The organism is Pseudomonas abietaniphila (genome assembly GCF_900100795.1).
GTDB classification, from domain to species: domain Bacteria; phylum Pseudomonadota; class Gammaproteobacteria; order Pseudomonadales; family Pseudomonadaceae; genus Aquipseudomonas; species Aquipseudomonas abietaniphila.
Window position 1 is genome coordinate 564,531 of record NZ_FNCO01000002.1, and the last position, 57,671, is coordinate 622,201.

Below are 57,671 nucleotides of genomic sequence, written 5' to 3' on the forward strand. Positions count from 1 at the left end.
GGCCAAGGCAACGCGGGCGCGCTCCATATCCCGGGCCGGCACAATCACCTGCGCGCCTGCGTCGGCCAGACATTTTGACGTGACCAGGCCCAGACCGGAGTAACCGCCTGTGACAACGGCGAACTGTCCTGACAGGTCCACGCCCGCCATCACCTCGGCGGCGGTGCTGGCCGCATCGAACGGTGAAGAAATCGGCTGCTGAAGCGTTGTCATGAAAAGGTCCTCGCTGAGTAGTAGAGCGGATGATTCTTCGCTAAGGTGTCCGGACGAACCAGCTCAAATAATCCGGATTTTTGTCGTGATCATCCAGAACCCCTCCTCTGATCCTCTTTCTGACGTACTGGCCCTGGCTGGACTCAAGGCCGCTTGCTCGGTGCGTCTTCGAGCCGGGGGCCAGTGGGCTTTGCGCTTCCAGCCCATCGAATTGAAATTCAACGTGGTACTACGGGGGGAATGTTGGCTGTGCATGGACGGTCTGCCGCCGCGTCATCTCTGCGCAGGCGACTGTTTCGTGGTTTCGCGCACCCCGTTCGTTCTCGCCAGCGCACCGCAAATACCTGCGGTAAACGCATCGGAAGTCTTTGCGCTGTCAGGCTCATCGGCTGCGTACGGAGTGGGTGATGACGTGGAACTGCTCGGCGGCAGCGTCTCGCTGATCAGCCCGGGGGCAGCGGACCTGCTTGACCTGTTACCACCCGCCATCGTGATTCACGCCGGGTCAGGCGGCGCGTCATCATTTGCCTGGCTGCTGGATGAACTGGACCGGGAATGGCAATCGACGCAGGCAGGCGCATACGCGATGTGCAATGACTTGCTTCGGCTGATCTTCGTTCACGCGCTGCGCCACCACATCACCACTGCCGACATCGCCGATCTGGCCTGGCTGGGAGGGTTGCGAGACCCAGACATCGCCAGTGTCATGCGTGCCGTTCACGGCGCGCCGGAAAAACCCTGGAGACTGGCAGACATGGCCGAGATCGCCAGCATGTCGCGATCAAGCTTTGCGGCGCTGTTCAAAGCTCGCGTGGGACAGTCGCCGGTCGAATACGCCACGTGCTGGCGAATGAAGGTGGCTGCGTCCCGGTTATCGCGCGGCGACACCAGCGTTGCGGCCGTTGCAGCGTCGTTGGGCTATCTGTCCGATGCCGCCTTTGGGGTCGCCTTTCGAAGGGTTCACGGGGTGTCCCCAGGGCAATATCGCCGTGCGTTTCAGCCATGACCTGTGGCGTCTTTCACTTGCTGTGAGCGAGCGTGGTGAAGCGCCGAACATACACGGCTGGCAGGCTCACGGGCTGTCTGAAAACCGGAACTGACCTTTTCCACGCCGTTTGGCGTCGTACATGGCCGTGTCGGCAGCACGCATCAAGTCTTCGACGGTGCTCCCGCGGTCAGGCAGGCACGCAATGCCGATACTCGCGCCCAGCCGAAAGCGAGATTGATCGGCGGACACTCGCCCGATCAGTTTTTCAGCGACGGCGGCGGCGTCCCCCGGACCGTTAACGCCTTCGATGATGACCGTGAATTCGTCACCACCGATCCTGGCCAGCCGGTCATAAGGCCTCAAACAGGCCTGTAACTGACCACTGACCCAGCGCAAGGCGTCGTCTCCTCGATCATGACCAAACTGATCATTGATCTGCTTGAAGCCATCGAGGTCCAGAAACAGCAGCGCGCTCATCCGCCCGGTCCGTTGATTCCGCGAAATCGCTGCCTGCAGGGCCTGGATGAAACCACGGCGGTTCAGCAAACCGGTCAGCGGATCAGTGATGGTCATCACCTCCAGTTGGTGGTGGAGCTCGCGCACCGCCGACATGTCCAGCGCCAGGATCGTCATGGCTTGCTGTCCTTGCGTCAGTGGTGAGCAGGACAAGGCAACAGGGATGCATCTGCCGTCCCGGCTGCGCAGATTGGCGTCGTGCAATCGAAAGCTCTCACCGCGTTGCAGGTGATCCCGCCACACCGACGCAGCCCAATCGTCCTCGTGGGGCGTTTCGATCCAGTTCAGCAGCGCAGTGCCTTGCAGTTCGTCGCCGGAACAGCCGAGCATGCCGCGGATGGCCGGGTTGGCGAAACAGATCAGGCCTTGGCTGTCGACCACCAGAATGCCTTCAGCGGTGTTGTCCAGAATCGATGCGTTAAACGCCCGCGCCCGCTCCAGTTGCTGGCTCGCCTGCAACAAGCTGCGCCGATACTGTTCATGCTCCAGCAACACCCGTGCCTTGTGCAGGAGCATGGCGGGATGCACGGGTTTGGTCATGAAATCCACGGCGCCTGCGGTGTATCCCTGAGCCAGCACCGCGTCGGTCTGCCGCATCCCGGAAATAAAGATGATGGGCGTGAATCGGGTGTCGGGATCAGCCCGCATCCGACGTGCCACTTCAAAACCGTCCATGCCAGGCATCTGGACATCCATCAACACCAGCCCTATCGACCCGGATGTCATGCAGGCCAGCGCCTTGGCGCCGGAGTCGACGCAGCGAACGGTCCGGTCGAGCTCTTCGAGCAACTCCTGCATGCCCTCCAGATTGTCCGCTTCGTCATCGACGACGAGGATTTCCAACGCCTGCTCGTGCACGTGCAATGCACACCTCCCTGTCTATGAACACTGCGGCCCTCGCGCCCACGGCGAGATGATCGTGCCGACGAAAGCTAAAGCATAGCGGTGCTAATCCATTCGACCTGCTTCTTTTCCCCGTCCGTTCTGACGGTGGCGAGTCTTCAGCGTCATCACTGGATGACGCCCGTACAGACGTTTCTCGTCTCTTCAAGTGGACACCTGCCGAGGGTCGTCCACACTGTATGCATCAAACCGGTGCACATTTGTAACGCGTCGCGGTCCATTGCGTATGGGATGTACACGTGAGGATATGAGATGTCAGCTGATTCCCGTCCGGCCGTACTTGAACTGATCGGCAACACCCCACTGGTGCGCGTCAGTCGCATCGACACGGGGCTCTGTACCTTGTTTCTCAAGCTGGAATCCCAGAACCCCGGTGGCTCCATCAAGGACCGCATCGGTCTGGCGATGATCGATGCCGCCGAGCGCGATGGCTCGCTGCGCCCCGGAGGCACCATCGTCGAGGCAACAGCGGGGAACACGGGGCTGGGTCTGGCGTTGGTCGGCCGGGCCAAGGGCTATCGGGTCGTGCTGGTGGTGCCCGACAAAATGTCCACGGAAAAGGTCCTGCACCTCAAAGCCATGGGCGCCGAAGTGCACATCACCCGCTCCGATGTCGGAAAAGGCCACCCCGATTACTATCAGGACGTGGCCGCGAGGTTGGCCAAGGACATACCGGATGCCTTCTTTGCCGATCAATTCAACAACCCCGCCAATCCATTGGCCCATGAATGCAGCACCGCCCCGGAGATCTGGGCCCAGACGCAGCATGATCTGGACGCGATCGTGGTCGGCGTAGGCTCGGCAGGCACGCTCACCGGCCTGACCCGGTTCTTCAAACGGGTGCAGCCGGATCTTGAAATGGTCCTGGCCGACCCCGTCGGCTCGGTGGTCGCAGAATACAGCCGCACACGCACGCTGCCGGAGCCCGGTTCCTGGGCGGTCGAGGGCATCGGCGAAGACTTCATTCCCTCGTTCGCCGACCTCTCCAGCGTCCGCCATGCCTATTCCATCAGCGATGAAGACAGCTTCGAACATGCCCGGCATTTGTTGCGCGCCGAGGGCATTCTGGGCGGCTCATCGACCGGCACGCTATTGGCGGCTGCGTTGCGTTTCTGCCGCGAGCAGAAGGAGCCCAAGCGCGTGGTCAGTTTCGTTTGCGACACCGGAACCCGGTATTTATCCAAGGTCTACAATGATCAGTGGATGACCGATCAGGGCCTGATGCAGCGCACCCGATACGGCGACCTGCGAGACCTGATCGCCCGGCGTTTCGAGGACGGTCGTGTCATCAGCGTCGGCCCGGATGACACCCTGCTCACCGCTTTCCAGCGCATGCGTCTGGCCGATGTCTCGCAATTGCCTGTGCTGATTGACGGCAAACAACTGGTCGGGGTCATCGATGAATCGGACATTCTCCTGGACGTTCACAATGACGCGTCGCATTTTCGCACCACGGTCGCCAGCGCCATGACCGGCAAACTGGAAACCCTGCCGCCCGATGCGGGCCTTGCCAGACTTCAGGCAGAACTGGATCGCGGCCTGGTCGCCATCATCGCCGATGCCTCAGGCTTCCACGGCCTCATCACTCGCGTCGACCTGCTCAATCACTTGCGGAGATCCCTTGCATGAGTCAGCACGACGAGCACTCTCCATCCCACGCTTTCGCCACACGCGTGATCCACGCCGGGCAGTCTCCGGACCCTTCGACCGGCGCCCTGATGCCGCCGATCTACGCCAACTCCACCTACCTGCAAGAAAGCCCCGGCGTACACAAAGGGCTGGACTATGGCCGCTCACACAACCCGACGCGCTTTGCACTGGAACGTTGTGTGGCGGACCTCGAGGGCGGCACTCAGGCCTTTGCATTTGCGTCAGGGCTGGCGGCGATTTCTTCGGTGCTGGAATTGCTCGATGCCGGCTCACACATTGTGTCGGGCGATGACCTGTACGGCGGGACCTTCCGCCTCTTCGACAAAGTCCGTCAGCGCAGTGCAGGCCATCGTTTCAGCTTCGTCGACATGACTGATCTCTCCGCCGTCGAGGCGGCCATTCAGGACGACACCCGGATGCTCTGGGTCGAGACTCCCAGCAATCCGCTGTTGCGCCTGTCCGACCTGGCCGCCATCGCGCGCCTCTGCCGTGACCGGGACATCATCTGTGTCGCCGACAACACCTTCGCCAGCCCCTGGATTCAGCACCCGCTGGCACTGGGTTTCGACATCGTCGTGCACTCCACCACCAAATACCTCAACGGCCACTCGGACGTCATCGGCGGCATCGCTGTGGTGGGGCAGAACCCGGAACTGGCAGAACGTCTTGGCTTTCTGCAAAATTCGGTCGGTGCCATCGCCGGACCGTTCGACGCCTTTCTGACCCTGCGCGGCGTGAAAACCCTTGCGCTGCGCATGGAGCGGCACTGCAGCAACGCGCTCGAACTGGCGCAATGGCTGGAGCGGCAGCCCCAGGTGGCCGCCGTTTACTACCCGGGACTGCCCACGCACCCCCAACACGCCCTCGCCTGTCGGCAAATGCGCGGGTTTGGCGGGATGATTTCGCTGGACCTGAAGACCGATCTGGCCGGCACGCGACGCTTCCTCGAACAGGTGCAGATATTCGCTTTGGCAGAAAGCCTGGGGGGCGTCGAAAGCCTTATCGAACATCCGGCCATCATGACCCATGCCAGCATCCCGGCAGACAACCGCGCGAAGCTGGGCATCGGGGATTCGCTGGTCAGGCTGTCCGTGGGGATCGAAGAGGTCGAGGATCTGCGCGCAGACCTGGCGCAGGCGTTAAGCAGTATTTGATCGCTGCTCGCTCCAGCCCCTGCCGACAGACAGGGACCGGAGCGGGCCCTTCAGATGGACCGGGTCGACCCCGCACCCCGACGCTTACGCTTAACCCGGCCGCGCTATCCCATGATGGCGCAGCTTGCGATAGAGCGTATTGCGGCTGATACCCAAGCGCTCCGCCACGCGGGCGATGTGCCAATGCTCTGCTTCGATCAGGCTGAGCAATGTCTGACGCTCGGAGATATTCAGCGGGTTCTCGACACAGGCAGCGGGCGCTGTCGGCAGCAACTCTTCAACGTCCTCCAGGGTAATGCGCCCTTCCCACGCCAACGCAACCAGGGTGCGCAAGCAGGTGCGCAGTTGCCGGACGTTGCCCGGCCAAGGGTGCGACAACAGCCGATCCTTCACACCGGGTTCGAACCGGATCGTTATGCCCTTTGCTTCTTCGCGCAGCAGCCATTCGAGCAGGCTGCTTTTGTCGGAACGCTCACGCAGGGGCGGCAACTGAACGGCAAATCCGCCCACTCGGTAGAACAGATCTTCCCGGAAGCGACCGTCAGCCACATACGCGTTGAGGTCCTGATGAGTGGCACTGACGAGCCGGATGTCCAGCGGTCGCGGGGATGCGCCACCCAAAGGCATCACTTGGCGCTCCTCCAGGCCCCGCAACAGACGCGTCTGCAGGGCCAACGGCATGTCAGCGATCTCGTCGAGAAACAAAATGCCCCCGTGCGCCTGCTCCAGCTTGCCGACCATGCCGTCTTTGCGTGCGCCGGTGAAGCTGCCGCCGCGATAGCCGAACAGTTCGCTTTCGATCAGTGATTCGGGAATGGCCGCGCAGTTGATCGCAATAAAGGGTTGACTGGATCGCGAGCTCGCCCTGTGCAAGGCCGCTGCGAAGGCTTCTTTGCCGGTCCCCGTTTCGCCCTGCAAAAGCACGGGGACATCGCGTTCCAGTACGCGCAGTGCGCGGCCAAAGCCGCGTTGCAGGCGTGGGTCTTCCAGGCACACGCGTACGTCATTGATTTTCGGCATCGCCGGGACGACCAAGGGGGCCGAGCGCAGTGGCGCTCGCAATTGGCCGTAGAACAGGCGTCCGTCCAGCCATCGCAGCGGCCAGCAGACACTGGGTTGAGCGCTGGCCTGACTCAGTAGGCGTTCAAGTGGCGTGTCCAGCAGCGTCGTCAGCGACTGCCCGACCACAGACCCACGGCTCAGGCCCAGCAGGTCCAGCGCGGCCTGATTGACGGAACAGACGCGCGCCTGGTCATCGAAACCGAGCAGGCCTTCACCCAACAGGCCGACGAACCCGGCTTGCGGGTGAAAGCGCAACAAGTACCGATCCGGCGCGTCGCCCAGAAAGAAGCAGCTTTCGATTAATCGGGCAGACAGGTTGGTCAGCGCCATCGCCTGAAAGTGCTGCTGAAGGCTCTGTTCCTCCCGAACGGAAGACAGGTTGAGGACGGCAAGCAAGTCCCCCTTGGCGTCGAATATGGGGCTGGCCGAGCACGTCAGGCCGACATGCTTGCCACGAAAGTGCTCGTCTCGGCGTATGGTCACGTGACGGCGCTCCACCAGGCAGGTCCCGACGCCGTTGGTGCCTTCGCTTTCTTCACGCCAGACCGACCCCAGCCACAGGCCGGAGCGCTGAAACTCGGCGCGTTCGGCGTCGTTGAACACGCTGTCGATCGCCACGCCGCGCGCATCGGTGAGCAGCACGACGTGACCGTCACGGCCGACCTGCTGGTGAAGGCTGTTCATCTGCCAACGGGCGACACCGATGATGTGTTCCAGCGGTGCACGGTGATCCTGCAATCGCGGCTGTTCGACGACGTCGGGCGCTCGGCGACTGGCGGGGTCGAGCCCGTGCTGGTCCAGGCAACGGCGCCAGGAACGGGCGATGGCAACGTCTGCCACCGGGCCGGGACAGGCCTGAATTCCCTGCACGGCTTGCAAGACTTGTTGCGCGTGCGCGCTGATCAGGGTGGGCGTCATTGTTCTTATTCTCCGCGACGATCAAGAAACGGTTCCGTTCGCAGCTTAGACCAAGGCATCAGGCAGCAAGCGACAACGGGACGGAAGCCTCCTGGCCGCGCGTGACACTGTGTCACCCTTGAATATCGCTGGCGTGACACTCACGCCGCACCGCCAGAGGGTTAAAACCTCCAGCCGACCGCTCTGGAACAAGGGTCTTTGGGTCATGGCCCGGGCTTTGCTCTGACCAACGCGGTACAAAAACAACAAGATCGGGAGAAGCCCCCATGAACGTCGCAATCGAAAAACCCCTGCAAACGCCCACTGCTCAACTGTCGTCGTGGATCGAACAGTTGGGCGACCGTCTCGCCCAGCGTGACATCGACGGCACCCTCGACCTGTTCGCCGACACGTGTTACTGGCGTGACTTGCTGCTGTTCAGCTGGAACTTGGTCACGCTGGAAGGCAAACCGGCCATCCGCGATATGCTGGAATCGCGACTCGATACGACACGCCCTGAACATTGGCAGCTGGAAGGCGACGCGACGCTGACGGATGGCGTGCTTGAAGGCTGGATCAGCCTGGAGACCGACGTCGCGCGTGGCAAAGGCTATGTGCGCTTGAAAGACGGGCTCTGCTGGACACTGCTGACCACCATGCGCGAACTCAAAGGCCACGAAGAACCCACCGGGCGACGCCGTCCCATGGGCGCCAACCACGGTCACGGCCACGCCGACAAACGCAACTGGCTGGAACGTCGCCGCGATGAAGAGGCGTCGCTGGGCATCACCACCCAACCCTACTGCCTGATCGTGGGTGGTGGCCAGGGTGGACTGGGGCTTGCAGCGCGACTCAAACGCCTGGGCGTTCCCACGCTGGTGATCGACAAGGCCGAGCGTCCGGGCGACCAATGGCGGGGGCGCTACAAATCACTGTGTCTGCACGACCCGGTCTGGTACGACCACATGCCGTACCTGCCCTTCCCCGATCACTGGCCGGTGTTCACGCCCAAAGATCAGATTGGCGACTGGCTGGAAATGTACACAAAGGTGATGGAGCTCAATTACTGGGCGCGCACCGAGTGCGTCAACGCCCGATTTGATGAACAGGCAGGCACCTGGACGGTTGAGGTGCTGCGTGATGGCGAACGCCTGACGTTGCAGCCGACCCAGTTGATTCTCGCCACCGGCATGTCCGGCGTGGCGAATGTGCCGGCCTATTCGGGCGCCGAGGTGTTCAAAGGCCAGCAACATCACTCCAGCCGCCATCCCGGCGGCGACGCATGGCGCGGCAAACGTGCGGTGGTCATCGGTGCCAACAACTCGGCCCACGATATTTGCGCCGACCTGGTGGAAAACGGCGCCGAGGTGACCATGGTGCAACGCTCCAGCACGCATATCGTGCGCTCCGACAGCCTGATGGACCTGGTGTTCGGCGGGCTGTATTCGGAAGATGCGCTGGACAGCGGGCTGACCACGGACAAGGCCGACATGCTGTTTGCGTCCATTCCCTACAAGGTCATGCCCAGTTTCCATCAACCGGTCTTTGAGGCGATCAAGGTCCGTGACAAAGCGTTCTATGAGCGACTCGAAAGCGCCGGTTTCATGCTCGACTTTGGCGACGATGAATCCGGGCTGTTCATGAAGTACGTCCGTCGCGGGTCCGGTTATTACATCGACGTCGGTGCTTCGGAGCTGATCGCCAACGGCACGATCAAGCTCAAGAGTGCGCCCGGGCTTGGCGTTGAGCGCATCGAAGCAGACGCCGTGGTGCTCACCGATGGCAGCCGGTTGCCGGCTGATTTGATCGTTTATGCCACCGGCTATGGATCAATGAATGGCTGGGCGGCAAAACTGATTTCCCAGGACGTCGCGGACAAGGTCGGCCGTTGCTGGGGGTTGGGTTCCGGCACCACCAAGGATCCAGGCCCTTACGAAGGCGAATTGCGCAACATGTGGAAGCCGACGCAGCAGGAGAACCTGTGGTTTCACGGCGGTAATCTGCACCAGTCACGGCACTATTCGTTGTACCTTGCGCTGCAATTGAAGGCGCGTTTTGAAGGTCTCGAGCCCTCGGTCTATGCCCTCGCGCCCAGCCACCACGCAGGCTGATAAAAAAGTCGCCCGTCTTCGGTTGGGCGACGCTCTTCTGTTTAAAAAAACGCCTACACTTTCGCTCGATCAGTACCGCCTCAATCGCGAGCGTTCGGTGAAGCCGTGAACGCCGTTCGCTCTCTACGCCCCCTCTATCGCCGCAGGAGATGACTGTATGCCAAAGAGTCGTTCCCCTTTCACCATGGACTGCTGGAACAAGGCGTGGATCATTCACGGGCATAAACTGGCTTGCCGGCATTGCGGCGCAAAGCAGTGCCCGACGACCGACGAGCACCCGTTCAGGCACACCGATACCTGTGAAATGAGCGCAACGGGGCCTCGTTATCCCTGGAAGGAACTCAATGATCTGCTGAAAGCGGATCTCGCAGAAACCCGAAGGATGCTCCACTGAATACCCAAATACCGGATACCGACGCCCAGAACCGGGCGGCGCAGGCCTCGTCGTCCGGTGGCAACGTGGGGTGCCCGGCAAATCACAGGCAATAAAAAACCCGCCTGAGCGGGTTCTTTTCTATCAACACCATTCCAACGTCCTGTCGGCAGCCTTCCGGGCAAATGGCAGATCATCCTTGACCTCTGAAGCCCTTCCTGTGCTTCAGTCGATGGATCCAATGTATGACGTCGGCACCGGTGTGTATACGGCGGGTTTGCGCAAACGCGTGTAAGCCTTTCGCTATAGGCCACATCGCGTGCTGCCAGTGCGCTGCCGTTACGTGCGAAGATGCTGCCACCGAGCCCTCGGCTATTCAGGATTGAGCAATGCCACAAGAGCGAATCGAAGCACTCCGCCTCCACAAGTCCATACAAGGGCCGGTCAATGATCTGGTGCGGGCACTGAACGCCGCCACCACCCGGGAAGACATCGAAAGAGAAGGTGCCATGGAGATAGCCTTCATTCTGGGCCTTGAGACAGCACGACGCCTGCGCGCCGCCGACATCGAAGCGCTTTACATCATTTTTGACGACGCTGTGCAGCAACGGCTCAAGCAATTGTCGAATTGATCCAGGGTTGAACGCTGCGCGGTGCGTAACGACTGCCCGGCACTTTCGTGCCCCCCACCGTACACGCCATTCGCGGGCAGTCAGGCTTGCGCCAGAATACTGTTCAGTAACCCCGGAAAACGCAGTTCAAGCGCGTCGGCTCGCAAGGTATTCATGTGCGTGGTCCCCACATTGCGGGTCTGGACCAGCCCGGCATCGCGCAAGACACGGAAATGATGGGACATGCTCGACTTGGGTCGCCCCCCGTCCAGTTCACCGCACGTCGCTTCGGCGACACTGGCCAGCCGGCGCACGATGTCCAGGCGGACAGGGTCGCTCAGCGCATAAAGCAGACGCTCAAGGGACAGTTCGGACGGCAGAGGATGTTTGAAGGCGCGCATGTTCGCATCATAGCGAGGGGTTTCGCGTAACGCCATATTTCGAATACTATCGAACAAGCGAATCAACCCTACGAGGAATCTGTCCATGTCTGCACTGTTCGAGCCGTTCTCCCTGAAGGACGTCACCCTGCGCAACCGCATCGCCATTCCCCCGATGTGTCAGTACATGGCCGACAACGGCGTCATCAATGACTGGCATCACGTCCACCTTGCCAGCATGGCGCGCGGTGGTGCCGGCCTTGTGGTGGTGGAAGCCACTGCCGTATCGCCTGAGGGACGCATCACCCCCGGCTGTGCCGGTATCTGGAGTGACGAACATGCCCAGGCCTTTATTCCAGCCGTCAAAGCGATCAAGGCCGCGGGTTCAGTGCCGGGCATTCAGATCGCCCATGCAGGCCGCAAAGCGAGCGCCAATCGCCCGTGGGAAGGCGACGATCACATTGCAGCAACGGACCCGGCCGGCTGGCAGACCATCGGCCCCTCCCCGATCGCGTTCGGAGCCCACCTGCCCAAGGTGCCGCAGGAAATGACGCTGGACGATATCGCCCGCGTTCGTCAGGACTTCGTCGACGCCGCCCGCCGCGCTCGCGAAGTCGGGTTTGAATGGATCGAGCTGCACTTCGCTCACGGTTATCTGGGGCAGAGCTTCTTTTCCGAGCACTCCAACCAGCGCACTGACGCCTACGGTGGCAGCTTTGACAACCGCAGTCGCTTCCTGCTGGAAACCCTGGCGGCAGTGCGCGAAGTCTGGCCTGAAAACCTGCCGCTGACCGCGCGCTTCGGCGTGATTGAATACGACGGCCGCGACGAGCAGACGCTCAGTGAATCGATCGAACTGGCGCGCCGCTTCAAAGACGGCGGTCTGGACCTGCTCAGCGTCAGCGTCGGCTTCACCATCCCGGACACCAATATCCCGTGGGGCCCGGCCTTCATGGGCCCGATTGCCGAGCGCGTGCGTCGCGAGGCGGGAATACCGGTGACCTCCGCTTGGGGTTTCGGCACGCCGCAACTGGCGAACGACGCCATCAAGGCCGGGCATCTGGACCTGGTGTCGGTTGGCCGTGCTCACCTGGCGGATCCACACTGGGCGTACTTCGCCGCCAAAGAACTGGGCGTGGACAACGCGTCCTGGACGCTGCCTGCGCCTTACGCGCATTGGCTGGAACGCTATCGCTGAGGCGACGCTGAACCGGGGACGTCGCTCAGGCGGCGTCTCTTTTGGTACAGATCACACAAAAAAATGCTCACCAGTGGTCTTTTTTGGTGCGTTATGTGTGCGGCGCATACCCCATGCCGAACCGTCATAATCCTGATTTTATTGGCCGTGATACTCTCGCCGCACTTTTAAACAGGCGTAGATCGTATCTTCGACGAAGGCCCAGACTCAGGAACCGTCATGTCCAGAATTTCCCACTCCGCTCTGCGCCGTAATTTTCGCCAACTCCTGGCCTCTCAGGCCTGCTTTGAAACCGCTTCCGTGTTTGATCCGATGTCTGCCCGCATTGCTGCCGATCTGGGCTTTGAAGTCGGCATTCTCGGCGGATCGGTCGCTTCGCTGCAGGTTTTGGCCGCACCGGACTTTGCACTCATTACCTTGAGCGAGTTCGTGGAACAAGCCACCCGCATTGGCCGCGTGGCACAACTTCCTTTTATTGCCGACGCTGATCATGGCTACGGGAACGCGCTGAATGTCATGCGCACGGTCGAAGAGCTGGAGCGCGCAGGTGTTGCCGCGCTGACGATCGAAGACACCCTCTTGCCTGCACAGTTTGGCCGTAAATCCACCGATCTCATTTCTGTAGAAGAAGGCATCGGCAAGGTCAAAGCGGCGCTTGAAGCACGTGTCGACCCGGAGTTGGCGATCATTGCGCGCACCAACGCGGGCGTGCTGTCGGTCGAAGACTGCATCGAACGTACACTGGCCTACGAACAAGCCGGCGCTGACGGCATCTGCATCGTCGGGATCAAGGACTTCGAACACCTCGAACGTATTTCGGAAAAGCTGACAGTGCCGCTGATGCTGGTGACCTACGGCAATCCGAAGCTCAACGACAACGCGCGGCTGGCGAAGCTGGGTGTGCGGATTATCGTGGCCGGTCACGCCGCCTACTTCGCCTCGATCAAGGCCACCTACGACAGCCTGCGCGCGCAGCGTCAGGTCACGCACAGCACCGAAAACCTCAGCGCGACCGAACTCACCCACACCTACACCCTGCCGGAAAGCTATGTGGCCTGGGCAGAAGAGTTCATGGACGTCAAAGAGTAACCCTGTTGCCCGGCGAATCAGCGCCCGCCACAGCACACGGGTGGGCCTGCCGGGCCGCGCGGGTCAGGTCTGCAACAAACCACTGACCTTCTCCAGATACGGGATCTGCGTTTCGCTGCGGTGACTCACCAGCCACGCCCGTGCCTTCCCCACATCGAAGATCTGTCCCTGGTCCATGAGCGCGAGCACCAGCGCGTGGGACATCCGGTAGTGGCCGCACGCTGCGCACTTCCTTTCCTCCCAGGGCTCAGGGCACGCGAGCTCTTCGGCCGGGCCTGCGCAAATCAAGCAAGTCATGGGTCTTCCCCCCGTTTTTATTATTCGTCATGTCGACCGGTTTATCGGCGACGAATTCCCGAAAAGCACCCCGTACACGCCTATAACCGACCGAGGCCAGATGCCTCGACCAAAAATGCCGAACTCGCCCGCTCCCGAGCCCTCACATAAGAACGTTTCGGGCGCAATCGAGGGAACGCGCGATGCAAAACCTTAAGATCGCCACCTACAACGTCAATGGCATCGGCACGCGACTGCCCAATGTCTTGCAGTGGCTGGACCGGGAACAGCCCGACATCGTTTGCCTTCAGGAACTCAAGGCCCCGGACAAATCGTTTCCGGCAGGAGCGCTTGAGGCAGCCGGTTACGGTTCGCTGCACCTGGGCCAGCCGTCCTGGAACGGGGTGGCCATTCTGGCCCGCGACGCGGAGCCGTTGCTTATCCGCAAAGGCCTTCCCGGCATGGAAGACGACACCCACGCCCGGTACCTGGAAGCGGCAGTCCATGGGCTCGTCGTGGGTTGTCTGTACCTGCCCAATGGCAACCCTCAGCCGGGGCCGAAGTTCGACTACAAGCTCAAATGGTTCGAGTGCCTGATTGACCATGCGAAAACATTACAGTCCAGTGAGCATCCGGTCGTGCTCGCGGGCGACTACAACGTCGTTCCCACCGACGAGGACATTTACAACACCCGTTCGTGGCTCAAGGACGCGCTGCTTCAGCCAGAAAGCCGCGAATGCTATCAGCGGCTGCTCGCCCAGGGCTGGCTTGACGCCCTGCGGCACATCTACCCGGACGAGCGCATTTACACCTACTGGGACTATTTTCGGAAGCACTGGCAGACGAATTCCGGGCTGCGCATTGATCACCTGCTGCTGAACCCTGTGCTTGCGCCTCATCTGCAGGACGCCGGTGTCGATGCATGGGTGCGCGGGGAAGAACATGCCAGCGATCACGCACCCACCTGGATTCGCCTCGGCGCGGCTCGAAGGAAGGCCCGAAAGCCCGCAAGCGACACGTCCAGATCCGCCCACTCTGCACCCGCGCCGAGCACGCAGCGTGAGGCGTCCAAGCGCAAACCGGACTCCGACCCCACGCCAGAACCACCCGGCACGTCGAAACCCAAGCGCTCTGCAACGGCTGCCGCTGAAACGTCGGCCCTCCCAGACAGCATCAAACCGGAACTCGCGACACTGGTGGAATCGGCGCCCGAGGGTGACTGGCGCTACGAAATCAAGTTCGACGGGTACCGGGTCATGGCCCGCGTCGACCACGGCAGCGTGCAGCTGTTTACCCGTAACGGTCACGACTGGACGCACAAACTGCCACGCCAGGCTGAAGCCATTGCCAGCCTCGGGCTTGAATCCGCCTGGCTGGACGGTGAGATGGTGGTAACCAACGAGCAAGGCGTGCCTGATTTTCAGGCCCTGCAAAACGCCTTCGACGTGGGCCGTAGCGAAAGCATCGTCTACTACCTGTTCGACCTGCCGTTTCTCAACGGCATGGACCTGCGCGAAGTGGCGCTGGAACAACGACGCGAGGCGCTGTCCGCGGTGCTGAAACACAGCGACGACGACGTGCTGAGGTTTTCCGACGACTTTGGCGAGACCCCTGAGGACCTGCTCAACAGCGCCTGTCAGATGCAAATGGAAGGGCTGATCGGCAAGCGCGTCGGCAGCGCGTACGTGTCCCGGCGCAGCACAGACTGGATCAAGCTCAAGTGCAAACGGCGGCAAGAGTTTGTCGTCGTCGGCTATACCGAGCCAAAAGGTGCGCGCAGCAAGTTCGGCGCGCTTCTGCTGGGTCTGCACGACGCGGACAATGGTGAGCTGCGCTATTGCGGCAAAGTAGGCACCGGCTTCAATGAAGCGACGTTAACGACGATTTACGATCAATTGCTGCCGCTTGAAATCAAAAAAGCCGCCGTGGTGAATCCGCCCACCGGTTTTGAGGCCAAGGGCGTTCACTGGCTTGACCCGAAGCTGCTGGCTGAAGTCGCGTTCGCCGAGATCACTCAGGACGGCTCCGTAAGGCACGCAGTGTTTCAGGGCTTGCGCAACGATAAGCCCGCGCAGGCGATCACAGAGGAGCGCCCTGCCCCTGCCAAGGCCGCAAACGCCGATAAAGCCCCAAAAGCCAAGAAGCAAGCGCCCGCGAAGCCCGCCCATGCCCGGTCTGAAGACGAGAAAACAGCGCCCCCCGCCACGTCCGGGAAAATCAGGCTCACGCACCCCGAACGGGTCATCGATCCTGTCAGCGGCGCGACCAAGCGTGATCTGGCTGACTACTGCATCCGTGTCTCGGAGTGGCTCTTGCCACAGCTGGCACAACGTCCCGTGGCACTGGTCCGGGCGCCGGAAGGGGTAACGGGGGAGCTGTTTTTTCAGAAAAACGCCGAGCATCTGGCGATTCCGGGCATCGAGACAATGGGCAAGGCCTACACCGGCCATCCGGTCATGCTGATCAACAACCTCGAAGCCTTGGTCGGGGCGGTGCAGATGAGCGCGATGGAGCTGCATGTCTGGAACACCGTGGCGAAGGATCTTGAGCGTCCTGACCGATTCATTCTTGACCTTGATCCGGACCCTGCCCTCCCCTGGAAAAGCATGGTGGAAGCGACCCAGATGACCCAGGCCGTGCTCGACGAGCTGGGCCTGAAATCGTTCTTGAAAACCAGCGGCGGCAAAGGGATTCATGTGGTCGTGCCACTCACGCCGAAGGCCGACTGGGACACCGTCAAAGCCTTCAGTCACGCCATCGTCAAACACATGGCCAAACTTGTCCCTGACCGATTCTCCGCAGTCTCCGGCCCGAAGAACCGCGTTGGGCGGATATTCATCGACTACCTGCGCAACGGGCTTGGCGCAACAACCGTCAGCGCCTATTCGGTGCGCACCCGCGAGGGGCTGCCGGTGTCGGTGCCGATTTTCCCGGAGGAAATTCACGACATTAAAGGCGCAGACGTCTGGACGCTGCGCAACCTTCATGAACGGCTGGACCACTTGGACACGGACCCGTGGGCCGAATTAGCCAGCACCCGGCAGACCATCACCGCTGACATGCGTGCGCGGGTCGGCATGAAGAAATAGCCGGCGGCTAACAGCGGTAATACAGCCCGTCGAGATGCCGTCGGCCAGCAGGCTTCAGATCAGATGATCGCTTGCGCGCAACGCACGATCCTTTGCGCGCGCATCGGGCAGCGCGGCCTGCACCGTCACCGGGACGGATTTCGCCGCGGGGACTTTGCTGCGTTCGGCGTGATGCCACAACGGAACAAGCGGGTTGCATTCGGGGTAATAAGCGGCCGCGCAGCCTTCGGGAATGTCGTAGGCGATGATCTGCAACGGCCCGACTTCACGCAGGACTTCGGGCTCGACGGCTGTGCGCAGCGTCACCCAGTCGCCCGGGGCATGGCCGAGGCGCACCACATCGTTACGGTTCATGAAGACCACGCGGCGCGTGCCATGCACACCCCGAAATCGATCGTCATACCCATACACCGTCGTGTTGAACTGGTCGTTGCTGCGCAACGTCATCAGCTGAATCACCGCGCGGGCATCAAGACCGGGCGACACATCGTCATCCTCATCAAGGCCCTGCGGCACCTTGAAACGGGCCTTGCCGGTGTCGGTCTTCCATTCACGCCGGGCTGCGGGCAGTGGACGGTGGAAACCGCCCGGTTCCCACATGCGGGTTTCCATGTCATGGAACATCTCGGGATAGACGCTGGCGATCGCTGCACGGATCAACGCAGCGTCACCGCGCCATGCATCCCACGGAACGCGCTCGCTGCCATCGAGCGTCGCTTGAGCAATGCCGGCGATGATCGCGGTTTCAGACCGCAGCTGATCGCTGGCCGGCGCCGCCCTTCCTTGCCAGACATGCACACAGCCGGTGCTGTCCTCGGTGGTGTAGACCTGCTCGACGCCGTCCTGCACATCCTGCTCGATACGGCCCAGACACGGCAGTAACCAGGCGCTTGCCCCGGGCAACAGGTGGCTGCGATTAAGCTTGGTTGCGATCTGTACATTCAACGCCAGGCCTGCCCACGCCGGCTCCATCCGGTCGGTATCCGGCACCGCGCGGATAAAGTTGCCACCGAGCGAAATAAAGCCTTTTACGCTGCCGTCCAGCATTCCCTCGCAGGTGTCGACCGTCGCTCTGCCCTTGCGCTCTGGCACTTTGAATCCAAACAGTGACTCGATTTTTTCTTTGGGCACCTTGGCCGGATCTTCAGTGATGCCCACCGTGCGCTGGCCCTGGACGTTGGAGTGCCCGCGAACGGGGCAAATACCTGCGCCAGGCTTGCCAATATTGCCGCGCAAGAGCAGCAGGTTCACGAGCATCTGCACGTTCTCCACGCCGTGGCGGTGCTGGGTCATGCCCATGCCGTAGATCACCATGACCCGCTCGCTGCGCGCATAAACCACCGCCGCCGCTTCCAGGGCGCTGCGACTGAGCCCGGAACGACGCTCAAGTTCGACCCAGGGATGGCGCTCGACGTCCGCCAGAAAGGCGTCGACACCGTCGGTGTGTTCGGCGATGAAGTCGTGATCGAGCACCGGCTTTTCGCCACGCTGTACCGCCAGGCGATCCATCTCCAGCAATGCCTTGGCGATGCCCATGACGGCAGCCGTGTCACCTCCAATCGACACTTGGTGGTATTGGGTACTGATGACGGTGGAGTCGGGGCCGATCATCTGGCGAGGCGACTGCGGATTGACGAACCGTTCCAGCCCGCGCTCCCGGAGGGGGTTGAAGGTGATGATCGGCACATGACGCTTACGTGCGTCCTGCAACGGATGCAGCATCCGAGGGCTATTGCTGCCCACGTTCTGCCCGAAGAAGAAGATGCAGTCGGTATGCTCGAAGTCGGCCAGCGTCACCGTGCCGACGGGCACCCCGATACTCTCCTGGAGCCCGACCGACGTGCTTTCGTGGCACATGTTGGAACTGTCGGGCAGGTTATTGGTGCCGTAGGCCCGGGCGAATAACTGGTACATGAACGAGGTTTCCAGCGAGGCCCTGCCCGAGGCATAGAACACGACTTCGTCAGGCTTGAGGGTTTTCAGGCCGGCGCCAATGGCGGCAAACGCGTCCTCCCACGTGGTCGAGCGATAACGGTCCGTTTCGGGGTCGTAGCGTAACGGCGCCGTGAGACGCCCATGCTGCTCCAGTTCATAGTCGTCCCAATCCCTCAGTTCACTGACCGTATGCTGGTCGAAGAAGCCGGGGCCGGTCTTCAGCGAAGTCAGCTCCCAGGCCGTAGCCTTGGCGCCGTTTTCACAGAACTCTAGGGCATGGGGGTCGCCCGGCTTGGCCCATGCACAACTGACGCAGGCAAAGCCTTTGGGTTTGTTCTGTTGAAACAGCGCGGCAGGGGTTTTGAACAATGACTGCTCGCGCCAGAGCATTCTCATCACCGAATGAGCCGAGCCCCAGCCTCCAGCGGCTGACGTATAGGGCCGGTAAAACGCAACAGGGTGGATGAGCTGCATGAGACCTCACATTGGCGACGATTGGGAGCGAGCGTCTGAGGTTGTTAGCGCGAAAGTCGAAACACATGAGTGCGTCTGAGCAGCGCAGCGGTGAATCTGCCAACAACCTGAGCAAGCTCTGTTCACATCGATTGAGGTCGTGGCGGTGCCCGCGTTCAAGGTGTCGTGCCGGTATGACGACAAGCGGTCACGATCAGTTGAAAGTGTCGGAATTCAAAAAAGACGAAAAAGAATCGGAATGAGACAGGTGCTGCCGCGTCAGGACTCAGCACCACGGTCGTGCGACGCGGGCGCCGAACGCTCGGCGATGTGGTCCGTCACGCGACGCCCCAGGTTTCCGGTCTTGGTCAAGCGCTCGACATGACGACGCAGGAGCTCTTCCTTTTCCTGCAGCGCCAGGACCATTCTGGCGGTGGACTCAGCGGCCCGAGGGAGGTCCTTTTGAGACAGGTCCACCGAAAGCTCCATGATCCGATTGCCCAATGACCGCAGCTCCTCGGCGGTATCGGACAGGTCCTGCACAAGAGAATCGCGCCGCTTTCGCATCCACATACCAGATATCTCGCCGTTAGCATCGTTGTTGACTCTCGCCTCGCACGCCCGAATATATACGGTCAATCACGCAAAACGGATGCACATTTGCGGACAAAACGCAGCCTTTCGCGACATTCAAGACAGGCGGTTAAAACAAAGGAATAACTCAACTCGCCAGCATCAAGCGGTCACGGCCCTCCTGTTTTCCCTGATACAGCATCTGATCCGCACGATTGAGCGTGTCTCGAAAGGTTTCGCCAGAATGCATGGTGGCCACCGCCAGCGTTGCTGTGACATTGACCGTCGTCGCCTCATCCAGCGCCGTTTGGGCACGAATGTGCAGCATCAAGCGCTCGGCAACCTGTTTGGCTTCTTCAAACGTCGTATCGGGCATGAGCACCAAGAACTCTTCGCCGCCCCAGCGAGCGGCGATGTCGGTCACGCGCACACAGTCCGAAATGACTTCCGCCACCCGTTGCAACATCACGTCGCCCAGATCATGGCCGTGTTGATCGTTGATCCGCTTGAAATGATCGATGTCGATCAGCACGATCGAGGTCGAATCGTCGCCCCGACCGCCGCCCAGATGACGCAATTTCTGCAGCACGCGACGGCGGGTGTACAGGTTGGTCAGGCTGTCCCGGTGAGCGGAATGAAACAGGTTCATCTGCATGGTCATGTTGAACCGCACCGTCAGGGCGGTGGCGTGCAGTAACAGGGCCGTCGCGGTGAATGCGTTGACAATGCCAAAAATCTCTTGCGCCTTGACGCCAATCATCGCCCCCGGCACATGGTGCCGGAAGGCAAAGCCGAGGACCGCTACGGCCAGAATCGCGACGCTCAGGCAGGTGCGTCGGACGGGAGACGACTGAAAACTGAAGGCGATGATCGGAACGATGCAGAACATGTAGAAGTGAAAGTTGCTGTCCCAGCCCAGCACCCAGGTGGCAACGGCGGCATGCACGATGATTTCGGCACTGATGAGAAAGCCCGCCCATTGATACCGTCGACGCCGTATGGCAAACAGGCAGCCGATGTAGATCGCGATGCTCAACGCATTCAGGATCCACATCACGGGGATAGCCACGATCAGAAAGAGCCCCAGCAGCAACACGTGAATGGCAAAGGCGATTTGCACGATCGGGATGATGTGCTTCCAGTACTCGGCGGTGGCGTCCCTAACGACCTGAAGGCGGTCATCGGCGGAAAGGGTGTTCATCGAGGCGACTCGCAGGAAAGGCTTGGGAGTGTACTGACCGACATTCTTCAATAAAGTGTCGGCCAGCCAATCAAGCAGTTTATGCAGTCTTTCAGATCGCGAGCGCCATTTTCAGTCGAAACGCCCGACCCCGTGCCGAAGGCACCCAACAACCGCGGCGCCCGCGATTGCCCATCGGCGAAAGACGGCCGCTGAAGGCCGTTTTCCGGGGGTAGAAGGCGTCTACCGCCTGTCGCCCCTCAGTCGATACTCGGCATCCTCTGCAACCTGCTCGCGTCGCCCTGTCTGCGAAGACACTAAGGCCGCATCGAGCAGCTTGTGCATGCGGACAGCGTCGTCGAACGTGGCGGCGGCCTGTGTGCCGTGCGCCACGTCCTGCGCGTGCACGTAATACAACTCGGCGAGCTCCAGCACGGCCGACGGCAGATCAGACGGTGGCAAGCGGAAATAACGGTCCGGAATCGGCAAAACCTGCAGCGGCAGGTTATCGCCGTGAGCGCCTTCGATCACATAATCATCGCCGACTGCGCCAAAGGCCGAGGTGTTGGTGATCCGCAGGTCGCCTTCATGGCCGGTGATCTCCATCTGCACACCCGAACCATTGCGCTTGCCGCCTTCGATGTGAACCGAGACCAGGGCACCGTCCTCCAGTTGGCCCGCCAGCACCATCTGGTCCGGCGCCGAGGTCTGGAACACCTCGTGGGTTTCCTTGATGGTCACCTTGTCGAACTGATTGACCACAAGACCCGTGACGTTCACCGGCCAACCGGTGGCGGTGAACAGCATGTCGAGAAAATGCCCCGCGTAGATCGCAATCACGCTGGAGAAGTTCTCCACGGGCACCGTCCAGCGCAGCGCATTGGGACGCAGTGCCTGGAAATAATTCATGCTGACGTGAATCCGCACCGAGCGCACCCTGCCGACATAACCCTGTTGCAACAGGTCCTGCAAATAGCGGTTGTGCGGCGCGTGGCGGCGCTGCAAGCCAACGATATGGCGAACACCGGCCTGTTTGGCGAGGCGCGTCAGTTCTTGCGAAATGGCGGTGCTGGTGGTCAGCGGCCACTCGCAATAGACATCTTTCCTGGCGGCGATCGCGGCGCGCACGGCTTCTTCATGCTGAGGCGCCGTGGTTAGCACGATCACCAGGTCCACCTCCGGGTGGTTGACCAGCTCATCGAGTGATCCCACCGCATGACGGATGCCGAATTGCTCCGCCACTGCATGGGCGCTTTCCTGTCGTTGGCTGTAAACGGCGCTGATTTCATACTGGGGCAGCAGAGAAAGCACCCGCACGTGACCGTGCAGGGCCCAATTGCCGATGCCGACCAGGCCGACGCGAATGGGGGTGGAAACGGTGCTCATGACAGGCTCCCTACAGCAAGAAGAATAGAGCCTGGAGTCTATGGAGCGGTTCGTGGCAGAAAAACAGGTCGGGTATCCGAACATTGCGGACAAAATAGCTTAAATTGGCGCACGCTCTGATCCCTTCCCCGCCTTTGGGAGTCAACACGATGCTGGACAGCCTCAGCGGTATCACCGCCTTTGTGCAGGTCGCCGAAACCCGCAGCTTCACCGAAGCCGGGCGGCTGCTGGAAATCTCCTCGTCTGCCGTCGGCAAAAGTGTTGCGCGCATGGAAGAACGCCTGGGGGTGCGCCTGTTCCATCGCAGCACCCGTAGCGTCACCTTGACGGCTGAAGGCGAGATGTTTCTGGAGCGCTGCCGGCGGATCATTCAGGAGGCCGAGCAGGCGGAAATCGAACTGTCGCAACTGGCCGAGTCGCCTCGCGGCAAGCTGCGCATCAGCGTTCCGCTGCAGAACACCCTGATTTTTCCGCTGCTCTCGGGCTTCATGCAGGCCTACCCGCAGATCGAGCTGGACGTCGACCTGTCCGATCGAATGGTCGATGTGATCGAAGAAGGGTTCGATGCCGTGATCCGCACCGGGCAGCCTTCGGACTCCAGGCTGATGGCGCGCAAGCTGGGCGAGTACAAGCTCGAACTGGTCGCCTCTCCGGGCTATCTGGCACGTCACGGACGGCCCACGCACCCCGATCAACTGCGCGACCACGCCTGCCTGCTGCACAAGTTTCCCGCCAGCGGCGCGCTGGAACGCTGGCCGGTGCGCGCAGAGGACGCTGACAGCGATCCGGAACTGGGAAAGGTCATCACCTGCACCACCACGGACGCCCTTACCCACTTGGCCCTCGAAGGACTGGGGATTGCGTGCCTGGCGGACTTCTCCACCCAGCAGGCCCTGCGCGACGGCACGCTTGAAAAAGTCCTGCCGGCGTTCACCGACCATCGAGGTTCGTTGTGGATGCTCTGGCCCTCCAGCCGCAATGCCACACCAAAACTGCGCGCCTTGATCGATTACTTCAAAGAGCACATCGCGGCGGTGCCGCAGCCCACCGTCCGATCCTGACGACGGACGACGGACGCGGCGATCCGAAACTCACACGCCCGCGTTCTCCTTTATGATGGCCGTCTTTGGTCCAGCGGCTGATACGCGGCCTGCTGTCTTCCTCCACAAGCAAGAGATGATTCATGGCGACTCAAGACCTCACGTTTCTTCCCGACCCCGATGCAGACTCCATTTCCTCCGACGTCGCCACGTTCGGCGGTGTCATGGTTTCCACCCAGGTTCCGACCCGTGCCGATGGCAGCCTGGAACTCGGTGACATCACGGCGCAAAGCGAATGCACGCTGCAAGCGTTGAAAGTGGCGCTGGAGCGCGCGGGCAGCTCGATGGATCGCGTCATGCACCTCACCATCTACCTCACCGACATGGCGGACCGCGCCGCCTTCAACGACGTGTACAAGCGCTTCTTCGCCAAACCCTGGCCTGTTCGCGCCGCTGTTGGCGTTGCCGCGCTGGCGGTCGAAGGCATGCGCGTTGAAGTGACAGCGATGGCGGCCAAGGGCTGAGTCGGTTCGCTGAATCGGCGGCTTCGTTCACAGCGAGGCCGCCATCGGGCAGTAGAAGGATGCCGGTCAGGCGTTTCGCCGCTACAATGCGCGACTTGCCCGTGACGATCCGACTAAAAAAACATGTCCTTACCCAAGCACCACCTCGAATTGCTCAGCCCTGCCCGCGACACCGCGATCGCGCGCGAGGCCATCCTGCACGGCGCTGACGCCATTTATATCGGCGGCCCCAGCTTCGGCGCCCGTCACAATGCCTGCAACGACGTGAGCGATATCGCCGAACTGGTTGAATTCGCCCATCGTTACCACGCGCGGGTGTTCACCACGATCAACACCATCCTGCACGACAACGAGCTGGAGCCGGCGCGCAAGCTGATTCACGAACTGTACGACGCCGGTGTCGACGCCCTGATCGTTCAGGACCTGGGTGTAATGGAACTGGACATTCCCCCCATTGAACTGCACGCGAGCACCCAGACCGATATCCGCACCCTGGCGCGAGCGAAATTCCTCGATCAGGCCGGCTTTTCCCAACTGGTGCTGGCCCGCGAGCTGAACCTTCAGGAAATCCGCGAGATCGCCGATGAAACCGATGCCGCCATCGAGTTTTTCATCCATGGCGCGTTGTGCGTCGCCTTCTCCGGGCAGTGCAACATCTCCCACGCCCAGAATGGCCGCAGCGCCAACCGTGGCGACTGCTCTCAGGCATGCCGTTTGCCGTATACGTTGAAAGACGATCAGGGCCGCGTCGTGGCCTTCGAAAAACATTTGTTGTCGATGAAGGACAACAACCAGAGCGCCAACATCCGCGCACTGGTCGAAGCCGGCGTTCGCTCGTTCAAGATCGAGGGTCGCTACAAGGACATGGGCTATGTGAAGAACATCACCGCCTATTACCGTCAGCGGCTGGACGATGTGCTTGAAGACCGCCCGGACCTGGCACGCGCCTCCAGCGGCCGTACCGCGCACTTCTTCCTGCCCGACCCGGAAAAGACCTTCCACCGTGGCAGCACCGACTACTTCGTCACCGATCGCAAGATCGACATCGGTGCGTTCGACACCCCGACGTTCACCGGCCTGCCGGTAGGCATCGTGGAAAAAGTCGGCAAACGCGACTTGCAGGTCGTCACGCATGACCCATTGACCAACGGCGACGGCCTGAACGTGCTGATCAAGCGCGAAGTGGTGGGCTTCCGTGCCAACATCGCCGAACCTAAAGGCGAGTTCGAGGAGGACGGCGAGAAGCGCTATCGCTATCGCGTCGAACCCAACGAAATGCCGGCCGACCTGTACAAAGTCCGCCCCCATCATCCGCTGAACCGCAACCTGGACCACAACTGGCAACAGGCTTTGCAGAAAACCTCCGCCGAACGTCGCATTGGCCTTTCGTGGCTGGCGCGCCTGCGTGAAGAGCGCCTGGAAGTGACGGCCACCAGTGAGGAAGGCATCAGCGCGAGCGTCGTGCTGGAAGGCCCGTTTGGCGCCGCGAACAAGCCAGAACAGGCACTGGATCAGTTGCGTGATTTGTTGGGCCAGTTGGGCACCACCCAATACCACGCCACGGACGTCAAACTGGACGCCCCCCAGGCGTATTTCGTCCCGAACTCCCAACTCAAGGCCTTGCGCCGTGAGGTCATTGACGCGCTGACCGCCGCCCGTGTGGCCGCCCATCCTCGTGGTGGTCGTAAAGCCGAAACCAGCCCGCCGCCGGTGTACCCGGAATCGCACCTGTCGTTCCTGGCCAACGTCTACAACCAGAAAGCCCGTGATTTCTACCACCGTCATGGCGTTCAGTTGATCGACGCGGCGTTCGAGGCGCACGAAGAAACCGGCGAAGTCCCGGTGATGATCACCAAGCATTGCCTGCGCTTCTCCTTCAACCTGTGCCCGAAACAGGCCAAGGGCGTGACCGGCGTGCGCACCAAGGTTGCGCCGATGCAATTGGTCCATGGCGACGAAGTGCTGACGTTGAAGTTCGACTGCAAGCCGTGCGAAATGCATGTGATCGGCAAGATCAAGGGCAATATTCTCGGCCTGCCGCAGCCTGGCAGCGTGCCCGTCGTGGGGCACATCAGCCCTGCCGATTTGCTCAAAACCATTCCCCGCGCACCGCACTGAGTGATGGCCGGGCGCGCCGCAATGTCGCGCCCGGCTGTGAAAACGACGGCCATCGGCGTGATCGCGACGTGGCTGTCCAGCGCCCTGCCTCTGCTTCACATTCCACGTTATAAAAGGCGCCCAATGCCTTGTGGAGCCTTGTGAATGACTGTCGAGTTTCGTCCGGCGCGACGTTCGGATGCGCGTGAAATCGCCCGCCTGTTTCAAATCACCTCGGAAGGTGCATCAGATTACATCTGGAGTCAGCTGGCTGAGCCGGGCCAACACCTGCTCGACGTCGGGGAGGCGCGCTATGCCCGCGAGGGCGTGGATTTTTCCTACGAAAACTGCTTGATCGCCGAGGCACATGGCGAAGTGGTCGGCATGATGCACAGCTACGTCATGCGTGAGGATCCCGATGCCCAGCCGCCGACCGACCCTGTGCTTGCGCCCTACGCCGATATGGAGGTGCCCGACACGCTGTACATCTCGAGCCTGGCGCTGCATGAAGGTTGGCGCAACAAGGGGCTGGGGCTTCAATTCCTGCACCGTGCTCAGTCAAGAGCCCAAGCTTTGAGCCTCAAGGGCTTGAGCCTGATCGATTACGCCGCGAACACGGGCGCCCGACGCTTTTACGAACGCCACGGGTTTTCGGTCATAAAGACCTGCCAGATCACGCCGCACCCGATGATCGCGTGACTGGCGAGGCGTACCTAATGCAACGGTTTTCCTGAGGGAGGACTGCTGCAGCCCCGGCCGGCGTCAGCGGCGCGCCAGTTCGTGCCGCGTGCAGCCTTCGTAATAGACCTGCTTTACGCCCTCAGGACGCATCCGCGAGGCGCTGTCGTAGGTCTGTTCGGTGATGCCCAGGGCACTCATGCGCATCCACTGCTGGGGAAAATGCCGGGCCTGCATCTTGTTCCGCGCCCCGTACAGGGTCAGTCCGGCCAGTTTGTATTGCTGCGCGGTGGCGGCAACCCCTGCACCCCAGGTGCACAAATCCCGCTCGTTCTTGCTTAGATCCCGCGCAAACAGGGCCGATGAGGCGCCTGCCGCGACACAAAACACCAAAGCAATCCTGAGAGTTTGCATGCAAATCCTTGCCTAACTGACTGATAGGACGTGGATTTTGCCGAGCTTTATGGATAATAGGGGCCAGCAGTTTGCCTCCTTTGGTGGTGAGGCGACCAATGACACGGCTTGCGCTTAAATCGTTGCTGGCGTTTTGACAATTCAGTAACGAAAGCCTGCGCCGCCTGCTACCGTGTAGGAGTTGAGGATGAACCTTATCGACCGATGACCGGTCGATAGTTGCACCTCTGGCCAGGTTGATCGGTAGCAGCACCGGCGCGTTGATCTGGCTGGCTTTATTTCAAGAAGGACCGTCCATGATCCCTATTCAACGCATCGCCTGGCTCAAAGCATGGGGCGCCCATGGTTTTACAGCCACTGGCGTCGTCCTTGCCTTCCTCGCGACCATCGCGCTGTTCGACAACCAGCCCAAAGCCTGTCTGTTGTGGCTGGGCATCGCCCTGATCGTTGACGGTGTGGACGGCTCGCTCGCGCGCAAGGTCAACGTGCAGTCGGTATTGCCGCATTTCGACGGGTCGGTGCTGGACCTGGTGATCGACTACCTGACATATGTGTTCATTCCGGCGCTGTTCATCTACCGCTATATTCCGCTGCCGGATTACACGCTTCTGCTGACCACTTCGATCATTCTGGTGTCGTCACTGTTCTGCTTCTGCAACACCGAGATGAAAAGCAAGGACAACTACTTCCAGGGCTTCCCTGCGGCCTGGAACGTGGTGGCGCTGTGCGTGTACATCCTTTCGCCCGCGCCGTGGCTCACGTTCATTACCGTGATCTGCCTGGCGCTGCTGACCGTGACCCGGATGAAGTTTCTGCACCCGTTCCGCGTGCGTCGCTTCATGCCGATCAACATCGCCGTGACCAGCGTCTGGTTTCTGTGCAGCTTTCTGCTGGTCATCAATCACCCGTACAACGGTACGGTCGTACTGAGCGTCTGGCTCGCCATGTCGGCTTATTTCCTCGGCATCTGCATCTGGCGCACCTCGCTTGAGTGGATCGACAAGGCGCGCGTCTGACGCCGTTCAAACGCCCGACAGCAAAAAGCAGCCCTCAGCGGCTGCTTTTTGGTTTTAAAGGCCAAACTTCAGGCCTTAACGTTGCAGGAGCCGCCGGCTTGCTGCGGGCCGCGGTCGGACCAATGGGGTGGGTCAATCGGCATCACCGGTAGCTGACCCACCGCGTTCGCTGCCCTCGTAACCTCGGACGTCTCCTACAGGTTTTGCGGTGTTCCAGTCACTTGCGCCGGGCATCGGCATCACCGGCGGCTGACCCACCGCGTTCGCTGCCCTCGTAACCTCGGACGTCTCCTACAGATTTTGCGGTGTTCCAGTCATCTGCGCCGGGCATCGGCATCACCGGTGGCTGACCCACCGCGTTCGCTGCCCTCGTAACCTCGGACGTCTCCTACAGGTTTTGCGGTGTTCCAGTCATCTGCGCCGGGCATCGGCATCATCAGCGGCTGACCCACCGCGTTCGCTGCCCTCGTAACCTCGGACGTCTCCCACAGGTTTTGCGGTGTTCCAGTCATCTGCGCCGGGCATCGGCATCACCGGTGGCTGACCCACCGCGTTCGCTGCCCTCGTAACCTCGGACGTCTCCTACAGATTTTGCGGTGTTCCAGTCATCTGCGCCGGGCATCGGCATCACCGGTGGCTGACCCACCGCGTTCGCTGCCCTCGTAACCTCGGACGTCTCCTACAGGTATTGCGGTGTTCCAGTCATCTGCGCCGGGCATCGGCATCATCAGCGGCTGACCCACCGCGTTCGCTGCCCTCGTAACCTCGGACGTCTCCTACAGGTTTTGCGGTGTTCCAGTCATCTGCGCCGGGCATCGGCATCACCGGTGGCTGACCCACCGCGTTCGCTGCCCTCGTAACCTCGGACGTCTCCTACAGGTATTGCGGTGTTCCAGTCATCTGCGCCGTGCATCGGCATCACCGGCGGCTGACCCACCGCGTTCGCTGGCCTCGTAACCTCGGACGTCTGCTACAGGTTTTGCGGTGTTCCTGCGGGGGTTCAGGACCGCGTATAGCTCAGGGGCAACTGCGTCGTCGATTTGATCTGTTCCATCGCAAAGCTGGAGCTGATGTCGGTGATGCCCGACAACTGAATCAGCTTCTTGTAGACGGCGTCGTAGCCTGCAATGTCGGGTACGACGATGCGCAGCATGTAATCCGTGTCGCCTGCCATTCGATAGCACTCGACGACTTCAGGAAGGGTCGCGATCAAATCGTGGAAGCCGCCAAGCCACTCGGCGTTGTGTTGATTGGTGCGCATAGCCGCGAACACCGTCACCGCAACATTGAGCTGTGCCGGGTCTAGCAGCGCCACCCGGCCACGAATCATGCCCTGCTCTTCCAGTTTCTGGACGCGCCGCCAGCAGGCCGTGCTGCCCAAACCGATGCTCTCGGCCATGTCGGCGATCGGTCGGGTGCAGTCGCTTTGCAGGATGCTCAAGATTGCTTGATCAAACTTGTCCATGGTGTGCGTTTGCCGTTTCAGAGGGTTTTTAGGGCTTCGAGCGATAAGGATAGACCCGAACTCTCCCTAGAACGAAATCATATTCGCTGCTTGACGGTTTAAAGAGGAAAATAATCTAACCCATCGCTGAAACAGCGTTCAGTAATCAATTTTTTTTCAGTTCGACGCTAGTAGTATTTTCAGCATTACGGACAGCGCGGATTTCTCCCCATGAGCACACTTCCTTGTTACTTCGATTACGCAGCCACTACTCCTGTCGATGACCGCGTCATCCAGGCAATGGTGGCGTGTCTGGGCCGTGAGGGCACTTTTGGCAATCCGGCTTCCAACTCCCATGCCTACGGCAATCAGGCCCGCCAGGCGGTAGAACTTGCGCGGCGTCAGGTCGGCGAACTGGTCGGCACTGATGCCGATTCGCTGATCTGGACCTCAGGCGCAACCGAGTCCAACAACCTGGCCATCAAAGGCATCGCCTTCGGTGCCAAGGGTCCACGTCGGCATCTGATCACCAGCCGCATCGAACACAAGGCCGTGGTCGACACCGTGCGCCAACTCGAACAGGCCGGTTACCCCGTGACCTGGCTTGAACCCGACAGTCAAGGCTTGATCCAGCCGGAGGCTGTGCGCCAGGCGCTGCGCGAAGACACACTGCTGGTCTCCCTGATGCTGGTCAATAACGAGTTGGGCACTGTCACGGACATCGCGACCATCGGCCAGCTTGTCCGCGATCAAGGTGCCCTCTTCCATGTCGATGCTGCGCAAGGCGCTGGCAAACTCGCCATTGTTCTGAATGCTTTGCCTGTCGACCTGATGTCATTTTCCGCGCATAAGACGTATGGCCCCAAAGGCATCGGTGCGCTGTATGTCGGTGAGCGAGCGCGTCCGTTGCTGGAAGCGCAAATGCACGGGGGTGGTCATGAGCAAGGCTTCCGCTCGGGCACCCTGGCAACTCACCAGATCGTCGGCATGGGCGCTGCCTTTGCCCTCGCCAGCGCCGAGATGGCCGAAGAACTGCAACGGATCAGCACACTGTCGGCCCAGTTACGCGATGGATTGCTGGCCCTGCCGGGCGTCAGCCTCAATGGCGATCCGCAACAGCGCGTCCCACACACTTTGAATATCTGCGTCGACAGCCCGGGCTTTACCGCCATGAGCCTGTCCAGCGAGTTAGCGGTGTCATCGACATCGGCCTGCAACTCGGCCAGCAGCGGCGCTTCCCACGTGTTGCTCGCCATGGGGCTGAGCCAAGCCCGGGCCGGCAGCAGCTTGCGCTTGAGCCTGGGACGCTACACCCAGGCAGCGGACGTAGAGAAAGCCATTGCGGTCATTGCCGGCCGGTTGAGCGCTCCGTCAGCAACATTCTGGTAGCCATCACGTCAGTAACCTCTGAAGGTTACATTGAGGAAAGTAACCTTCAGAGGTTACTTTCCTGACAGTTTCAGCACGGCCAGCCCAATCGCGATGCTGACGGTGAAGCTCACCAATGTCCCGAGCAAGACGTATTCGCTGAGTGAGCGCTGCTCGGCGCTTTTGATGTCGTTGAAGCGCAGTATGCTTTTGGCGGTCAGCAGAAAGCCGATGCCTTCCCATTGCTGCAACAGGACGAAGGTCAGAATCAATACTCGCTCCAGATAGCCAATCAGCGTGCCAGCCCTTTTCAGCGACCCTTCGCTGTTGACACTGGCAAGCCACGGCGTCAGCACGGCGCCAATCAACGCGGACGCCGGGCGTAAGACCAGCGCATAACCGAGAACGATCAGCAGGTTGTGTGTGCTGAACACGTCTTTGGTCAACTCACCGGCCCACCCCCAATAGCCTTCGGCACTGAGCCAGACCGCCGTGAGGGCGACCACTTGCAGGGCAAACCGCAAGACGAACGCAAATCCCGATTGCCACTTGCCGACCAGCCAGCGAACCACTCCCCAGCCGAGCGCAAAGGTTATGCCCGCCACAGCAGCAACAAGGGCCTGTCGGTCAAAGGCGTACAGCACGACGCCCATCATGGTCCCTTGAGCGAAAGCCACTAACACGCCACGCACCCGCCCAGGGCCTGGCTTGCGCTCTTGCCATTGGGCATAGCCATAGTCCAGGAGCATGTTGAGCAGGATCAACACCAGCAGCACCAACGAGGTATCACGCATCGGGCGACTCCTTGGCCTGCAACTCATTGATCCAGTCCCGCGTACACGCCAGATAGCGATCAAGCAACTTGGCCTGACCACGCTGCAGCGCCTTGTTGATCGCGACCCGTGACTTGCCCAGGTTCTCGGCGATGGTTTGTTGATCACCCGTGCCCAGCAGGTGCGCGTAATAGGCCTGAGCCTCGACCACCGTCCATTTGTCCACCGTGGCGGCGACGAATTCGGTGACCAGTTCAGCCGCCCGAAGCAGGGAGGCGTCATGGCTGAAGACCGCCAGGGTGAGCTTTTTCATTCCGTCCAACCCCTGCCCAGACAAGACGAACGCCTCACCATAATGCTTGCCGGAGGCCGACGGGCCGAAACCTATAGCGATACGCGCGTCCCAGCGTTCCCCTTCCGGGCTGGCGGCAATCAGGCCCGCGCGTATCGCCAGCGCGCACTCGAATCCGTGGATCGCTTGTGCGGGCACGACTTGAAAGCCATCGCCCCGGTAAGTGTCAGTGTTCAATCCGTAACGAGCGCCGAGCGCCGTCAGCACACGCTGCAGCCCGTCCAGATACGCCTGGGTATCGGACACGGTCTGTGAGTGCATGAGGTCGCCGGTCAAGACAGCCTTGAGGGTCATGGGTACGTCCTGAATCCAGTGCAGGGGTGATGTTCACTATAGGGCAAATACGCAAGATGTAACCTTAAAAGGTTACTTTCGAGAATGTAACCTCCTGAGGTTACTTTTTGTCAGAAGAATGGTCCGCTTGGCAGTCATGTCTAACCTCGCACCCCAAGCACCGCGCGCTGGCTGTTCATGGCTCACCCGGTCTCTGGCACAATCGCCCCTCGCTTTTTCGAGACGAGCATGACCATGGACCTGAACAGCGTTCACCAACGCTTGCACACCGGCAGCAAGAAGTGGAGCCAGTACCCCGAAGACGTATTGCCGATGTGGGTGGCCGACATGGACTTTCCGGTCGCTGAGCCGATCGTTCAGGCGCTGACCGCGCGCCTGCAACATCCGCTGCTGGGCTATTCGGTGGCGCAGGACACATTACGCCAAACGTTGGTGGCGCATCTGGCTCAGCACTACGCTTGGCAGGTCAAGCCTGAGGAACTGGTGTTCCTGCCCGGTGTAGAACCGGGCGTGAACATGGCGTTGAATGCCTTGGTGCCCGAAGGCAGCGGCGTGCTGGTGCAGACACCCAACTACGCGCCACTGCTGGATGCCCCGGGTCACTGGAACCTGTCACGCATCGACCTGCCCTTCCATGCCGACGCCGATGGCCAATACCCGACCGACATCGCCGCCTTACAGGGCGTCCTGCCCAAGGTTCGCGCCCTGCTGCTGAGCAATCCGCACAATCCATTGGGCAAGGTCTTCGACGCGCAAGAGTTGCGCGCCATTGGCGATGCCTGCGTGCAGAACGATGTGCTGATCGTGTCCGACGAGATTCACGCCGACATCCTCTTCGATGGCCGTCAACACACGCCGATCGCGTCCCTGAGTCCGGCCATCGCCGACCGCACGGTGACACTGATGTCCGCCAGCAAGGCCTGGAACATTGCCGGCATGAAAACCGCGTTCGCCGTGATACAAAACCCCGATCTGCGGCTGCGCTTCAACGCCGGACGCCTGGGCCTGGTCGACAGCGTCAACGCGCTTGGCCTGGACGCCACCCAAGCGGCGTACAGCAAAGGCGCGCCATGGCTGACGCGGGTCATTGCCTACCTTCAGGACAACCGCGACTATCTGGCGAATGCAATCAAAACCCGATTTCCAGGGATTTCGATGAACCTGCCGCAGAGCACCTACCTGGCCTGGCTGGATTGCTCGGGACTGGATATCGAAAACCCTCAGCAGTTCTTCCTCAATGAAGCCAAAGTGGCGCTAAGCGCAGGCCATGAGTTCGGTGACGACTGCGGCCAGTTCGTACGGCTGAACTTCGGGTGCCCACGCTCGATGCTGGAAGAGGCACTGGCCCGTATGGAGCGCAGCCTTCAACGACGGGGTTGATCAGACACCCAGCCGCTGGGTCGCGAAGTCGATGAAAGCCCGCAATTTCGGCAGCCGCGCGCGTTGCGGTGCATAGATCAGGTGGACCGGTTTTGGGGACGGCAGATAATCTCCGAGAACGGACACCAGTGCGCCACTGGCCAGGTCATCAGCGACCAGGAAGCGCGGCTGCATCAAGATCCCCGCCCCGGCCAGCGCGGCCAGACGCAATGCAGGGCCGTCGTTGCTTTTCATCACCCAGTGCTCTGGCCAGGGAATCTCTGTATTTCCCTCCTTGAGCGCCCAGTTGAAGCGCTGCGTCCAGCTCGAATGCACCAATAAACGGTGGTGCGCCAAATCGGCCGGTTTTTCCGGCGTGCCATTAAGCTGCAAATATTCAAGCGACGCGCAGATGAGCATTTCATAGGCCTGCAGCGGTTTGGCGACCAAATCCATTTCTTCCAGATGAGCGATACGAAACGCAGCGTCGAAGCCGTCCTGCAACAAATCCACGGAACTGTTGTTGAGGATCAGCTCCACCCGAATCTGCGGGTAAGCCACCAGAAAGGCAGCCACCAGCGGTGCAACCATGCAGGAACCCAGCGTCATCGGCGCGGTGATGCGAAGCAGTCCATGGGGTGTCGATTGTAGTCCTTCCACGCTTTCACACGCCTGTCGCCACTGCTCGAGCACCTGACGCGCCTCGGCATAAAAAGCTCGCCCTGACTCTGTCATTTGCATGTGCCGCGTGGTCCGCTGAATCAACGGCGCCCCGAGGCTCTGCTCGAGCGCCTTGATGTATTTACCGACCATCACCGCCGAGATTTCCAGCGTTGTGGCGGCCGCAGTAAAACTCCCGCCGTCGATCACGGCAACGTACACCTCAAGACTGCGAAGCCTGTCCATTACAAACCCTGGGTTAGAAATCCACGAATGAAGCCTGCATTTATCACGTTTGACGCAAGCAATACAGTCAGGTTTTGGCACTTCACTTGAGGAACGTCGATGCAAACATCACTGGAGCAGGCCCTGGCTGCATTCCCCCGAGTCGCGCTGCTGGATGAACCGACGCGTATCCAGCGGGCCGAACGACTTGAAACAGCGCTTAAAAAGTACGCCAAAGGCGTCGGCATATACCTCAAACGTGACGATCACATGCCCGTCGGTGGTGGCGGCAACAAGTTGCGCAAGCTCGAGTTTCTGCTGGGCAGCGCTCAGCAAGATTGCATTGATACGGTGATTACCGTTGGTGGCGTGCAGTCCAACCACGCGCGCCTGACGGCGGCAGTCTGCGCACGTCTGGGCCTGAACTGCGAGTTGGTCCTGACCCGTGCGGTGCCAAAATCCGATACCGATTACGACCACAACGGCAACGTCCTGCTCGACCATCTTTTTGGCGCCAGACTGGAGACCCATCCGGGCGGCACCGACAGTCTGGCGATTGCCCATGCCCGCGCCGGGCAATTGCGCCAGGCCGGGCGCAATGCACTGGTTATTCCCACAGGCGGCTCGACGCCACTCGGTGCGCTGGGGTACGCCCGCTGTGCCGCAGAAATTGCGCATCAGGAGCAGCAACTGGGCATTCGCTTCAAACATGTGATCGTGCCCAATGGCAGCGCCGGCACCCACGCGGGCCTGGCCACAGGTTTTGCCGCCCTGCAGCGCGAGCCCGGCCTGGTGAAATCCTTTGCCGTATTGGTCGAACAGGCGGCCGCAATCGACAAGACGCGGCAGTTGATGCAGGCGACCGCTCAGTTATTGGGTACGCCAGAGGCAACACCGACCGAGGCACCTAATATCGACGGCAGTCAGCTGGGCAGCGGTTATGGCCTTCCAACCCAGGACATGCTCGACGCGGTTCGCCTGATGGCACGCAGCGAAGGCCTGTTATTGGACCCGGTGTACTCTGGCAAAGCCTTTGCCGGACTGATCAGCGACTTGCGGGCAGGCCGTTATCAGCCTGGCGACAACGTGCTGTTCGTCATGACCGGGGGGGCGGTGGGATTGTATGCGTATCGCGAAACGTTCCAGCCGAAGTGACCGGCCAAAAAGCACCAGACTCACCGGCCTGACGGCGTGATGCTTTGCGTCGATCATCAGCACACGCTGCAGGGCCGCGTGCACCCGCATCAGAAGTATTTCAACCAGTGGATATCCCGGCGCCGGGCCTTAAGCTCGGCGAACCAGCGCACGGCGGGAAACAACAGCACACTCAGCACCACGGCACAGGCCCAGACCGCAGCCATTGAATCGAAGCCATAGTAATTGCCATGCGACGCGCCCCAGATGGCCAGTGCAATGACGTACAGGCACTTGAGTACATACAAGTGCAACAGGTAGAAAAACATCGGTGCCGCACCGAAAATCGCCAGCGGCTTCAACCATCGCTGGCCGTTGCTGCGCTCCATCCACGCGAGCAGCAGCAGCCCCACGCCCAGCGTCAGGCTGATGAACAACAGAGACGGCGGGTATTTGGTGATGTTGAAGATGCTCATCACGGTCTGCGTTGTGGTTTCGCCGATCACCCAGCTGTGTTCGCCATAGCCGTTGAGGCTGCGTAACGCCAGAAACAGCGCAAGGATGCCAAATCCCCACGCCATCAGATTCAACTCACGCTTGTCCGGGTCACTGCCGCTGGCGAACCAGGGGCCGGCCGCGTACCCCACAGCAATGACGCCAATCCACGGCAACACCGGGTAGGACGTGCGCAGGCGCAGACTGTCGAGCACCTCGACCCAGCCCCGGTCGTGCAGAATCGCCCACGGAATGTGCAGGCGTGAACCCGCCGCGAAATGCACATCGTCCAGCAGGTTGTGCCCGGCAATGATGACCAGTCCGACGGCTGCCAGCCATCCTCGGGGCAAGGCCACCAGCACTGCGAGCGCCAGCATGCTCAGGCCGATGGCCCAGATGACCTGCAGATAGATCACCGCCGGCGGGAACTGAAAGGTCCAGGCAAAATTGACCAGCGTCAGCTCCAGTGCAATCAACACTAATCCGCGCTTGAACAGAAAACCGGCGACCTGACCTTTGCCCGCGTGCCGCTCGCCGTATAGATACGCGGAGAGACCGGTGAGGAACACAAACAAGGGTGCACAAAAATGCGCCAGGGTGCGGCTCAGAAACAGATCCAGCCCCGTGCTGGTGACATCCATGGGGTCCGACACCTGACGATGCAGGAAAAACGTTTCGCGCACGTGGTCCAGCAACATGAACAGGATGATAAGGCCGCGCAATGCATCGATCGATTGCAAACGTGCCGGGCGCTGGAGCGCGCCGGGCGAACACGCGGTGTCGATGGCGGGCGCTGCGCCTCGTGCGTCGCGATTCAGTCCAGTGAACATCTCACTCATGCCCAACGCCCTCCGCCCACCGTCCGCAACGGCACTGCCAAGTCGTTGGAGACCGACGCCACCGCGTCATGCGGGTGCAGGCTTTCCAAGTGCCTGACCGAAACACTGCTGACCGGGAAACGCAACGAAAGCGATTGCTGGATCTTGCGCGCGGCGTCTTCGACGTACATCAGGTTTTGCCCGTTCAACCGGGCAAAGGCTTGCTCGTCGGCGCGTTTCACAGCGGTCTGGACAGGCGTGCCCAAGGCGGCCTCCACTGCGTCGATGAGACTGAGCAGCCCCATTTGCTCGGCTTCCTGTTCGATCCGCACACGAACACTTGCGACGCTGCGCTGACTGTGAGGCGTCGCATGAGAGCCGTGTTGACGTAACCACTCAGCCACCTCAACGCTGTCGACCACACCCGCTGCGAACTGCGCCCTGAAGGCCTGTTCCAGCAGTTGGCGAGACAAGGCGGCAGAGCACGGGCAGGTTGACGAGTACGTGACGTCTGCGCAGACCTCCAGCATCAGATGGCCTTGCTGCCATTGCGCATCGATGACCACAGGGTATGACTTCCAGCCGCTCAGACCCGCTGTCACCAGCGCCGGTCGCTTGCTCAGTAATTCAAACGACAGGCGTAGCCTCGCCTGCGACGAATGACAATCGCCATGGCTGGCGACCATCAGCTCCAGCAGAGCGGCCAGGCTCGCCGGGCTGACCGCGTGATGCTCCGCGAAACGGTCCAGCAACGTGTACAGCCGGGACATGTGGATGCCCTTGATCTGCGGCACGGGCAGGTTCACCTGCAGATCGGCGCGCGCGTGCACAGCGACATCAACGCCAGGCTCGTCAAGCATCAGGGGAATGTCGATGCCCTGCATGCCGACCCAATCGAGTGGCAGCAACGCTTGGGATACTTCGGAGCAAGCAACGTCGGGAAGAAGACTGTTCATACTAAAGACGGATTCTCGGAGCGCAGGGGTCATTCGAGCGCCAGGCGCTCGTAACAGAGAGTTATAACATAACATCTCATGGGAATAATCTGGCAACGAAAATTCGTAAATAGAGCAATCGAGCGAGGCAGCCAACGCTGCCCCGCCCGGCTCTCCGACTCAGTAACCCAACGACAGCCCGGTATTGCGGCGTGGATCATTGGCGCCGTAGAAACGGTTGTTGCCGACCGGTTTGCCACCCAACGAGGGTGCGCCGACCAGAATCGCCGCCAGGTGGTTCGCGTCTTGAGGCTCGGCGAACTTATGGCCCCAGCTTTCAAGGATCTTCTGGGTGTCGGGACTCACGGCGAAGCGCTCCAGGTTGGTGGTTTCCGGCATCCATTGCTGGTGGAAACGTGGCGCGTCAACCGCTTCCTGGATGTTCATGCCGTAGTCGATGACGTTCAACATGGTCAGCAGCGTGGCGGTGATGATCCGGCTGCCACCCGGCGTACCGACCACCATGACGGCCTTGCCATCCTTGGTGACGATGGTCGGGCTCATCGACGACAGTGGTGTCTTGCCCGGGGCGATGGCGTTGGCCTCGCCTTGGATCAGGCCATACATGTTCGGTACGCCGACCTTGGAAGTGAAGTCGTCCATCTCGTCGTTGAGGATGACACCGGTCTTGCTCGCCATCACGCCCGCGCCAAACCAGTCGTTGAGCGTGTACGTGACAGACACCGCATTGCCCCACTTGTCGACGATGGAGTAGTGAGTGGTGTTGTTGCCTTCATGGGGCGCGACACCCGGCTTGATGTCCTGGGACACACCGGCTTTATGCGGCTCGATGGCGGCACGCAGTTTCGCTGCGTAGTCACGGTCGAGCAGGTGGTTGATCGGGTTCTTCACGAAATCCGGATCGCCGAGGTAGCTGTTACGGTCAACGTACGCGTGGCGCATGGCCTCGATCTGATAATGCATCCCTTGAGCGGAGTGGTAACCCAGCTCTTTCATCGGGTAGCCTTCGAGGATGTTCATGATCTCGCAGATCACCACACCGCCCGAGCTGGGAGGCGGTGCCGAGACCACGTGGTAGCCACGGTAATCGCACTCGATGGGCGCCAGTTCGCGGGTTTTGTATTTATCCAGATCCGCCTGGACGATGATGCCCTTGCCTGCCTTGCTCGAGTCGACGATGGCTTTGGCCACCCAGCCCTTGTAGAAACCGTCGGTGCCCTTCGCCGAGATTTCCTTGAGGGTTTTCGCCAGGTCTGTCTGCACCAGCTTGTCGCCGACCTGCAGCGGCTGGCCCTTGTTCAGGAAGATCGTCCCCAGGTCCTTGGCGTCTGCCTTGAATTCATCGGTCGCGGTGTGCAGAAGGTCAACGTCACCCTGCCCCAGGACAAAGCCGTTCTCGGCCAGTTTGATCGCAGGCGCAATCACTTCTGCCCGCTTCCTGGTCCCGTATTTGCTCAACGCCATCTCCATGCCGGACACGGTTCCCGGCACACCTACGGCGAGATGCCCTTTGGAGCTCAAGTCAGGAACGACGTTGCCGTCTTTGTCCAGGTACATGTTGGCGGTGGCGGCTTGCGGGGCTTTTTCACGGAAATCCAGGAAAGTCTTGCGGCCATCGGCGAGCTGAATGGTCATGAAACCACCGCCGCCCAGATTGCCCGCTGCCGGGTAAACCACCGCCAATGCATAGCCCACGGCAACCGCGGCATCGACGGCATTGCCACCGGATTTGAGAACGTCCACACCGACGTGGGTCGCGAGGTGTTGCGCCGTGACCACCATGCCGTTTTCGGCAGCAACAGGGGCAACGGACGCCGCGTACGTGGATGAAAAAGCGAGGGTAAATGCTGTCGCAATCAGCGACTTGGCCAAGGGTTCATACTTCATGTGTCGACTCTCTTTATTCTTCTGAATGTGGAACAGCATTGAACGGGTCGAACCGTGACGGGGATGCACCCTCTCGCGGTTGGCCCGGCATCCTTGCGACTGCAGATGCACATTTTTTTTGAGCGTTGTTAATTGACCGCTACCGCGTCTGAAGCTGCACCAAAGTAGCGCGTACCGCAGAACAAACCCAGTACTTATGACAGGATATTTCACGGAACCGTCGCGGTTTTACTAGGACGCCCGTTCCATGAAATGTGCGTCAGGTGCTGCACGACCCGTGCGTATACGCGTAACCTAGGGCCTGCGTCCGGTCGCATGAGAGTCATCACGACCACCCCGGACACACCGACAAAGGACGTCGTTCGACTTGCTGAGAAGGCCTGCCCTGGTGAAAAAAATCCGACCGACCGAGCCACATTGCTGATGGCCAGAACCTTCCGTTCGCTGGCCGTTTACAACTTCCGCGTCTGGTCCCTGGGCGGGATCGTCTCCAACATCGGTACCTGGATGCAGCGCACCGCGCAGGACTGGCTGGTGCTCACCCAGCTTACCGAACAGAACGCCACCGCGCTGGGCATTGTCATGGCCTTGCAGTTCGGGCCGATGTTGCTGCTTCTGCCCATCAGCGGCTACGCAGCCGATCATTTCGACCGACGTAAACTGCTCATCGGCACGCAACTGGCGTTTGCCGCCTCGGCCCTGGGGCTCGGGCTGCTGACGGTCACCGGGCATGTGCAGTTGTGGCACGTGTACTTCTTTGCGCTGGTTTCCGGCTGCGTTGCTGCAATCGATGCCCCGGCGCGGCAGACCTTTGTGTCCGATCTGGTCGAGGAGTCCTACCTGAGCAACGCTGTGGCCTTGAACTCGCTGTCATTCAACGTGGCGCGAATGGTCGGCCCGGCGGTGTCCGGATTATTGATTCCCTGGGTGGGCAATGGCTGGGTGTTTCTGCTGAACGTGCTGACGTTTGTCGCGATGATCGTCTCGCTGTGCAAACTGCGGAAAAATCAGATGCACGCGCGCGAACGCCCTCCCCGTGTTCGCGGCCAACTGGCCGAAGGTTTCCGCTACGTCTGGGCTCGCCCTGACCTGAAAGCCATCCTGTTGATGCTGTTTCTCATGGGCACGTTCGGCCTGAACTTCCCCATCTACATCTCGACCATGGCCGTCACGGTGTTCGACGCCGACGCCAGCCATTACGGTCTGCTGACGTCGCTGATGGCAGTGGGTTCAGTGACCGGCGCCCTGCTTTCTGCGCGACGCTCGCGCCCGGGTCCGATGCTGCTGTTCTGGGCCTGCGCGCTGTTCGGCGGGTGCTTCGTAATGGCGGCCCTGATGTCGAACTTCTGGCTGTTCGGCGGCCTGCTGTTCGTGTTGGGGATTTCGGCGCAGACCTTCACCACATCGGCCAACAGCATGGTGCAGTTGTCGACCGATCCATTGATGCGAGGGCGGGTGATGGCGATTCTTTTGGCGACCACCCTGGGCGGCACGCCCGTCGGCGCGCCCATCGTGGGCTGGGTCGCCGATCTGTTTGGTCCGCGTTGGGCCATGGGCATTGGCGCTGCCTCGGGGCTGTGGGCAGCGCTGGTCTGGTTCCGATATCAGCGCAGTGTCAGAACCCCATTGGCAACCTGAGCCTGGTCCGGCTTCAATGGCTGTCGCCTGTCGCCGGCCGTACTTGACCGGTTAGAACCAGCGGTCGTTGCGCTTGCGACCCCGGGTCAGCGCCGGCAGGATCAAACCGAGCAACAGCCCCGCCCCCGCGATGCTTCCGCCATACACCATGTAGCGCATGAGCACCTGATTGTTCTCGTCACCGAGCTTGGCCTGGGTAGACCGCAGCTCCGACTGGGCGTCGGTCAGTTGGGCGTTGAGGTCCTTGGTGCGGGCTTCCAGCTCATCCACCAGTTTCTTGCGCGAATCGAGGGTCTCCTGCATGCCCTGGACCTTGGTTTTCCAGTCGTCGTCGATGGTTTTCAGCTGGGCACTGAGGTCGGCGACTTGCTGAGTCAGTTGCGGCAAACGCTCGGCCTGGCCGGGCACTTCCTGCAGATCTGCCGAGGGGATCCACACCGTGTCACCGGCATTGCCGCGCACTTGGCTGTAATCGCCCTGGGTGGTGAGCAACTCGACTTTCTGACCTGATTTAAGCGTGCCGACAATGCGATAGCCATCGGTCGGGCCGCTGCGGACGTAGGTGCTCAAGGTGTCGTTGACCCAGCGATCCTTGCCTTCGGCTTGCGCTTGGGCGACTACACCAACGGTCAGCAGGGTTCCCAGCAAGCCGGCGCTGAGCAAACGGCGTCGGGCGCCCGGCAACAGGGAGGATGGAAGAGAAGCAGAAACGGGACGAGATAGAGACATGGGTGATCTTCGACAAAAATAAAAAGAAAGGCCGGATGGTCGGGCCGCATGCAATGGACAAAAGCCTGATCGGCAGCGACGAGCAAGGCGCTGCAACCGCTGGAGAAGGCAACAACGCGCGGGGAAATCCACAAAACACCGGGGCCTCGTGACCCGGCGCACCGCGCGCGCAGTGGTCAACAGACCGTTCAAACGGTGTCAGGTTCACTACAGGGAGGTGACGTTCGTCCGGGAAATGCCGCAGCGGGTACTAACAACCCCGTGCCGGTGGAAGCGTCTTATGCGCCTGTGGTCCCCTGATCCTTACCACACCCGCGTGGTTGACGCTCTGCGTCAAAGTGGACGCAGAGGGTGGGAACGATCGCATGCAGACTGTCATGGCGCATTCGTCGGAGTGCCGCCCAGACCAGGCTCCCCCAGGATCGAGCGTCATCAGACGCCTATTAAGGCAGAAGAAAAATGGCGGAAGGCAGCGGGAGTCGAACCTGCCCGGGAACGGCTGCCGTCCCCAACCGGGTTTGAAGCCCGGCCGCGCCACCGGGCGCGATTGCCTTCCATGATCGAACTGACCGTCTCGGAGCGTTTCACCCCTGAGCGTCAGGCCTGGACGCCTGCGCCAGAGCATTGTCCCCCCGCACCTGGCGCTGATCGCCGATACGACGGGTGAAACCGATGCGGTCGAAATACTCGAGAATCTGGATACTGCGCTTGCGGCCGATGCCCAGCCTGTCGCGAAACGCTGCCGCCTGAATCACCGGATCCGCTGCAGACAGTTGCAACAGCATAGCCACCATTTCCCGAATTGTGGACTCCAGATAAAACAGATCACGCACCACCTGATGCACCTGCCCGATGCGCGCCAGCTTGCGCAGCAGCAAACGCGTGTCCGCTTCGGTGCGTCCGGTGGCCGCGGCAAGGTCACGCACCCACGGCGGGTCGAAGCGCGCCTGCTGCATCAGCGGTGAAAGGCGCTGCCAGAGCTGCTCGTCTTCGTCATTGAGCTTCACCTGATGATCCGGCAGGTGCAGCCACGGTCCGCTGCTGGCCATTGTGCCTGCGGCAAGCAACGCGTCAATCAGGGCAATGAATGCCGGACGCTCCAGCGGCATCGCCGCGAAACGCCGTAGCCGATCGCGATCAGGCCCGAGCTGATCAGGCTCCTGCTCATGGAAGCCTCCCAGATGTTCAAGTAATGCACCTTGCAGGGCTTGCCATCGCGCCTCGCTGAACAGCAGTTGCCCTTGCCGAGTGAGAATGTTCTGGATGTCGGGCGGTAATCGCCAGGTCGCGCGCAGGCGATTGAACTGCCGTTCCAGCCGCTGCGGGTCAAGGCCGGTTTCGCTGTGTGCAATCAATGCGGGCAGTGCTGTTTCAAGGTCCGGCGCGCCGGCAAGAATGTTCAGCGTCGCCAGTCGCTCGGCACTGCGGCGCTGACGTGACGGTGCAAACGGGTCCAGCACCCGGCCGCCACCCAAGGTGCGTTGCGCGCTTTGGTCGCGCACCACCAGACGATCCCCATGAACCGCGTGCACCGGCGCATTGAGCAGCAATTGCGCGAACATGCGCCCGCCGGGGGCGACACTGCCCCCTTCAAGCAAGGCGACGCGGGCCGTGACGTCCTGAGTGCCAATGTGGACGTGAACCGGGCTGAAGTGCTCGAACGCGCGCGTCTCGCTGTTCAGCAATTGCAGGTCGATGTCGATCCGCCGGGTCGGCGCGAACAGCCACTCTGCCAGCAACCAGTCGCCGCGATGGATGTGTTCCAGGGAAAGCTTCTCAGCGCTCAGATTCAGCGCCACACGTTGCCCGATGCGAGCGTGTGCGGCGGTCTGGTTCTGTGCGTGAAGACCACGTACCCGCACGCTCTTGCCTGATTGCCCGAGTCGCAACGTGTCGCCAACGGTCACTTCTCCGGCCAGCGCAGTCCCGGTCACGACAATACCGGCACCGGACACACTGAACGCCCGGTCGATGTCCAGCCGAAAGCCGCCGCGGTCGCTGCGTTCCAGCACGCTGTTCTGAGCATTGAGCAAGGCCTGACGCAAGGCGTCGATACCTTCGCCCGTGAGGCTTGCGACTTCGAACTGCGGCGCATCGGCATACGGACCCGACGCCAGCAGGTGACGAAGCTGCGTGCGGACCTGCTGCACACGGGCCGAGTCGACCCGATCGCACTTGCTGATCACGACCCGCAACGCAGGAATTCCGAGCAATTCGACGATTGCCAGGTGCTCGCGGGTTTGAGGCATCACGCCGTCGTCCGCCGCGACCACCAGCAGCACCAGATCGATACCCTGTGCGCCAGCGAGCATATTGTGAATGAAGCGCTCGTGGCCGGGCACATCAATGAACCCGGTCAGTGGCGCATCGGCAGCAAGGGGCGCGTACAGATAACCCAGGTCGATGGTGATGCCGCGCTCGCGTTCCTCGCGTCGGCGGTCGCCCGCTTGCCCGGTCAGCGCTTCCAGCAACGCCGTCTTGCCGTGGTCGATGTGTCCAGCGGTCCCGACAATCACCCCGCCTCGCCCTCCCACCGCAACTGGCTCAACTGGCCCGTCCAGCCCGCTTCGTCGTCCAGTTGTCGCAGATCGAGCCAGAGCGCGTCATCGTCGATGCGCCCCAACACCGGAATCGGCAGGTTACGCAGCCCGGCCTCCAGCGCGTGAAGCTGACGGCCGCGAAGCTTTTTCGAGACGATCGGTCGTAAACACAACGAAGCGCTGGGCAGCCGCGCCACCGGTTGGCTGCCGCTGCCGATCATGCCGAGGCTCGGCTGCACGGCCACGCCCCAGCCTTCGCCCAGTGTCCTGGCCAAGAGGGGCCGCAGGCGTTCGGCCTGGGCCAGAATTTCACCTTGCGGACGCGTCAACAGGCGCAGGCTGGGCAAACGCGCGGCCAGGCGGTCGGGATCGCGGTACAGACTCAGGACGGCTTCCAGCGCCGCCAGGGTCAACTTGTCCACGCGCAACGCGCGTTTGAGCGGGTTCTTTTTGATTTTTGCGATCAGCGCTTTGCTGCCGACAATCAAGCCGGCCTGTGGACCGCCGAGCAGCTTGTCGCCGCTGAAGGTCACGATGTCGGCGCCTTCGGCCAAGGTCTGGCGCACCGTCGGTTCGGCCGGCAACCCCCAGCGTGTCATGTCCAGCAAGCTGCCGCTCCCCAGGTCTTCCAGCAGCGGCAGCTCGTGCTCATGGGCGATGCTCGCCAGTGCCTGCGTCGGCACACTCGTGGTGAAGCCCTGAATGCTGTAGTTACTGGTGTGAACGCGCATCAGCAAGCCCGTGCGCGGATTGATGGCTGCCTCGTAATCCTTGGCATGGGTGCGGTTGGTGGTGCCGATCTCATGCAGCTTCACGCCCGCCCGGGCCATGATGTCGGGAATGCGAAACGCACCGCCAATCTCGATCAGCTCGCCGCGAGAGATGATGCCTTCCTTGCGCGCGCCCAGGCTGTTGAGCGCCAGCAACACCGCCGCCGCATTGTTGTTGACGACGGTTACGGCCTCGGCGCCGGTGAGTTCACGAATCAACCCCTCGATCAGGTCATCGCGGTCGCCGCGCTTGCCGCTGTTGAGGTCGAACTCGAGGTTCAGCGGGTAACGTGCGGCGGTCTGGATGGCCTCGATGGCTTCCTCGGGAAGCAGCGCCCGACCCAGATTGGTGTGCAGCACTGTGCCCGTCAGGTTAAACACCCGGCGCACCTTGCTCCGGTGCTGGATCGCCAGACGCTCCGATGCCCTGCCCGCCAATACCTCACTGCTGAGCTCCGCTGCACTGGCGTGTCCTGTTACAGCCGACTCACGCACGTCATCGAGCAACTGGCGCACGGTGGCCAGCACCGCGTCGCGTCCATAGCGGTCGATCAGGGGATGGCAGGCGGGATGACGCAACAGGCTGTCGACGGAGGGTAAACGCGGCGGGATCGAGGCAAGGTTTGCGGGCATTCATGTACTCCGAAATAGGCGTCCTGGGGAACTGCCCTCCATCCAGCCCGCAGGCGCCGGCTTGCTGGCGAAGGCGTCCACTCAGTCCTCTCTCTGTTGACTGAACCGACCCTTTCGCCAGCAAGCGGGCGCCTTCAGGCCAGAAGCAGATTGCAGCGTGTTGCGGAATCTGAGTGTAGACGCCCTTTTCACTCGCCCCCAGGCGCCAGCATCAGGTTCGGCGCCAGCCGCTGGATGCCTTCCAGGTCCAGGCGCATGTCCAGCATCAGGCTCGCCAGGTCCGCCGACAACGCCTCGGCTTCGGCATCGCACTCCAGATAAATCTGCTTGAGGTACGTGTTGCAGCCCGGACAGACCTCGGCCCGCAGGGGCGCCTTGTCCACCGCCACGCGGTCATCGTCCAGGCTGACGTACTTCAGGCCTTTGCTCTGTTCGCAATACACGCACTTGACCCGTACCACATGCCATTCACAGGCACACAGCGAACACACGAGGTAGCGCAGACCGTTGTACTTGCCGCGATGACGAATGACACCCGCCATCGCCGGTGAACCACAGGCCGGGCACTGGCCCAGGCTGTCGCAGGGTTTGAGGTCGGTAAAGGACAGCGTCAACAACCAATGGCTCCAGGCCGTTTGCAGGGCGGCGCCCAGAAACGGCACCACAGCCGCTGGCAGACCCGCGTACTGACCACTGAGCAGTGAAATCGCCCACGCTTTGCGCTGTCCTTCGTCTGCAGAGAGTAACCGGGCGACGGCCTGCTTGACGTGATCCTGCGCTAACGGTTGGAAGCGTTGGAGGAGTGCTTCCAGATAGCGCTGCCAGTGCGCTTCGCGAACCAGGCTGTCGGCGGCAAGCGGCGGCAGGCCGTGCTGACGGCATACCTCAAGACGGCCGCTGTCCGGGACCCAGTCGCTGGGTGGCTGATCGAGCAGATCCTGTTGAACCCGACACAGCGCCGCGATCAGACGCAGATAGTCGGCCAACGGATGCCCTTCGGCGAGCAGTTCCAGGCGTGCGGCTCGCAGCGCAAACAGGTTGGCAGGCGGCAGGTACAGGAACGGCAGGGAATAAGCCCCCGCCTGCGCCTGGATTTCTTCGGGTTCGAGGGTCTGACTCAACGCGTCATCCTTTCTTGGTTACACGAGGCTGCGCCTGAACCGGCGGGCCTTCTTCATCGACGATCTTGCGATACCACAACGCATGATGTTTCTTCGCCCAGCGGCGGCTGACCCAGCCATGCAGCATGGCGCTCACCGACCCCTTGATCCAGATACCGGCATAAATATGCACGATGATGCTGGTGATCAGTACGAAGCCCGCCAACGCGTGCACCAAGGCGCCAAGACGAATCACCGTGATGCCGAAGTACTCGCTGAAGTAGGCACGCCAGATCACCAGACCACTCAACAGCAACGCCAGCATGCACAGCAGCAGCGTCCAGAACAGCAGCTTCTGACCGGGGTTGTACTTGCCAATCGGCGGCACGCCCTCCTCTGAGTTGACCATCACCCGGTCGATCCGCTTGAGCCACAGGCGGTCATTGGGGATGAACAGGTTGGCGCGCCAGAAACGAATCACCAATCCCAGGAAGAACACAAACATCGCCACCCCCATGAACGGGTGCAGGATGCGCGTCCACGGGCCTCCGCCGAACAAATGGGTCAGCCAGAACATAGCCGGATGAAACAAGGCCAGGCCGGACAACCCTGCCATAAAAAACAGAATCGCCACCAGCCAGTGGTTGGTCCGCTCATTGGCGTTGTAGCGCAGGATGGTCTTGCCGGGTTCACGGTTTTCGCTCATGGCCGCTGCTCCCCTTCAGGTCCCGTTTTATGGGGGTCATAGACATGCACGGCAGGGTCGACCTCGTGCACATTCGGGTCTTTCACAGGGTCGTGCTCGTCTTCCTCGCGCTGCGGGCCGATGCGCACGTAATGGAAGAAGCCCGCGAGCACCGCGACCCCCATGGCAAGCAGCCCCAGCGGTTTGCTGACGCCTTTCCACAGCCCCACCAACGGGCTGATTTCCGGATCCTTCGGCAAGCCGGCGTACAACCTGGGATCATCGGCGTGGTGCAGCACGTACATCACGTGGGTGCCGCCGACCCCGGCAGGGTCATACAGACCGGCGTTTTCAAACCCTCGGGATTTCAGATCGACGACCCGCTCGGCAGCGTGCACCTTCATGTCTTCCTTGGTACCAAAGACGATGGCGCCGGTCGGACAGGTCTTCACGCACGCCGGTTCAAGCCCCACGGAGACGCGGTCCGAGCACAGCGTGCATTTGTACGCCTTGTGGTCTTTCTGCGAGATCCGCGGAATGTCGAACGGGCACCCGGTGATGCAGTAACCGCAACCGATGCAGTGATCCTGGTTGAAATCGACGATGCCGTTGGCGTGTTTGATGATTGCACCCGGGCTTGGGCACGCCTTCAAGCAACCGGGATCAGCACAGTGCATGCAGCCGTCCTTGCGAATCAGCCACTCCAGGTTGTCGTCGGCGGTTTCGTGCTCGGTGAAGCGCATCAGGGTCCAGGTTTCTGCGCTCAGGTCCTGCGGGTTGTCATAGGTGCCGTGGTTGTGGCCCACCTCGTCGCGCAGCTCGTTCCACTCCGAGCACGCGACCTGACAAGCCTTGCAGCCGATGCACTTGGTGGTGTCGATCAGTTTGGCGACCTCTTCCAGTTGCCTGATCGACGAGGGCACCGTGGTGGTGGCTGAACGTGCAGTGATGTCTTGAATGGCCATCAGATTTTCTCCACGTTCACCAGGAACGACTTGGATTCCGGGGTTTGCGAGTTACCGTCACCCAGGAACGGCACCAACGTATTGGCCAGGTATCCGTTGCGGGTGGTGCCGGTGAACCCCCAATGGATCGGGATACCGATCTGATGCACCACCTGATTGTTGACCTGCAACGGCCGGATCCGCTTGGTGACCACCGCAACCGCCTCGATGAATCCGCGCTTGCTGCTCACCCTGACCCGATCCCCTGCTACGATGCCTTTCTCCTTGGCCAGCGCCTCCCCGATCTCGACAAACTGCTCAGGCTGCGCAATCGCATTGAGCCGGCAATGCTTGCTCCAGTAGTGGAAATGCTCGGTCAACCGGTAACTGGTGCCCGCGTACGGGAAGTCCTTGGCCACCCCCAATGAGTCCCACACCGAATCGAAGATGCGTCCGGCGGGATTGCTGGTCGCCTGTTTGTTGTTGGGGTGCAGCGGGTTGATGCCGATCGGGGTTTCGAATGGCTCGTAGTGTTCCGGGAATGGCCCCTCGTTCATCTTGTCGACGGCGAAGAATCTCGCCACCCCTTCGGGGTTCATGATGAACGGATTCATCCCCGCTTCCGGCGCGGAGGTCACGACGAAGTCCGGCACGTCAGTGCCCGTCCAGGCCTTGCCATTCCACCAGACCAGCCGTTTCTTCGGATCCCAGGGGTTGCCGTGGGTGTCTGCGGAGGCGCGGTTGTACAGGATGCGCCGGTTGCTCGGCCAGGCCCATGCCCACCCTTGATGCTGGTGCATGTCATAGGGGTCGCTGTTGTCCCGTCGTGCCATCTGGTTGCCGGCTTCGGTCCAGCTGCCGCAGAAAATCCAGCACCCAGACGCCGTGCTGCCGTCGTCTTTGAGCTGGGAAAATCCGGTCAGCTGCGCGCCACCCTTGATGGCCGCGCCTGAGAAATCCGTGAAATCCGTCGTGGCGGCGCCGTTGATCTCCTTGGCGATCTCTTCGGGCGACGGTTCCTCAGGCACCTTGTACGGCCAGCTCAGTTTCAACAGCGGTTCGGCATACGCACCGCCCTGTTCCTGATAGCGCTTGCGCAGGCGCAGGAACAATTCGCTCATGATGCGGATGTCGGTGGTGGCTTCGCCGGGACCCTCCGCGCCTTTGAAGTGCCACTGCAGCCAGCGGCTGCTGTTCACCAGCGAGCCGTCTTCCTCCGCGAAGCAAGTCGTGGGCAGGCGAATGACTTCCGTCTGTATGGCGTCAGTCTGTACGTCGTTGTACGGGCCGACTTTCTGCCAGAACTCAGACGTCTCAGTCGCCAGCGGGTCCATGATCACCAGCCATTTGAGCTTGGCGAGCGCCTTCATCACCCGGTTCTTGTCCGGCAACGCCGCGATGGGATTGAACCCTTGGCAGATATAGCCGTTGACCTGCCCCTTGCCCATCATGTCGAACATTTTCAGGATGTCGTAGTTGGGTATGTCGAGCTTCGGCAGCCAGTCATAACCCCATTTGTTCTCGGCCGTGGCATTGGCGCCATACCAGGACTTCATGAGGCTGACGTGGAATTTGCTGTAGTTCTGCCAGTAAGACAGTTGCCCCGGACGCAGGGGCTTTTGCGTGCGTTTGGTGATGTACGCGTCGTAATCCTGTTCCGCATCGGACGGCAGGGTCAGGTAACCGGGCAGCGCGTTGGACAGCAGCCCAAGGTCGGTGAGGCCCTGAATGTTCGAGTGACCGCGCAAGGCGTTCACGCCTCCGCCCGGCATGCCGACGTTCCCCAGCAGCAGTTGCACCATCGCCGCGCTGCGGATGATCTGCGAACCGATGGAGTGCTGCGTCCAGCCCAGCGCGTAGAGAATCGTCATGGTCTTGCCCGGTGTCGAGCAGGTGGCGATCTCTTCCCAGATCTTCATCATCCGGTCCTGTGGCATGCCGCAGGTCAGGCTGGCGATTTCCGGGGTGTAACGGCTGTAATGCTGCTTCATCAGCTGATAGACGCAATGCGGGTCCTGCAGGGTCGGGTCGACTTTGACAAACCCGTCCTCGCCCAGCTCGTAGCCCCAACCCGACTTGTCGGTGTAGAGCCGCTTGGTCGCGTCGTATCCACTGAAGATCCCGTCTTCAAAGCCATAACCGGCTTTGACGATGAAGGACACGTCGGTGTAATTGCGCACGTATTCGTGCTGGATCTTGTCTTGGGTCAGCAGGTAGTTGATCAACCCGCCCATGAACGCGATGTCGCTGCCCGTGCGGATCGGCGCGTAATAGTCGGCCACGGACGCAGTACGCGTGAAACGCGGGTCGACCACGATCAAGCGTGCCTTGTTGTGCGCCTTGGCTTCGGTCACCCATTTGAAACCGCAAGGGTGTGCTTCTGCTGCGTTGCCGCCCATCACCAGGATCAGATTCGCGTTGGCGATATCGGTCCAGGTATTGGTCATGGCTCCACGGCCGTACGTCGGGGCAAGACTTGCCACCGTCGGGCCATGTCAGACACGTGCCTGGTTATCGAACCCCAGCATGCCGGTTGCGCGAATGACCTTGTGCGTCATGTAACCGGCTTCGTTGGACGCCGCGGACGCTGCAAGGAAGCCCGTGGTCAGCCACCGGTTGACGGTCTGGCCCTTGTCGTTCTTTTCGATGAAGTTGGCGTCGCGGTCGGCCTTCATCAGGTCCGCCACGCGGTCCAGCGCCTCATCCCAGGAAATGCGGGTCCATTCGCTGCTCCCCGGCTTGCGCACTTGAGGGTATTTGAGGCGGCCCGGGCTGTGAATGAAGTCCAGAAGACCCGCGCCTTTCGGGCACAAGGTGCCGCGGTTGACCGGGTGATCGGCGTCGCCTTCGATGTGAATGATGCTCTGCGCGACGTTTTTCGCGGCATCGCCCTGGCTGTACATGATCAATCCGCAGCCGACCGAGCAGTACGGGCAGGTGTTGCGGGTTTCATGGGTGTGGGCGAGTTTGAAATGGCGTATCTGCTCGGCGAACGCAGGCGTTGGGGCCATGCCCAACGCCGCCAGGCTCGAGCCTCCAAGGCCGACAGCGGCGACCTTGAAGAACTGCCGACGGTTGAGGTCCATCGTGAACTCCTGATCAGGTGGAAAGACCCGATACGTTGTCGGGTCCTTTCAATCACGGGTGTTGAACACGTGTCGGCGCAAACCCGACCTCAAAAACTCTAGCCCAGAATGCCAGCATCGCCAGGAAATCAGATCATCGGCCCCGGCGCAGGCGATCTGCGGCGTGGGTGGCTGTGAATAATTGTGAGCGCGAAATAGGTATTCACAGAATTCGTTCATTGAACGATGATCGAGGACCGTCGACGCGTTGGGCCCAGGTGCCGCGCGCGCTGATCCGGTCAACACCTCAAGTGGAGCGTCTATGAATAACAAGAACATCAGATTCCCCTTCCTGCATGCCATGCCTCTGCTGTGCGCCTCGCTGTTTGCCAGTCACACCGTTCAAGCGGCTTCGTTGCCCGCCGCGAAAGAAGGCGACTGGGTCGCCCCCGAATTCACCTTTCATGACGGCAAAAAACTCAACGACCTCAAGTTGCACTACGTGACCCTGGGAAACCCGCAAAACCCGGCCATCCTTTACCTGCATGGCACCTACCGACCGGGCAGCGATGTGCTGAGCAAAGACTTCGGCGGCGAACTGTTCGGCCCGGGCCAGCCGCTGGACGCGAGCAAGTACTACATCATTTCGACCGACGGGATCGGGATGGGGCAATCGACCAAACCCTCAGACGGCCTGCGCGCGGCGTTTGCGCAGTACAACTACGAAGACATGGTGCAAGCGCAATACCGACTGGTCACCGAAGGATTGGGGGTCAAGCACCTGCGTCTGGTGATCGGCAACTCCATGGGCGGCATGCAGACCTGGATGTGGGGTGAAAACTGGCCACAGATGATGGATGCGCTGGTCCCCATGGCGTCACAACCGACAGAGATGTCCTCGCGCAACTGGATGATGCGTCGCTTGCTGGTGGAGTCCATCAAACAGGACCCGGCCTGGAACAACGGCAACTACACCGCACAACCCCCTTCACTGCGCCTGGCCAACGCCATGTTCAGCACCGCCACCAGCGGCGGCACGCTGGCGTACCAGGCCAGCGCACCGACCCGGGCATTGGCTGACAAACGGGTGGACGAACGCCTCAACGCCCCGCAGACCGCCGATGCCAATGACTTCATCTACCAATGGCAATCGTCCGCCGACTTCAACGCTGCGCCTGGCCTCAGCAAAATCCAGGCGCCGGTATTGGCGATCAATGCGGCCGACGATGAGCGCAACCCACCTGAAACCGGGACCCTGCAAACGTCACTGAAGCAGATAAAGAACGCGCGGCTGTTGCTCATCCCGGCCAGCGCCGACACCCGAGGGCACGGCACCACAGGGAACGCGCGGTTCTATGCCAGCGAACTGGCGGCATTTATGAAAGAGACTGAGAAGAAGCGTTGAGGGGCGTAGGGAAAGTCACCCTCAACGGATTGAGGCGTTTCGGGTACATCGAGGGTGAATGACACACTCCATTCGTCAGCAAGCTGACTCCCACAGGTCCGAGTGGTGCTCAAGTTTTGATCGCCCCCACGCTCCGCGCCGGAATGCCCGGCAAGACGCTCCGCGTTCCATTGACGCGGAGCGTCATTCACTGCGTTACCACGCGAAGCGTGGGAACGATCATCAATGTGTTTTTGCTTCCAAACCCGCGACAGTCCGAACGACGTCGTCGCGATCGTACCGAGAGGTTGTGAACGACGCAGGTTGCGACTTTGGGAGGCCGAGCAGAGGTATTGCGCAGGGGGCAGCGCGACATGGATTTCGCGCTAGCCGACGTTCGGCCAAGGATGGCCGGTCGGCGGCGTGCCCCCGGAGCAATGCCGGAGCGAGGGAACCCGACGAAGTCGGGCCGTACAGGGAGCGGGGCCTTTTTGGTTACTTTTTCGGCTCTTGGAAAAAGTGACCCGCCGTAAGGGCGGAACCCATGTCAGCGCCACCCTCAACAACGGATATACACGCGAGGCATGGGCCCACCCAAAGCGCCCTCACTATTCTCCAACCGGCTTGAACACCACCACCGCCAACGGCGGCAAATCCAGCGCCAGCGAAAACGCCTGACCATGGCTCTTCACATCATCAGCCACCACCGCCCCGCCGTTGCCAATATTCGAACCCGCATACACCCCGGCATCGGAATTCAACAGCTCAGCCCACTTCCCGCTGAACGGCACGCCCACCCGATAGCCATGGCGCGGCACCGGCGTCAGGTTGGCAACCACCAGCAGCGGCTCACCCTCCTTGCTCCAGCGCAGGTAGGCATACACGCTGTTGCCGGCGTCATCACCAATCACCCACTGGAAACCCTGCGGTTGGCAATCCTGCTCATACAGCGCCTTCTCCGAGCGGTAAAGACGATTCAGGTCCCCGACCAGTGTCTTCACGCCCTTGTGATCGGCGTACTCCAGGTAATGCCAGTCCAGTTCCTTGTCATGGTTCCACTCGAGCCACTGGCCGAATTCGCAGCCCATGAACAGCAGCTTCTTGCCGGGGTGGGTCCACATGAACGTCAGATAGGCGCGCAGGTTGGCAAATTTCTGCCAGCGGTCGCCCGGCATCTTGTCGATCAGCGAACGTTTGCCATGCACCACTTCGTCGTGGGAAATCGGCAGGATGAAACGTTCGGACCAAGCGTAAACCAGGCCAAAGCTCAACTCATTGTGATGGTGCTGACGATGAATCGGGTCCTGTTCGACGTAATGCAGGGTGTCGTGCATCCACCCCATGTTCCATTTGTATGAAAACCCGAGGCCGCCTTGTTGAGTCGGCTGAGAGACGCCGGGCCATGACGTCGACTCTTCGGCGATCACCAATGCGCCGGGTGCCTCAAGGGCAACCACATCGTTGAGGTGGCGAAGGAAGTCGATCGCTTCCAGGTTCTCACGGCCGCCGTAGCGGTTAGGCACCCACTCCCCGGCCTTTCGCGAATAATCGCGGTAGAGCATCGAAGCCACGGCATCGACACGCAGGCCGTCGATGTGGAAGTTCTTCAACCAGTGCAGACCCGACGCGATCATGAACCCGTGCACTTCCGTGCGACCAAGGTTGTAGATCAGCGTGTCCCAGTCCTGGTGAAAGCCTTCCTGCGGGTTGCCATATTCATACAGCGCAGTGCCGTCGAATTGCGCCAGACCGTGGGTATCCGTCGGGAAATGCGCGGGCACCCAGTCCAGAATAACGCCGATGTCATTCTGGTGGCAGGCGTTGACGAACGCTGCAAAATCCTCAGGCGTGCCATAACGCGCGCTAGGCGCGAACTGCGACAACAGCTGATAACCCCATGAACCGCCGAACGGGTGTTCCATGATCGGCATGAGTTCGATGTGGGTGAAACCCAGGCCTTTGATGTACGGGATCAGTTTTTCGGCCAGCTCATGCCAGTTGTAGGGACGATCCGGTTCATCGTCCCCGCCGTGGTGCCATTTCCACGAACCGACATGCAACTCATAGATCGACAGCGGTTTGTGGATGTCGTGCTTGTCGCCGCGCGACTGCATCCAGTCGGTGTCCTGCCAGTTAAAGCTCAGCGGCGCAGCCACTTTTGACGCTGTGTTCGGCGGCACCGTGGTAGCCAATGCCATCGGGTCGGCTTTCAGTGGCAGGACGCCGTGCTGCCCGAGGATCTCGTATTTATAGGTCTCACCGGGCTTGATGCGCGGGATGAAAATCTCCCACACGCCGGACGGATAGCGCACGCGCATCGGATGGCGACGACCGTCCCAACTGTTGAAATCGCCCACTACAGAGACGCGACGTGCATTGGGTGCCCACACCGAAAACCGTACACCCTCGACGCCGTCGACGGTTTTCACCTGCGCACCCAGGGCGCTGCTCAAATCCCGGTGATTGCCCTCGGCAAACAGGTACAAGTCCATCTCACCGAGCAACTGGCCAAAGCTGTAAGGGTCCTCGGTGATCTGCTCACCGGTGGCCCAGTTGATCTTCAACAGGTACGGCTCGCGCACCGGAAAATGCCCGGCAAAAAAGCCGGGCTTGTCGCTCATGGTCAGTTCGCCAAGGTCACGCTCACCGTCGCGAGACAGCACGCGCACACCCAGCGCATTGGGCAGATAGGCGCGGATCACCTGCCCGTCCTTGCCATCGCTGTGGGGGCCGAGCATGGAGAACGGGTCACGGTGTTCGGCGCGGATCAACGCGTCCATATCGCCGGCGCTGGGCAACAACTTGTGGTTGCCATCACCGAATTGGTCAGACGCACTCATTTTCATTCTCCATCAGACAAGTTCAACAGCCCGCGCAAGCCTTGAAGCGGGACCGACAACCAAGTCGGCCGATTCTCAGCCTCGTAGGCCACTTCATAAGCGGCTTTTTCCAGGGTGAACAACGCCAGTGCAGCGGCCTCTCCCTTGGCATCTTTCCAGGCGTGCGCGACGTCGGCGGTGGCGTTCTTGTAGCCATCGAGGAACGCTGCGCGCGCCTGACTCAAATACGTTTCAGCGACATGTTTACGCGCTGCGGATGCCTCCGGCGAGGTGTCCGCGGACTGCGCGTTTCGCATCGCCATGGCGGCAGCGTAGTCGAAAGATCGCAGCACACCGCTGACATCTTTGAACGGGCTGTATTTGGCCCGTCGTTCCTGCAGCGCACGCGCCGGTTCCCCTTCGAAGTCAATCAGATACGCATCGCCCTTGACCACCAGCATCTGCCCCAGGTGCAAGTCACCGTGTACCCGCATCCGCAACCCACCGACCGACTGTTTCGCCAGGTTTTGCACCTGCGCCAACAGCGGTTTGCGTTTGCCCAGCAGTTCACTGACCAGTTGCTGGTCGGCGGGTTCCAGCGTATCGCGATGTTGCTCCAGCAGATTCAGCGCGCGCTCGACTTGCGCCGAGACGCTCTTCGCCGACGCCTGGCTGTCCTTGACGCTGGTCACCTCGGTTTTGAAGTCCGGATTGTCGGTCGGGGCGCTCAACACGACATGCATCTCACCCAGGCGCTGGCCCAGCAGTCCGGCAAAATCCTTGAGCTCCAACAGTGCATTGGCGTGTTGTTCCACGTTCGAATGACCGAGGGCCATTTCATCCCGCACGGCCCGCTCAAGGTTGTTCTGGGTCCATTCCCACGCGTCGCCCTGATTGCTCAAATACCCCTGAGCAATCATCAGCAGGTTGTTTTCTCCCTCGTTGTCCACGCGCACCACAGCGCCCAGCAACGGCGAGATGTGCTGATACCCGGCCTCGGTCAGGTAAGCACCCATTTCCAGCTCAGGGTGTGTGCCGGCGGCGACGCGACGAATCATCTTCAGCACCACGCTGCTGCCGATCACCACTGAGCTGTTGGATTGCTCAGCCGACAGGTAGCGCACTTCGGATTCGTCGTTCAGTCCCAACGGCGCCAGTTTCGACGTCTGCTGGAATTGCAACTCCCCGTCGCTGGTCGCAAGGACAGTCTTGTCCTGCATGCCCTTGATCACTGCACGAATGAACGGCTCAAGCGTAAACGCATCGGTGATCAACCCGACCTGCCGCCCGCGACGGACGCGGGCAAGTGCCAGTTGTTGCGGCAAGGCGCTGCTGAAATCGTCTTCGGCGAGGAAACCGAAGGGCAGCTGATAACGGGCCACTTCACCGCCCGCCGTCACTTCGATCTCGCTCAGCATCACGGGGCGCTGGGCGGAGCCGAAACGCACGCCGTAGCGGATGTGAACATTGTCGATGGCCGTCCCTTTGCCGGCGAACCAGCGACGCTTGGGCAAGTAAACCGACAGCGACGTCTGCTCCAGCGTCTGGCGCAGCGGTTCGTCCAGCAATTCTTCCAGACGTTGCTTGAGCACCAGGGTCGGAAAGTCCGGCATGCTCTCGGCGGGTTCGACGTGCCAACTGGGCATTTGATTCTCCGCGGCCAGCAGGAACCAGTAGAAGCCGTAAGGCGGCAACGTCAGCAGGTAGTTCAGCTGGCCAATAGGTGGGAAAGCGCTGCCGCCGAGCATTTCCACCGGCACGGTGCCGGCGTACTGAGAGAGCTCAAGCTCAGC

At 61.1% G+C, this 57,671-nt stretch carries 45 protein-coding genes, 1 tRNA gene and 1 pseudogene (2 of these 47 cut by a window edge); 20 read left to right on the forward strand and 27 right to left on the reverse strand.

What is annotated here, in order from left to right; genetic code table 11:
- A protein-coding gene (locus BLS87_RS06060) for an oxidoreductase (protein ID WP_074751048.1) crosses the window boundary here: on the reverse strand, positions 1-213 show its start. The gene continues 753 nt to the left of window position 1, outside the view; the window shows 213 of its 966 coding nt (coding positions 1-213); the start codon lies at positions 211-213; its stop codon lies off the left edge, out of view.
- A gap of 85 nt (positions 214-298) precedes the next feature.
- Between BLS87_RS06060 and BLS87_RS06065 the strand changes: the two genes are divergently transcribed.
- Entirely contained in the window at positions 299-1,219 is a 921-nt protein-coding gene (locus BLS87_RS06065; protein WP_074751050.1) for an AraC family transcriptional regulator, read from the forward strand.
- Positions 1,220-1,285: 66 nt separating this feature from the next.
- Here the strand turns inward: BLS87_RS06065 and BLS87_RS06070 are convergent, their stop codons facing one another.
- Positions 1,286-2,575, reverse strand: a complete 1,290-nt coding sequence (locus tag BLS87_RS06070; RefSeq protein WP_244165809.1) for a GGDEF domain-containing response regulator — start codon at positions 2,573-2,575, stop codon at positions 1,286-1,288.
- A gap of 297 nt (positions 2,576-2,872) precedes the next feature.
- Here BLS87_RS06070 and BLS87_RS06075 point away from each other — a divergent pair, with 297 nt between their 5' ends.
- The gene (locus tag BLS87_RS06075; RefSeq protein WP_074751054.1) at positions 2,873-4,249 is read left to right on the forward strand and encodes a pyridoxal-phosphate dependent enzyme; all 1,377 of its coding nucleotides are present in this window, start codon (positions 2,873-2,875) and stop codon (positions 4,247-4,249) included.
- Positions 4,246-5,424, forward strand: coding sequence for a cystathionine gamma-synthase (locus tag BLS87_RS06080; RefSeq protein ID WP_074751056.1), 1,179 nt, complete (start codon positions 4,246-4,248; stop codon positions 5,422-5,424). The genes BLS87_RS06075 and BLS87_RS06080 overlap by 4 nt, the downstream gene beginning before the upstream one ends.
- 90 nt (positions 5,425-5,514) lie before the next feature.
- On the opposite strand, the gene BLS87_RS06085 is transcribed toward BLS87_RS06080, so the two are convergent.
- The gene (locus BLS87_RS06085; RefSeq protein ID WP_074751058.1) at positions 5,515-7,404 is read right to left on the reverse strand and encodes a sigma-54-dependent Fis family transcriptional regulator; all 1,890 of its coding nucleotides are present in this window, start codon (positions 7,402-7,404) and stop codon (positions 5,515-5,517) included.
- Positions 7,405-7,670: 266 nt separating this feature from the next.
- Here BLS87_RS06085 and BLS87_RS06090 point away from each other — a divergent pair, with 266 nt between their 5' ends.
- The 3 genes from BLS87_RS06090 (at position 7,671) to BLS87_RS06100 (ending at position 10,499) form a co-directional block, all read left to right on the forward strand.
- Positions 7,671-9,494 carry an NAD(P)/FAD-dependent oxidoreductase gene (locus BLS87_RS06090; protein ID WP_074751060.1) on the forward strand — a complete coding sequence of 608 codons (1,824 nt, stop codon included), beginning with the start codon at positions 7,671-7,673 and terminating at the stop codon, positions 9,492-9,494.
- Between the two features lie 157 nt (positions 9,495-9,651).
- A complete protein-coding gene (locus BLS87_RS06095; protein ID WP_074751062.1) occupies positions 9,652-9,888 on the forward strand; it encodes a hypothetical protein in 237 nt (78 codons plus the stop codon).
- Between the two features lie 368 nt (positions 9,889-10,256).
- On the forward strand, positions 10,257-10,499 hold the full coding sequence (locus BLS87_RS06100) for a hypothetical protein (RefSeq protein ID WP_074751064.1): 243 nt from the start codon (positions 10,257-10,259) through the stop codon (positions 10,497-10,499).
- An 80-nt stretch (positions 10,500-10,579) separates the two neighbouring features.
- Here the strand turns inward: BLS87_RS06100 and BLS87_RS06105 are convergent, their stop codons facing one another.
- Positions 10,580-10,915 carry an ArsR/SmtB family transcription factor gene (locus BLS87_RS06105; RefSeq protein ID WP_074751066.1) on the reverse strand — a complete coding sequence of 112 codons (336 nt, stop codon included), beginning with the start codon at positions 10,913-10,915 and terminating at the stop codon, positions 10,580-10,582.
- 49 nt (positions 10,916-10,964) lie between these two features.
- Between BLS87_RS06105 and BLS87_RS06110 the strand changes: the two genes are divergently transcribed.
- Both BLS87_RS06110 and BLS87_RS06115 read left to right on the forward strand, forming a co-directional pair.
- Positions 10,965-12,056: an NADH:flavin oxidoreductase/NADH oxidase gene (locus tag BLS87_RS06110; RefSeq protein WP_074751072.1), complete on the forward strand. Its 1,092-nt coding sequence runs from the start codon at positions 10,965-10,967 to the stop codon at positions 12,054-12,056.
- Between the two features lie 219 nt (positions 12,057-12,275).
- Complete coding sequence (locus BLS87_RS06115) at positions 12,276-13,145, forward strand: isocitrate lyase/PEP mutase family protein (protein ID WP_074751075.1); 870 nt, start codon at positions 12,276-12,278, stop codon at positions 13,143-13,145.
- A gap of 63 nt (positions 13,146-13,208) precedes the next feature.
- On the opposite strand, the gene BLS87_RS06120 is transcribed toward BLS87_RS06115, so the two are convergent.
- On the reverse strand, positions 13,209-13,442 hold the full coding sequence (locus BLS87_RS06120) for a hypothetical protein (protein ID WP_074751077.1): 234 nt from the start codon (positions 13,440-13,442) through the stop codon (positions 13,209-13,211).
- 182 nt (positions 13,443-13,624) lie between these two features.
- On the opposite strand from BLS87_RS06120, the gene ligD reads away from it, so the two are divergent.
- On the forward strand, positions 13,625-16,510 hold the full coding sequence (ligD, locus tag BLS87_RS06125) for a DNA ligase D (protein ID WP_074751078.1): 2,886 nt from the start codon (positions 13,625-13,627) through the stop codon (positions 16,508-16,510).
- Positions 16,511-16,564: 54 nt separating this feature from the next.
- Here the strand turns inward: ligD and BLS87_RS06130 are convergent, their stop codons facing one another.
- The 4 genes from BLS87_RS06130 to BLS87_RS06145 all read right to left on the reverse strand — a co-directional run bounded on the left by BLS87_RS06130 (position 16,565) and on the right by BLS87_RS06145 (position 22,037).
- On the reverse strand, positions 16,565-18,919 hold the full coding sequence (locus BLS87_RS06130) for an FdhF/YdeP family oxidoreductase (protein WP_074751079.1): 2,355 nt from the start codon (positions 18,917-18,919) through the stop codon (positions 16,565-16,567).
- Between the two features lie 258 nt (positions 18,920-19,177).
- Positions 19,178-19,465, reverse strand: a complete 288-nt coding sequence (locus BLS87_RS06135) for a hypothetical protein (protein ID WP_143024309.1) — start codon at positions 19,463-19,465, stop codon at positions 19,178-19,180.
- A gap of 154 nt (positions 19,466-19,619) precedes the next feature.
- Positions 19,620-20,672, reverse strand: a complete 1,053-nt coding sequence (locus BLS87_RS06140; protein WP_074751085.1) for a GGDEF domain-containing protein — start codon at positions 20,670-20,672, stop codon at positions 19,620-19,622.
- A gap of 222 nt (positions 20,673-20,894) precedes the next feature.
- Complete coding sequence (locus tag BLS87_RS06145; RefSeq protein WP_074751086.1) at positions 20,895-22,037, reverse strand: Gfo/Idh/MocA family protein; 1,143 nt, start codon at positions 22,035-22,037, stop codon at positions 20,895-20,897.
- A gap of 152 nt (positions 22,038-22,189) precedes the next feature.
- Between BLS87_RS06145 and BLS87_RS06150 the strand changes: the two genes are divergently transcribed.
- The 4 genes and pseudogenes from BLS87_RS06150 to BLS87_RS06165 all read left to right on the forward strand — a co-directional run bounded on the left by BLS87_RS06150 (position 22,190) and on the right by BLS87_RS06165 (position 26,432).
- The gene (locus BLS87_RS06150) at positions 22,190-23,098 is read left to right on the forward strand and encodes a LysR family transcriptional regulator (RefSeq protein ID WP_074751401.1); all 909 of its coding nucleotides are present in this window, start codon (positions 22,190-22,192) and stop codon (positions 23,096-23,098) included.
- Between the two features lie 122 nt (positions 23,099-23,220).
- Positions 23,221-23,601 (forward strand): RidA family protein, encoded by a 381-nt coding sequence (locus BLS87_RS06155; protein WP_074751088.1) that lies wholly within the window; start codon positions 23,221-23,223, stop codon positions 23,599-23,601.
- A 123-nt stretch (positions 23,602-23,724) separates the two neighbouring features.
- The gene (locus BLS87_RS06160) at positions 23,725-25,719 is read left to right on the forward strand and encodes a peptidase U32 family protein (RefSeq protein ID WP_074751089.1); all 1,995 of its coding nucleotides are present in this window, start codon (positions 23,725-23,727) and stop codon (positions 25,717-25,719) included.
- Between the two features lie 144 nt (positions 25,720-25,863).
- A pseudogene (locus BLS87_RS06165) lies at positions 25,864-26,432 on the forward strand (N-acetyltransferase family protein).
- A 28-nt stretch (positions 26,433-26,460) separates the two neighbouring features.
- Here the strand turns inward: BLS87_RS06165 and BLS87_RS06170 are convergent.
- Complete coding sequence (locus BLS87_RS06170; protein ID WP_074751091.1) at positions 26,461-26,790, reverse strand: hypothetical protein; 330 nt, start codon at positions 26,788-26,790, stop codon at positions 26,461-26,463.
- Positions 26,791-27,086: 296 nt separating this feature from the next.
- On the opposite strand from BLS87_RS06170, the gene pcsA reads away from it, so the two are divergent.
- Positions 27,087-27,806 carry a phosphatidylcholine synthase gene (gene pcsA, locus BLS87_RS06175; protein WP_074751093.1) on the forward strand — a complete coding sequence of 240 codons (720 nt, stop codon included), beginning with the start codon at positions 27,087-27,089 and terminating at the stop codon, positions 27,804-27,806.
- Positions 27,807-28,806: 1,000 nt separating this feature from the next.
- Here the strand turns inward: pcsA and BLS87_RS06180 are convergent.
- Positions 28,807-29,271 (reverse strand): Lrp/AsnC family transcriptional regulator, encoded by a 465-nt coding sequence (locus tag BLS87_RS06180; RefSeq protein ID WP_074751096.1) that lies wholly within the window; start codon positions 29,269-29,271, stop codon positions 28,807-28,809.
- 210 nt (positions 29,272-29,481) lie between these two features.
- Between BLS87_RS06180 and BLS87_RS06185 the strand changes: the two genes are divergently transcribed.
- Positions 29,482-30,639: an aminotransferase class V-fold PLP-dependent enzyme gene (locus BLS87_RS06185; RefSeq protein ID WP_074751097.1), complete on the forward strand. Its 1,158-nt coding sequence runs from the start codon at positions 29,482-29,484 to the stop codon at positions 30,637-30,639.
- A gap of 53 nt (positions 30,640-30,692) precedes the next feature.
- On the opposite strand, the gene BLS87_RS06190 is transcribed toward BLS87_RS06185, so the two are convergent.
- Together BLS87_RS06190 and BLS87_RS06195 are read right to left on the reverse strand one after the other, a co-directional pair.
- Positions 30,693-31,412, reverse strand: a complete 720-nt coding sequence (locus tag BLS87_RS06190; protein WP_074751099.1) for a hypothetical protein — start codon at positions 31,410-31,412, stop codon at positions 30,693-30,695.
- Positions 31,405-32,037, reverse strand: coding sequence for a hypothetical protein (locus tag BLS87_RS06195; protein ID WP_074751100.1), 633 nt, complete (start codon positions 32,035-32,037; stop codon positions 31,405-31,407). Before BLS87_RS06195 ends, BLS87_RS06190 begins: the two co-directional genes overlap by 8 nt.
- A 228-nt stretch (positions 32,038-32,265) precedes the next feature.
- Between BLS87_RS06195 and BLS87_RS06200 the strand changes: the two genes are divergently transcribed.
- Positions 32,266-33,417: a MalY/PatB family protein gene (locus tag BLS87_RS06200; RefSeq protein ID WP_074751101.1), complete on the forward strand. Its 1,152-nt coding sequence runs from the start codon at positions 32,266-32,268 to the stop codon at positions 33,415-33,417.
- Here the strand turns inward: BLS87_RS06200 and BLS87_RS06205 are convergent, their stop codons facing one another.
- Complete coding sequence (locus BLS87_RS06205; RefSeq protein WP_074751103.1) at positions 33,418-34,302, reverse strand: LysR substrate-binding domain-containing protein; 885 nt, start codon at positions 34,300-34,302, stop codon at positions 33,418-33,420.
- 99 nt (positions 34,303-34,401) lie between these two features.
- On the opposite strand from BLS87_RS06205, the gene BLS87_RS06210 reads away from it, so the two are divergent.
- Positions 34,402-35,436: a D-cysteine desulfhydrase family protein gene (locus BLS87_RS06210; RefSeq protein WP_074751105.1), complete on the forward strand. Its 1,035-nt coding sequence runs from the start codon at positions 34,402-34,404 to the stop codon at positions 35,434-35,436.
- Between the two features lie 89 nt (positions 35,437-35,525).
- Here the strand turns inward: BLS87_RS06210 and BLS87_RS06215 are convergent, their stop codons facing one another.
- From BLS87_RS06215 to ggt, 3 genes are all read right to left on the reverse strand, one after another.
- A complete protein-coding gene (locus tag BLS87_RS06215; RefSeq protein WP_244165810.1) occupies positions 35,526-36,608 on the reverse strand; it encodes an acetyltransferase domain-containing protein in 1,083 nt (360 codons plus the stop codon).
- Positions 36,609-36,745: 137 nt separating this feature from the next.
- Positions 36,746-37,684, reverse strand: coding sequence for a GTP cyclohydrolase FolE2 (gene folE2 / locus BLS87_RS06220; RefSeq protein ID WP_074751107.1), 939 nt, complete (start codon positions 37,682-37,684; stop codon positions 36,746-36,748).
- A 159-nt stretch (positions 37,685-37,843) separates the two neighbouring features.
- Entirely contained in the window at positions 37,844-39,571 is a 1,728-nt protein-coding gene (ggt, locus tag BLS87_RS06225; RefSeq protein ID WP_074751110.1) for a gamma-glutamyltransferase, read from the reverse strand.
- A 423-nt stretch (positions 39,572-39,994) separates the two neighbouring features.
- Between ggt and BLS87_RS06230 the strand changes: the two genes are divergently transcribed.
- Positions 39,995-41,209, forward strand: a complete 1,215-nt coding sequence (locus BLS87_RS06230; protein WP_074751112.1) for an MFS transporter — start codon at positions 39,995-39,997, stop codon at positions 41,207-41,209.
- Positions 41,210-41,260: 51 nt separating this feature from the next.
- Here BLS87_RS06230 and BLS87_RS06235 read toward each other — a convergent pair whose 3' ends face one another.
- Positions 41,261-41,938 (reverse strand): TIGR04211 family SH3 domain-containing protein, encoded by a 678-nt coding sequence (locus tag BLS87_RS06235; RefSeq protein ID WP_074751114.1) that lies wholly within the window; start codon positions 41,936-41,938, stop codon positions 41,261-41,263.
- 2 nt (positions 41,939-41,940) lie between these two features.
- Here BLS87_RS06235 and BLS87_RS34120 point away from each other — a divergent pair, with 2 nt between their 5' ends.
- Complete coding sequence (locus BLS87_RS34120; RefSeq protein ID WP_167362033.1) at positions 41,941-42,090, forward strand: hypothetical protein; 150 nt, start codon at positions 41,941-41,943, stop codon at positions 42,088-42,090.
- A 308-nt stretch (positions 42,091-42,398) separates the two neighbouring features.
- Here the strand turns inward: BLS87_RS34120 and BLS87_RS06240 are convergent.
- The 7 genes from BLS87_RS06240 to fdnG all read right to left on the reverse strand — a co-directional run bounded on the left by BLS87_RS06240 (position 42,399) and on the right by fdnG (position 51,696).
- Positions 42,399-42,494 (reverse strand) — tRNA-Sec (locus tag BLS87_RS06240).
- A 28-nt stretch (positions 42,495-42,522) separates the two neighbouring features.
- Entirely contained in the window at positions 42,523-44,454 is a 1,932-nt protein-coding gene (gene selB / locus BLS87_RS06245; protein ID WP_074751116.1) for a selenocysteine-specific translation elongation factor, read from the reverse strand.
- Positions 44,451-45,881, reverse strand: a complete 1,431-nt coding sequence (selA, locus tag BLS87_RS06250) for an L-seryl-tRNA(Sec) selenium transferase (protein ID WP_074751118.1) — start codon at positions 45,879-45,881, stop codon at positions 44,451-44,453. Before selA ends, selB begins: the two co-directional genes overlap by 4 nt.
- 188 nt (positions 45,882-46,069) lie before the next feature.
- Entirely contained in the window at positions 46,070-47,002 is a 933-nt protein-coding gene (gene fdhE, locus BLS87_RS06255) for a formate dehydrogenase accessory protein FdhE (RefSeq protein WP_074751120.1), read from the reverse strand.
- Between the two features lie 4 nt (positions 47,003-47,006).
- A complete protein-coding gene (locus BLS87_RS06260) occupies positions 47,007-47,687 on the reverse strand; it encodes a formate dehydrogenase subunit gamma (RefSeq protein ID WP_074751122.1) in 681 nt (226 codons plus the stop codon).
- Complete coding sequence (fdxH, locus tag BLS87_RS06265; protein ID WP_074751124.1) at positions 47,684-48,631, reverse strand: formate dehydrogenase subunit beta; 948 nt, start codon at positions 48,629-48,631, stop codon at positions 47,684-47,686. Before fdxH ends, BLS87_RS06260 begins: the two co-directional genes overlap by 4 nt.
- Entirely contained in the window at positions 48,631-51,696 is a 3,066-nt protein-coding gene (fdnG, locus tag BLS87_RS06270) for a formate dehydrogenase-N subunit alpha (protein WP_143024310.1), read from the reverse strand. The genes fdxH and fdnG overlap by 1 nt, the downstream gene beginning before the upstream one ends.
- A gap of 340 nt (positions 51,697-52,036) precedes the next feature.
- On the opposite strand from fdnG, the gene BLS87_RS06280 reads away from it, so the two are divergent.
- Positions 52,037-53,080, forward strand: coding sequence for an alpha/beta fold hydrolase (locus BLS87_RS06280; RefSeq protein WP_074751405.1), 1,044 nt, complete (start codon positions 52,037-52,039; stop codon positions 53,078-53,080).
- 587 nt (positions 53,081-53,667) lie between these two features.
- Here BLS87_RS06280 and glgB read toward each other — a convergent pair.
- Together glgB and treS are read right to left on the reverse strand one after the other, a co-directional pair.
- Positions 53,668-55,899 carry a 1,4-alpha-glucan branching protein GlgB gene (glgB, locus tag BLS87_RS06285; protein WP_143024311.1) on the reverse strand — a complete coding sequence of 744 codons (2,232 nt, stop codon included), beginning with the start codon at positions 55,897-55,899 and terminating at the stop codon, positions 53,668-53,670.
- A gap of 2 nt (positions 55,900-55,901) precedes the next feature.
- On the reverse strand, positions 55,902-57,671 hold the 3' portion of the coding sequence (treS, locus tag BLS87_RS06290) for a maltose alpha-D-glucosyltransferase (protein WP_074751132.1). It continues 1,551 nt past the right edge of the window; 1,770 of the gene's 3,321 nt are visible here — the last part of the coding sequence; its start codon lies off the right edge, out of view — the gene reads right to left on this strand; its stop codon occupies positions 55,902-55,904.

Excerpts from the sequence above, each read along its gene's own strand:
- BLS87_RS06155 (WP_074751088.1), top strand. The coding sequence starts at position 23,221 with ATGGCGACTCAAGACCTCACGTTTCTTCCCGACCCCGATGCAGACTCC.
- BLS87_RS06200 (WP_074751101.1), top strand. The coding sequence starts at position 32,266 with ATGACCATGGACCTGAACAGCGTTCACCAACGCTTGCACACCGGCAGC.
- BLS87_RS06280 (WP_074751405.1), top strand. The coding sequence starts at position 52,037 with ATGCCTCTGCTGTGCGCCTCGCTGTTTGCCAGTCACACCGTTCAAGCG.
- folE2 (WP_074751107.1), bottom strand. The coding sequence starts at position 37,684 with ATGAACAGTCTTCTTCCCGACGTTGCTTGCTCCGAAGTATCCCAAGCG.
- BLS87_RS06100 (WP_074751064.1), top strand. The coding sequence starts at position 10,257 with ATGCCACAAGAGCGAATCGAAGCACTCCGCCTCCACAAGTCCATACAA.
- BLS87_RS06235 (WP_074751114.1), bottom strand. The coding sequence starts at position 41,938 with ATGTCTCTATCTCGTCCCGTTTCTGCTTCTCTTCCATCCTCCCTGTTG.
- pcsA (WP_074751093.1), top strand. The coding sequence starts at position 27,087 with ATGATCCCTATTCAACGCATCGCCTGGCTCAAAGCATGGGGCGCCCAT.
- BLS87_RS06190 (WP_074751099.1), bottom strand. The coding sequence starts at position 31,412 with ATGCGTGATACCTCGTTGGTGCTGCTGGTGTTGATCCTGCTCAACATG.
- BLS87_RS06185 (WP_074751097.1), top strand. The coding sequence starts at position 29,482 with ATGAGCACACTTCCTTGTTACTTCGATTACGCAGCCACTACTCCTGTC.
- BLS87_RS06120 (WP_074751077.1), bottom strand. The coding sequence starts at position 13,442 with ATGACTTGCTTGATTTGCGCAGGCCCGGCCGAAGAGCTCGCGTGCCCT.
- BLS87_RS06205 (WP_074751103.1), bottom strand. The coding sequence starts at position 34,302 with ATGGACAGGCTTCGCAGTCTTGAGGTGTACGTTGCCGTGATCGACGGC.
- BLS87_RS06090 (WP_074751060.1), top strand. The coding sequence starts at position 7,671 with ATGAACGTCGCAATCGAAAAACCCCTGCAAACGCCCACTGCTCAACTG.
- BLS87_RS06160 (WP_074751089.1), top strand. The coding sequence starts at position 23,725 with ATGTCCTTACCCAAGCACCACCTCGAATTGCTCAGCCCTGCCCGCGAC.
- BLS87_RS06260 (WP_074751122.1), bottom strand. The coding sequence starts at position 47,687 with ATGAGCGAAAACCGTGAACCCGGCAAGACCATCCTGCGCTACAACGCC.
- BLS87_RS06110 (WP_074751072.1), top strand. The coding sequence starts at position 10,965 with ATGTCTGCACTGTTCGAGCCGTTCTCCCTGAAGGACGTCACCCTGCGC.
- BLS87_RS06075 (WP_074751054.1), top strand. The coding sequence starts at position 2,873 with ATGTCAGCTGATTCCCGTCCGGCCGTACTTGAACTGATCGGCAACACC.
- BLS87_RS06215 (WP_244165810.1), bottom strand. The coding sequence starts at position 36,608 with ATGTTGCTGGACCACGTGCGCGAAACGTTTTTCCTGCATCGTCAGGTG.
- BLS87_RS06135 (WP_143024309.1), bottom strand. The coding sequence starts at position 19,465 with ATGCGAAAGCGGCGCGATTCTCTTGTGCAGGACCTGTCCGATACCGCC.
- BLS87_RS06080 (WP_074751056.1), top strand. The coding sequence starts at position 4,246 with ATGAGTCAGCACGACGAGCACTCTCCATCCCACGCTTTCGCCACACGC.
- BLS87_RS06180 (WP_074751096.1), bottom strand. The coding sequence starts at position 29,271 with ATGGACAAGTTTGATCAAGCAATCTTGAGCATCCTGCAAAGCGACTGC.
- BLS87_RS06170 (WP_074751091.1), bottom strand. The coding sequence starts at position 26,790 with ATGCAAACTCTCAGGATTGCTTTGGTGTTTTGTGTCGCGGCAGGCGCC.
- BLS87_RS06105 (WP_074751066.1), bottom strand. The coding sequence starts at position 10,915 with ATGGCGTTACGCGAAACCCCTCGCTATGATGCGAACATGCGCGCCTTC.
- BLS87_RS06145 (WP_074751086.1), bottom strand. The coding sequence starts at position 22,037 with ATGAGCACCGTTTCCACCCCCATTCGCGTCGGCCTGGTCGGCATCGGC.
- BLS87_RS06210 (WP_074751105.1), top strand. The coding sequence starts at position 34,402 with ATGCAAACATCACTGGAGCAGGCCCTGGCTGCATTCCCCCGAGTCGCG.
- BLS87_RS06130 (WP_074751079.1), bottom strand. The coding sequence starts at position 18,919 with ATGCAGCTCATCCACCCTGTTGCGTTTTACCGGCCCTATACGTCAGCC.
- BLS87_RS06140 (WP_074751085.1), bottom strand. The coding sequence starts at position 20,672 with ATGAACACCCTTTCCGCCGATGACCGCCTTCAGGTCGTTAGGGACGCC.
- BLS87_RS06195 (WP_074751100.1), bottom strand. The coding sequence starts at position 32,037 with ATGACCCTCAAGGCTGTCTTGACCGGCGACCTCATGCACTCACAGACC.
- selA (WP_074751118.1), bottom strand. The coding sequence starts at position 45,881 with ATGCCCGCAAACCTTGCCTCGATCCCGCCGCGTTTACCCTCCGTCGAC.
- ggt (WP_074751110.1), bottom strand. The coding sequence starts at position 39,571 with ATGAAGTATGAACCCTTGGCCAAGTCGCTGATTGCGACAGCATTTACC.
- BLS87_RS06115 (WP_074751075.1), top strand. The coding sequence starts at position 12,276 with ATGTCCAGAATTTCCCACTCCGCTCTGCGCCGTAATTTTCGCCAACTC.
- glgB (WP_143024311.1), bottom strand. The coding sequence starts at position 55,899 with ATGAGTGCGTCTGACCAATTCGGTGATGGCAACCACAAGTTGTTGCCC.
- BLS87_RS06095 (WP_074751062.1), top strand. The coding sequence starts at position 9,652 with ATGCCAAAGAGTCGTTCCCCTTTCACCATGGACTGCTGGAACAAGGCG.
- fdxH (WP_074751124.1), bottom strand. The coding sequence starts at position 48,631 with ATGGCCATTCAAGACATCACTGCACGTTCAGCCACCACCACGGTGCCC.
- ligD (WP_074751078.1), top strand. The coding sequence starts at position 13,625 with ATGCAAAACCTTAAGATCGCCACCTACAACGTCAATGGCATCGGCACG.
- BLS87_RS06085 (WP_074751058.1), bottom strand. The coding sequence starts at position 7,404 with ATGACGCCCACCCTGATCAGCGCGCACGCGCAACAAGTCTTGCAAGCC.
- BLS87_RS06230 (WP_074751112.1), top strand. The coding sequence starts at position 39,995 with ATGGCCAGAACCTTCCGTTCGCTGGCCGTTTACAACTTCCGCGTCTGG.